This is a genomic window from Quadrisphaera sp. RL12-1S (assembly GCF_014270065.1).
Lineage (GTDB): Bacteria > Actinomycetota > Actinomycetes > Actinomycetales > Quadrisphaeraceae > Quadrisphaera.
In genome coordinates, this window is the sequence record NZ_JACNME010000005.1 from 113,669 (window position 1) to 170,676 (window position 57,008).

At 75.5% G+C, this 57,008-nt stretch carries 55 protein-coding genes (2 of these 55 running past the window's edge); 30 read left to right on the top strand and 25 right to left on the bottom strand.

The features are described from left to right. Together H7K62_RS11450 and H7K62_RS23870 are read right to left on the bottom strand one after the other, a co-directional pair. On the bottom strand, positions 1–554 hold the 5' portion of the coding sequence (locus H7K62_RS11450) for a zinc ribbon domain-containing protein (RefSeq protein WP_186718224.1). The gene continues 91 nt to the left of window position 1, outside the view; only the first 554 of its 645 coding nucleotides appear in the window; the start codon lies at positions 552–554; its stop codon lies beyond the left edge, outside the window. 105 nt (positions 555–659) lie between these two features. Beyond that, positions 660–1,619 carry a GlxA family transcriptional regulator gene (locus tag H7K62_RS23870; RefSeq protein WP_222437470.1) on the bottom strand — a complete coding sequence of 320 codons (960 nt, stop codon included), beginning with the start codon at positions 1,617–1,619 and terminating at the stop codon, positions 660–662. Between the two features lie 94 nt (positions 1,620–1,713). Between H7K62_RS23870 and H7K62_RS11460 the strand changes: the two genes are divergently transcribed. Both H7K62_RS11460 and H7K62_RS11465 read left to right on the top strand, forming a co-directional pair. Further along, positions 1,714–1,878, top strand: coding sequence for a hypothetical protein (locus tag H7K62_RS11460; RefSeq protein ID WP_186718226.1), 165 nt, complete (start codon positions 1,714–1,716; stop codon positions 1,876–1,878). Positions 1,879–1,882: 4 nt separating this feature from the next. After that, positions 1,883–2,767 carry a class I SAM-dependent methyltransferase gene (locus H7K62_RS11465; RefSeq protein ID WP_186718228.1) on the top strand — a complete coding sequence of 295 codons (885 nt, stop codon included), beginning with the start codon at positions 1,883–1,885 and terminating at the stop codon, positions 2,765–2,767. On the opposite strand, the gene H7K62_RS11470 is transcribed toward H7K62_RS11465, so the two are convergent. After that, positions 2,739–2,975 (bottom strand): DUF3046 domain-containing protein, encoded by a 237-nt coding sequence (locus H7K62_RS11470; RefSeq protein ID WP_186718230.1) that lies wholly within the window; start codon positions 2,973–2,975, stop codon positions 2,739–2,741. The genes H7K62_RS11465 and H7K62_RS11470 overlap by 29 nt on opposite strands. Before the next feature lie 91 nt (positions 2,976–3,066). Here H7K62_RS11470 and H7K62_RS11475 point away from each other — a divergent pair, with 91 nt between their 5' ends. The 5 genes from H7K62_RS11475 to H7K62_RS11495 all read left to right on the top strand — a co-directional run bounded on the left by H7K62_RS11475 (position 3,067) and on the right by H7K62_RS11495 (position 7,041). Then, on the top strand, positions 3,067–3,432 hold the full coding sequence (locus H7K62_RS11475) for a DUF3817 domain-containing protein (RefSeq protein ID WP_186718232.1): 366 nt from the start codon (positions 3,067–3,069) through the stop codon (positions 3,430–3,432). A gap of 97 nt (positions 3,433–3,529) precedes the next feature. Continuing rightward, on the top strand, positions 3,530–4,408 hold the full coding sequence (locus tag H7K62_RS11480) for an ABC transporter ATP-binding protein (protein ID WP_186718234.1): 879 nt from the start codon (positions 3,530–3,532) through the stop codon (positions 4,406–4,408). Continuing rightward, on the top strand, positions 4,405–5,199 hold the full coding sequence (locus H7K62_RS11485; protein ID WP_186718236.1) for an ABC transporter permease: 795 nt from the start codon (positions 4,405–4,407) through the stop codon (positions 5,197–5,199). The genes H7K62_RS11480 and H7K62_RS11485 overlap by 4 nt, the downstream gene beginning before the upstream one ends. 4 nt (positions 5,200–5,203) lie before the next feature. Next, positions 5,204–6,391, top strand: coding sequence for a sensor histidine kinase (locus tag H7K62_RS11490; RefSeq protein ID WP_186718238.1), 1,188 nt, complete (start codon positions 5,204–5,206; stop codon positions 6,389–6,391). Continuing rightward, on the top strand, positions 6,388–7,041 hold the full coding sequence (locus H7K62_RS11495) for a response regulator (protein WP_186718240.1): 654 nt from the start codon (positions 6,388–6,390) through the stop codon (positions 7,039–7,041). The genes H7K62_RS11490 and H7K62_RS11495 overlap by 4 nt, the downstream gene beginning before the upstream one ends. On the opposite strand, the gene H7K62_RS11500 is transcribed toward H7K62_RS11495, so the two are convergent. Next, positions 7,038–7,592 carry a glyoxalase superfamily protein gene (locus H7K62_RS11500; protein WP_186718242.1) on the bottom strand — a complete coding sequence of 185 codons (555 nt, stop codon included), beginning with the start codon at positions 7,590–7,592 and terminating at the stop codon, positions 7,038–7,040. The genes H7K62_RS11495 and H7K62_RS11500 overlap by 4 nt on opposite strands. Before the next feature lie 133 nt (positions 7,593–7,725). Between H7K62_RS11500 and H7K62_RS11505 the strand changes: the two genes are divergently transcribed. The 5 genes from H7K62_RS11505 (at position 7,726) to H7K62_RS11525 (ending at position 17,088) form a co-directional block, all read left to right on the top strand. Beyond that, positions 7,726–12,642 (top strand): ATP-dependent helicase, encoded by a 4,917-nt coding sequence (locus H7K62_RS11505; protein ID WP_186718244.1) that lies wholly within the window; start codon positions 7,726–7,728, stop codon positions 12,640–12,642. Positions 12,643–12,714: 72 nt separating this feature from the next. Further along, positions 12,715–14,955, top strand: a complete 2,241-nt coding sequence (locus tag H7K62_RS11510) for a hypothetical protein (RefSeq protein WP_186718246.1) — start codon at positions 12,715–12,717, stop codon at positions 14,953–14,955. Positions 14,956–14,973: 18 nt separating this feature from the next. Continuing rightward, positions 14,974–15,546 (top strand): DUF4126 domain-containing protein, encoded by a 573-nt coding sequence (locus tag H7K62_RS11515; protein ID WP_186718248.1) that lies wholly within the window; start codon positions 14,974–14,976, stop codon positions 15,544–15,546. Between the two features lie 10 nt (positions 15,547–15,556). Continuing rightward, positions 15,557–16,456, top strand: coding sequence for a DMT family transporter (locus H7K62_RS11520; protein WP_222437471.1), 900 nt, complete (start codon positions 15,557–15,559; stop codon positions 16,454–16,456). After that, the gene (locus H7K62_RS11525) at positions 16,453–17,088 is read left to right on the top strand and encodes a GntR family transcriptional regulator (protein WP_186718250.1); all 636 of its coding nucleotides are present in this window, start codon (positions 16,453–16,455) and stop codon (positions 17,086–17,088) included. Before H7K62_RS11520 ends, H7K62_RS11525 begins: the two co-directional genes overlap by 4 nt. On the opposite strand, the gene H7K62_RS11530 is transcribed toward H7K62_RS11525, so the two are convergent. Further along, a complete protein-coding gene (locus tag H7K62_RS11530; RefSeq protein ID WP_186718252.1) occupies positions 17,075–17,710 on the bottom strand; it encodes a cyclase family protein in 636 nt (211 codons plus the stop codon). The genes H7K62_RS11525 and H7K62_RS11530 overlap by 14 nt on opposite strands. Positions 17,711–17,728: 18 nt before the next feature. Between H7K62_RS11530 and H7K62_RS11535 the strand changes: the two genes are divergently transcribed. Genes H7K62_RS11535 through H7K62_RS11545 form a run of 3 tightly spaced genes read left to right on the top strand, consistent with a single transcriptional unit; the run spans position 17,729 to position 20,545 of the window. After that, positions 17,729–18,655 carry a 3-methyladenine DNA glycosylase gene (locus H7K62_RS11535; protein WP_186718254.1) on the top strand — a complete coding sequence of 309 codons (927 nt, stop codon included), beginning with the start codon at positions 17,729–17,731 and terminating at the stop codon, positions 18,653–18,655. Beyond that, positions 18,652–19,698 carry an alpha-hydroxy acid oxidase gene (locus tag H7K62_RS11540; RefSeq protein WP_186718256.1) on the top strand — a complete coding sequence of 349 codons (1,047 nt, stop codon included), beginning with the start codon at positions 18,652–18,654 and terminating at the stop codon, positions 19,696–19,698. Before H7K62_RS11535 ends, H7K62_RS11540 begins: the two co-directional genes overlap by 4 nt. Then, on the top strand, positions 19,691–20,545 hold the full coding sequence (locus H7K62_RS11545; RefSeq protein ID WP_186718258.1) for an Fpg/Nei family DNA glycosylase: 855 nt from the start codon (positions 19,691–19,693) through the stop codon (positions 20,543–20,545). Before H7K62_RS11540 ends, H7K62_RS11545 begins: the two co-directional genes overlap by 8 nt. Here H7K62_RS11545 and H7K62_RS23290 read toward each other — a convergent pair. From H7K62_RS23290 to H7K62_RS11585, 8 genes are all read right to left on the bottom strand, one after another. Next, complete coding sequence (locus H7K62_RS23290; protein WP_370591734.1) at positions 20,532–20,876, bottom strand: helix-turn-helix domain-containing protein; 345 nt, start codon at positions 20,874–20,876, stop codon at positions 20,532–20,534. The two genes, H7K62_RS11545 and H7K62_RS23290, sit on opposite strands and share 14 nt — an antisense overlap. Before the next feature lie 122 nt (positions 20,877–20,998). Further along, complete coding sequence (locus H7K62_RS11555) at positions 20,999–21,517, bottom strand: CinA family protein (protein ID WP_370591735.1); 519 nt, start codon at positions 21,515–21,517, stop codon at positions 20,999–21,001. Beyond that, positions 21,507–22,109: a CDP-diacylglycerol--glycerol-3-phosphate 3-phosphatidyltransferase gene (pgsA, locus tag H7K62_RS11560; RefSeq protein ID WP_186718262.1), complete on the bottom strand. Its 603-nt coding sequence runs from the start codon at positions 22,107–22,109 to the stop codon at positions 21,507–21,509. Before pgsA ends, H7K62_RS11555 begins: the two co-directional genes overlap by 11 nt. After that, the gene (gene rimO, locus H7K62_RS11565; RefSeq protein WP_370591736.1) at positions 22,106–23,551 is read right to left on the bottom strand and encodes a 30S ribosomal protein S12 methylthiotransferase RimO; all 1,446 of its coding nucleotides are present in this window, start codon (positions 23,549–23,551) and stop codon (positions 22,106–22,108) included. The genes pgsA and rimO overlap by 4 nt, the downstream gene beginning before the upstream one ends. A gap of 15 nt (positions 23,552–23,566) precedes the next feature. After that, on the bottom strand, positions 23,567–26,296 hold the full coding sequence (locus H7K62_RS11570; protein ID WP_186718264.1) for an FtsK/SpoIIIE family DNA translocase: 2,730 nt from the start codon (positions 26,294–26,296) through the stop codon (positions 23,567–23,569). A 55-nt stretch (positions 26,297–26,351) separates the two neighbouring features. Beyond that, the gene (locus H7K62_RS11575; protein WP_186718266.1) at positions 26,352–28,091 is read right to left on the bottom strand and encodes a ribonuclease J; all 1,740 of its coding nucleotides are present in this window, start codon (positions 28,089–28,091) and stop codon (positions 26,352–26,354) included. Then, positions 28,088–29,008, bottom strand: a complete 921-nt coding sequence (gene dapA / locus H7K62_RS11580; RefSeq protein ID WP_186718268.1) for a 4-hydroxy-tetrahydrodipicolinate synthase — start codon at positions 29,006–29,008, stop codon at positions 28,088–28,090. Before dapA ends, H7K62_RS11575 begins: the two co-directional genes overlap by 4 nt. A 9-nt stretch (positions 29,009–29,017) precedes the next feature. Next, positions 29,018–29,887 (bottom strand): lysophospholipid acyltransferase family protein, encoded by an 870-nt coding sequence (locus H7K62_RS11585; protein ID WP_186718270.1) that lies wholly within the window; start codon positions 29,885–29,887, stop codon positions 29,018–29,020. A 78-nt stretch (positions 29,888–29,965) separates the two neighbouring features. On the opposite strand from H7K62_RS11585, the gene H7K62_RS11590 reads away from it, so the two are divergent. Both H7K62_RS11590 and H7K62_RS11595 read left to right on the top strand, forming a co-directional pair. Further along, on the top strand, positions 29,966–30,754 hold the full coding sequence (locus H7K62_RS11590; RefSeq protein ID WP_222437472.1) for an alpha/beta hydrolase: 789 nt from the start codon (positions 29,966–29,968) through the stop codon (positions 30,752–30,754). Continuing rightward, positions 30,751–31,269: a hypothetical protein gene (locus H7K62_RS11595; protein WP_186718271.1), complete on the top strand. Its 519-nt coding sequence runs from the start codon at positions 30,751–30,753 to the stop codon at positions 31,267–31,269. Before H7K62_RS11590 ends, H7K62_RS11595 begins: the two co-directional genes overlap by 4 nt. 18 nt (positions 31,270–31,287) lie before the next feature. Here H7K62_RS11595 and H7K62_RS11600 read toward each other — a convergent pair whose 3' ends face one another. Then, positions 31,288–32,292, bottom strand: a complete 1,005-nt coding sequence (locus tag H7K62_RS11600) for an ROK family glucokinase (protein WP_370591737.1) — start codon at positions 32,290–32,292, stop codon at positions 31,288–31,290. Positions 32,293–32,382: 90 nt separating this feature from the next. Here H7K62_RS11600 and H7K62_RS11605 point away from each other — a divergent pair, with 90 nt between their 5' ends. Next, positions 32,383–34,212, top strand: coding sequence for an AMP-dependent synthetase/ligase (locus tag H7K62_RS11605; RefSeq protein WP_186718273.1), 1,830 nt, complete (start codon positions 32,383–32,385; stop codon positions 34,210–34,212). Here the strand turns inward: H7K62_RS11605 and H7K62_RS11610 are convergent. Beyond that, complete coding sequence (locus H7K62_RS11610; RefSeq protein ID WP_186718275.1) at positions 34,194–35,360, bottom strand: glycosyltransferase family 4 protein; 1,167 nt, start codon at positions 35,358–35,360, stop codon at positions 34,194–34,196. The genes H7K62_RS11605 and H7K62_RS11610 overlap by 19 nt on opposite strands. Further along, positions 35,357–36,793, bottom strand: a complete 1,437-nt coding sequence (locus tag H7K62_RS11615) for a hypothetical protein (RefSeq protein ID WP_186718277.1) — start codon at positions 36,791–36,793, stop codon at positions 35,357–35,359. The genes H7K62_RS11610 and H7K62_RS11615 overlap by 4 nt, the downstream gene beginning before the upstream one ends. An 81-nt stretch (positions 36,794–36,874) precedes the next feature. On the opposite strand from H7K62_RS11615, the gene H7K62_RS11620 reads away from it, so the two are divergent. Together H7K62_RS11620 and H7K62_RS11625 are read left to right on the top strand one after the other, a co-directional pair. Beyond that, on the top strand, positions 36,875–38,620 hold the full coding sequence (locus H7K62_RS11620) for a DEDD exonuclease domain-containing protein (RefSeq protein WP_370591738.1): 1,746 nt from the start codon (positions 36,875–36,877) through the stop codon (positions 38,618–38,620). Positions 38,621–38,636: 16 nt separating this feature from the next. Continuing rightward, complete coding sequence (locus H7K62_RS11625; RefSeq protein ID WP_186718279.1) at positions 38,637–38,918, top strand: Lrp/AsnC family transcriptional regulator; 282 nt, start codon at positions 38,637–38,639, stop codon at positions 38,916–38,918. 4 nt (positions 38,919–38,922) lie between these two features. Here H7K62_RS11625 and trpD read toward each other — a convergent pair whose 3' ends face one another. Further along, positions 38,923–40,002 (bottom strand): anthranilate phosphoribosyltransferase, encoded by a 1,080-nt coding sequence (trpD, locus tag H7K62_RS11630; protein WP_186718281.1) that lies wholly within the window; start codon positions 40,000–40,002, stop codon positions 38,923–38,925. Between the two features lie 146 nt (positions 40,003–40,148). On the opposite strand from trpD, the gene ctaE reads away from it, so the two are divergent. The 5 genes from ctaE to H7K62_RS11655 all read left to right on the top strand — a co-directional run bounded on the left by ctaE (position 40,149) and on the right by H7K62_RS11655 (position 45,303). Then, positions 40,149–40,781 carry an aa3-type cytochrome oxidase subunit III gene (gene ctaE / locus H7K62_RS11635; protein ID WP_186718284.1) on the top strand — a complete coding sequence of 211 codons (633 nt, stop codon included), beginning with the start codon at positions 40,149–40,151 and terminating at the stop codon, positions 40,779–40,781. Between the two features lie 91 nt (positions 40,782–40,872). Beyond that, on the top strand, positions 40,873–41,661 hold the full coding sequence (gene qcrC, locus H7K62_RS11640; RefSeq protein ID WP_186718650.1) for a cytochrome bc1 complex diheme cytochrome c subunit: 789 nt from the start codon (positions 40,873–40,875) through the stop codon (positions 41,659–41,661). A 52-nt stretch (positions 41,662–41,713) separates the two neighbouring features. Beyond that, the gene (qcrA, locus tag H7K62_RS11645; RefSeq protein ID WP_186718286.1) at positions 41,714–42,796 is read left to right on the top strand and encodes a cytochrome bc1 complex Rieske iron-sulfur subunit; all 1,083 of its coding nucleotides are present in this window, start codon (positions 41,714–41,716) and stop codon (positions 42,794–42,796) included. Then, positions 42,793–44,475, top strand: coding sequence for a cytochrome bc1 complex cytochrome b subunit (gene qcrB / locus H7K62_RS11650; RefSeq protein WP_186718288.1), 1,683 nt, complete (start codon positions 42,793–42,795; stop codon positions 44,473–44,475). The genes qcrA and qcrB overlap by 4 nt, the downstream gene beginning before the upstream one ends. Positions 44,476–44,580: 105 nt before the next feature. Continuing rightward, on the top strand, positions 44,581–45,303 hold the full coding sequence (locus H7K62_RS11655) for a hypothetical protein (protein ID WP_186718291.1): 723 nt from the start codon (positions 44,581–44,583) through the stop codon (positions 45,301–45,303). A 305-nt stretch (positions 45,304–45,608) separates the two neighbouring features. Here H7K62_RS11655 and H7K62_RS11660 read toward each other — a convergent pair whose 3' ends face one another. The 7 genes from H7K62_RS11660 to H7K62_RS11690 form a co-directional block, all read right to left on the bottom strand. After that, complete coding sequence (locus tag H7K62_RS11660; protein WP_186718293.1) at positions 45,609–46,007, bottom strand: cytochrome c oxidase subunit 4; 399 nt, start codon at positions 46,005–46,007, stop codon at positions 45,609–45,611. Positions 46,008–46,014: 7 nt separating this feature from the next. Further along, a complete protein-coding gene (gene ctaD / locus H7K62_RS11665) occupies positions 46,015–47,673 on the bottom strand; it encodes an aa3-type cytochrome oxidase subunit I (RefSeq protein ID WP_370591752.1) in 1,659 nt (552 codons plus the stop codon). Between the two features lie 68 nt (positions 47,674–47,741). Continuing rightward, on the bottom strand, positions 47,742–48,716 hold the full coding sequence (ctaC, locus tag H7K62_RS11670; protein WP_222437473.1) for an aa3-type cytochrome oxidase subunit II: 975 nt from the start codon (positions 48,714–48,716) through the stop codon (positions 47,742–47,744). 158 nt (positions 48,717–48,874) lie between these two features. After that, positions 48,875–49,486 (bottom strand): leucyl/phenylalanyl-tRNA--protein transferase, encoded by a 612-nt coding sequence (gene aat, locus H7K62_RS11675; protein ID WP_370591739.1) that lies wholly within the window; start codon positions 49,484–49,486, stop codon positions 48,875–48,877. Between the two features lie 107 nt (positions 49,487–49,593). Continuing rightward, positions 49,594–49,944, bottom strand: coding sequence for a HesB/IscA family protein (locus H7K62_RS11680; protein WP_186718656.1), 351 nt, complete (start codon positions 49,942–49,944; stop codon positions 49,594–49,596). Between the two features lie 103 nt (positions 49,945–50,047). Further along, positions 50,048–51,208 carry a glycerate kinase gene (locus H7K62_RS11685; RefSeq protein ID WP_186718297.1) on the bottom strand — a complete coding sequence of 387 codons (1,161 nt, stop codon included), beginning with the start codon at positions 51,206–51,208 and terminating at the stop codon, positions 50,048–50,050. 7 nt (positions 51,209–51,215) lie between these two features. After that, on the bottom strand, positions 51,216–52,604 hold the full coding sequence (locus H7K62_RS11690; protein ID WP_186718299.1) for a M20/M25/M40 family metallo-hydrolase: 1,389 nt from the start codon (positions 52,602–52,604) through the stop codon (positions 51,216–51,218). 67 nt (positions 52,605–52,671) lie between these two features. Here H7K62_RS11690 and H7K62_RS11695 point away from each other — a divergent pair, with 67 nt between their 5' ends. Both H7K62_RS11695 and H7K62_RS11700 read left to right on the top strand, forming a co-directional pair. Further along, positions 52,672–53,718 (top strand): cation diffusion facilitator family transporter, encoded by a 1,047-nt coding sequence (locus H7K62_RS11695; protein ID WP_370591740.1) that lies wholly within the window; start codon positions 52,672–52,674, stop codon positions 53,716–53,718. Between the two features lie 26 nt (positions 53,719–53,744). After that, positions 53,745–54,344 (top strand): DUF3043 domain-containing protein, encoded by a 600-nt coding sequence (locus H7K62_RS11700; protein WP_186718303.1) that lies wholly within the window; start codon positions 53,745–53,747, stop codon positions 54,342–54,344. Positions 54,345–54,353: 9 nt separating this feature from the next. Here the strand turns inward: H7K62_RS11700 and H7K62_RS11705 are convergent, their stop codons facing one another. Next, on the bottom strand, positions 54,354–54,596 hold the full coding sequence (locus H7K62_RS11705) for a hypothetical protein (protein ID WP_186718305.1): 243 nt from the start codon (positions 54,594–54,596) through the stop codon (positions 54,354–54,356). A gap of 36 nt (positions 54,597–54,632) precedes the next feature. On the opposite strand from H7K62_RS11705, the gene H7K62_RS11710 reads away from it, so the two are divergent. The 3 genes in view from H7K62_RS11710 to H7K62_RS11720 are tightly spaced (at most 7 nt apart) and all read left to right on the top strand, a layout consistent with a single transcriptional unit that may run on beyond the window. Further along, complete coding sequence (locus H7K62_RS11710; protein ID WP_186718307.1) at positions 54,633–55,274, top strand: hypothetical protein; 642 nt, start codon at positions 54,633–54,635, stop codon at positions 55,272–55,274. Then, positions 55,271–56,941: an ABC-F family ATP-binding cassette domain-containing protein gene (locus tag H7K62_RS11715; RefSeq protein ID WP_186718309.1), complete on the top strand. Its 1,671-nt coding sequence runs from the start codon at positions 55,271–55,273 to the stop codon at positions 56,939–56,941. The genes H7K62_RS11710 and H7K62_RS11715 overlap by 4 nt, the downstream gene beginning before the upstream one ends. 7 nt (positions 56,942–56,948) lie before the next feature. Then, positions 56,949–57,008, top strand: the 5' portion of a protein-coding gene (locus H7K62_RS11720) for a M50 family metallopeptidase (protein WP_186718311.1). The gene runs 654 nt beyond the window's last position; 60 of the gene's 714 nt are visible here — the first part of the coding sequence; it begins with the start codon at positions 56,949–56,951; its stop codon lies beyond the right edge, outside the window.

A 57,008-nucleotide genomic window follows, 5' to 3' on the forward strand; every position in this document is an offset into this window, starting at 1 on the left:
AGGGAGGTGCCGCAGTCGGAGCAGAACGCCCCGCCGCTGTGGGCCTGGGCGCCGCACGCCGGGCACCGCGGCTGCGCCTGGCGGGCCAGCGGGACCTTCGGGACGAGGTCGATGGTCTCCAGGCGCTCGGCCACCTGGCGGCGGCGAGCCTCGGCCTGCAGCTGGGCGAGCTCCTCGACCGCGTTGGGCGAGCAGCGCACGCACTGTCCGACCTGGTCGTTCCAGCACCCGTCACCGCACATCCAGTCCCCGCAGCCGCGGCACTGGTGGAACCGGGGGGCGATCTCGGCGGTCGCCGCGCGCAGCGCGTCGTCCTTGGCGGGTGAGTTGGTACCGCGGTCCAGCAACCGGTCGGCCATGTACCCCACCTGGCTGAGGGACCCGCTGAACAGGCCTCCCAGACCGCGGGCCAGCTTCTGCCCGGTGGAGCGGAAGTCGCGCCGGAAGGCCGAGCGGTAACCGTTGCCGCAGCGCTCGCAGCGGAACTCGAACTGGTAGCCGTCCTCGTTGGACAGGTCGGTCACGTTGTCCGTGAACGGGATGTGCTCAGGCATGACGCTCCTGCACGTCGAAGGGGGACGCCAACGGCAGACAGCAGGCTCTCAGAGATCAGTTTCCCACGGCGACGAGTTCAGCGAACCCCTCCCCGTGCAGGACGGCTAGGAAGTGCCCGCGAAGGTGCGCCGGTAGGCCAGCGGGGTCGTCCCCAGGCGGCTGAAGTGGTGGCGCAGCACCGCGCCGGAGCCCCACCCCACCGCGACCGCGACCGCGTCGACCGGCAGGTCGGTGGTCTCCAGCAGCTCCTGCGCGCGCTGCAGGCGCATCCGCGCCACCCACGCCGCCGGTGAGGTGCCGGAGGCGTCGGCGAACCGGCGCGCCAGCGTGCGCGGGGACATCCGGGCGTGCGCGGCGAGGCGCTCCACCGACAGGTCCTCGGCGAGGTGCTCCAGCGCCCACGCGTGCAGGGCGGCGAGGTCGTCGTCGGCGCACGCCTGGGCCGGGAGGACGGGGTTCGGGATGAACTGCGCCTGCCCGCCGTCGCGGTGCGGGGGCACGACCATGCGGCGGGCGACCTTCCCGACGGCGGCGGCGCCCAGCTCGCGGCGCAGCAGGTGCAGCCCGGCGTCGATGGCGGCCGCGGAACCGGCGCTGGAGATGACGGGGCCGTCGTCGACGTAGAGGACGTCGCGGTCGACCACGGCCGCCGGGAAGCGCTCTTCGAGCAGGCCGGTGTAGCGCCAGTGCGTGGTGCAGCGCAGGCCGTCCAGCAGCCCGGCGTCGCCCAGCACGAAGACGCCGCCGCAGCAGCTGAGGAACTGCGCGCCGCGCTCGTGGGCCGCGCGGAGGGCCTCGACCACCGCTGGGCTCGCCCTGGACTGCAGCGGGACGGGGGTCGTCACCACGAGGTCGGCCGTGGCGAGGCGCTCGAGGCCGTGCTCGACCCCCACGGTGAAGCCGACCGTGGTCCGCACCTGTCCCGGCACCTCGGTGGTGAGCGCGAAGTCGAAGTTGGGCACCCCGTCCGCCGCGCGGTCGAGCCCGAAGAGCTCGCAGGCGATGCCCAGCTCGAAGGGGGCCACCCCGGGCAGCACGAGGACGGCGACGTCGCGGATCGGCACTCCAGGAGCCTGCCACGTGACGTGGCAGGAAGTCGACGGGCAGTGTCACCCTTGCCACTGGTGGCGCAACATCGACGGCCGCCAACATCCAGTCATGGAGATCGTCGTGGCCCTGGCCGCCACCGTGCCGCTGCTCGTCGTCGTCGCCGTCGTGCTGGTCGCCGTGAGGGGCGACGGGTACGGCCACCGCCCGCCGCCGTCCTCCCACCGCGACTGGGAGGCCGGGCACCTGCCGAGCCGCACCTACCGAGAAGGATGAGCGCGTGGACGAGCGCGCAGCGGTGGACCTGAACCTCGCGAACTGGGACGAGCGGGCCGTCGCGCACGCCGCCCCCGGCACCGGCTACGTGCTGGAGGACTACGTGACCGACCCGTCCAAGGTCTCCGACGTCGTGCGGTTCGACCAGCCGAGGCTGGGGGACCTCGCCGGCGTCCGGGGCGTCCACCTGCAGTGCCACCTCGGCACGGACACGCTCTCCCTGGCGCGGCTCGGGGCGCGCATGACCGGGGTCGACTTCTCCCCCAGCGCCCTGCACCACGCGAGCGCGCTGGCCGCCCGGACCGGGACCGAGATCGACTACCACCGGGCCGACGTCAGCGACGGCGCGGCGGTGCTGGCCGCCGTGGGCGAAGGCAGGTACGACCTCGTGTACACCGGCATCGGCGCGCTGTGCTGGCTCCCCCGGATCGCCGACTGGGCGCGGCTCGTGGCGGACCTGCTCGCGCCCGGCGGGCGGCTGTTCGTGCGCGACGGCCACCCGGCGCTGCTGGCGCTGGACCAGGACCGCACAGACGGCGACCTCGTGCTGGCCTTCCCGTACTTCGAGCGCGGTGAGCCCACGGTGTTCGACGAGCCGGGCACGTACGTGCAGACCGACCACGTCTTCACCCACACCCGCAGCGCCGAGTGGAACCACGGCCTGGGCGAGCTGGTCACGGCCGTCCTGGACGCCGGGCTGCGGCTCACGGGCCTGGCCGAGCACCGGAGCATCCCGTGGAAGGCGATGGACCACATGATCGAGGTGCCCCCCGCCGGCGGTGCAGACGGTGCAGACGGTGCTGACGGCGCCGGCGAGTGGGCCCTGCCCGGCGACGCCGCCGACCGCGTCCCGCTGAGCTTCACCCTCCAGGCCGTGAAGCCCGCCTAGACCGGGGGTCGAGCCAGCGCCGCTCGTCGGGGACGTCCTGCGCGTCGCACAGCGCCACCCACACGTCGCGCGGGGGGACGCCGTCGTCGAGGGCCTGCACCGGGGAGCGACCTCCGAGGTCGCTGAGCACGATGTCGGAGGCCAGGGACCGTGCGTACTCGGGGCCGAACACGGCGTCGGCCAGCTGCCAGAACTCGCTGTGGCGCATCCCGCCCATCCTCCCCTCGCGGTGGTGAGGCTCGCCACGCGGGCCACGGCGCGCGCCCCGTGCTCCCCGGCGGGCGTGGTGTGATCGGCGGGTGCCCGCGACCGATGCCCTGACGAGCCGCCAGCGCCTGGTGCTGCGCACCTTCACCACCGTCGCCGTGGTCGAGGCCTTCACGTGGGTGGGTCTGCTCATCGGCATGTACTTCAAGTACCTGGCACCGGACAGGACCGAGGTCGGCGTGCACGTCTTCGGGCCGGTCCACGGCGGCGTCTTCGTCGCCTACCTCGTGCTGTCGGTGCTGGCGTGGCGCTCGCTGCGCTGGAGCCCCGCCACGCTGGTCACGGCCCTGGTCTGCAGCGTCCCGCCGCTGTTCACGGTGGTCTTCGAGGTGTGGGCCGCCCGCACCGGCCGCCTCACCCCCACCCGGTCCCGCACCCGCGAGCGCGCGCTCGTCTGACCTGCGCCCGGGCAGGTGCGCCTCCACCGGTCGGTGGAGGGCTCGACCCACCGCCGGCTGCTCCCGCGCGGCGCCGGGGACGGGCAGGCTCGTCACCATGAGCAGCGGGACGAGCAGCGGGACGAGCAGAGGGCCGGCGGTCAGCGTGACCGGGCTCCACAAGCACTACGGCGCCAAGCGCGCCGTCGACGGGGTCTCGTTCGAGGTGCCGGCCGGGCAGGTGTTCGCGCTGCTGGGGCCCAACGGGGCGGGCAAGTCCACCACGGTGGAGGTGCTGGAGGGCTACCGCGCCCGCACGTCCGGCGAGGTCAGCGTGCTCGGCGCCGACCCCGGGCGCCCGACGCCCGCGTGGCGGGCGCGGATCGGGATCGTCGCGCAGTCCACCAAGGACCTGTCCGACCTCACCGTCACCGAGGTGGTCCGCCAGTTCGCCACCTTCTACCCCCGGCCGCGTCGCCCCGAGGCCGTCATCGAGCAGGTCGGCCTCGCCGACGACGCCCGCACCCGCGCCAGCGCGCTGTCCGGCGGGAGGCGCCGGCGCCTCGACGTCGCCCTGGGGATCATCGGCAGCCCGGAGCTGCTGTTCCTGGACGAGCCGACCACGGGCTTCGACCCGGAGGCCCGCCGCGAGTTCTGGGCTCTGGTGCAGCTGCTCGCGGCGGACGGCACCACGATCCTGCTGACCACCCACTACCTCGACGAGGTAGAGGTGCTCGCGGACGCCCTGGCCGTCATCGACGGCGGCCGCATCGTCGCCACCGGCACACCGGTCACGCTGGGCGACCGGGACCGGGCCCCGGCCACAGTCCGCTGGCGCGACGACGGCGGGGCCTGGCGCACCGAGCTGACCCCCGAGCCGGCGGGGCTCGTCGCCCGCCTGCACGCCCAGCTCGGTGAGCTGGACGGCCTCAGCGTCCACCGCCCCACCCTCGAGGACGCCTACCTGGCCCTCATCGCCGGCGGGACCGACCGGTGAGCGCCCTGCTGAGGGCGTCGCGGGCCCGCACGGTGGTCGAGCTCAAGGAGCTGTCCCGCTCCTGGGACGCGCTGATCTTCAACGTCTTCTTCCCGATCATCTTCCTGTTCATCTTCGGGTCGGTGTTCTCCGGTGACGTCGCGCCCGGCGTGACCTTCACGCAGTACTTCACCGCCGGCATGGCCGCCTCGGGCGTGCTGCTGGTGAGCTTCCAGTCTCTGGCCATCTCCATCGCTGTGGAGCGCGACGACGGCCTGCTCAAGCGCCTGGAGGGCACGCCGATGCCGCCGGCGGCGTACTTCCTGGGCAAGGTGGGGCTCGTCGTCGTCACCGGGGCGGTGCAGATGGCGGTGCTGCTGACGGCCGCGCACCTGCTCTTCGACGTCGACCTGCCCGCCGGGCCGCAGCAGTGGGCCACGCTGGCGTGGGTGACGGTGCTGGGGGCCGCCGCGGGCACGCTGCTGGGCATCGCCTACTCGAGCATCCCCCGCACCGGCCGCTCCGCGAGCGCCGTCACCGCGCCCGTGGTGCTGGTGCTGCAGTTCATCTCCGGGGTGTTCTTCGTCTACAGCCAGCTGCCGGGGTGGATGCAGGACGTCGCGGCGGTGTTCCCGCTGAAGTGGATGGCGCAGGGCTTCCGCGCGGCGCTGCTCCCGGACTCGATGGCGGCGGCCGAGCCGGCGGGCTCGTGGCAGCTGGGGCTCATCGCGCTGGTGCTCGCCGGGTGGACGGTGGTGGGTCTGGTGCTGTGCCGGACCACCTTCCGGTGGCGCCGCCGCGGGGACGGGTAGCCGGGTGGACTTCTTCGAGCGCAGCCGCATCGGCTGGCACGCCGCCTGGTACGGCGTGCTCGGGGTCACCGCACTCACCGTGGCGGCGCTGGGCAGCGCACCCCCACCCGACCGCCTCACCGCCGTCGCCGCTCTGGCGGCGGCGGCGCTGGCGTACGCGGTGCTCGGCCGGAAGCTGCTGGGCGACGACGACGACCGGCCCCGAGCCCGCGTCCGCTTCGCGATGTACGCCGCCGCGGTCACCGGGTGCCTGGTGGTCCTCTCGGTGGCCCTGAGCCCGGGGATCGCCCTGCCACCGCTGTTCGTCTTCTTCCCGCAGGTGTGGGCCATGGCGCCGCGCTGGTGGGCGATCGGCGCGGTGGTGGTCACGCCCGCGGCGCTGGGGCTGGTGGACGTCGCCCAGCGGGGCTGGGACCAGGCCGCGGTGCCGGACGCGGTGGCCACGGCCTTCCTGCAGTCGGCCGCCGCCGTCGTCCTGGGGTTGTGGATCACGGGTCTGGTGCGCGAGAGCGAGGAGCGGGCGTCCCTGCTGGCTGAGCTCACCGCCACCCGCGCGGAGCTGGCCGCCGCCGAGCACGCCCGCGGGGTGCACGCCGAGCGGGAGCGCCTCGCGGGCGAGATCCACGACACCCTCGCGCAGGGTTTCCTCAGCATCGTGGCGCTCGCGCAGGCCGCCCACGACGGGCAGACCCACCAGCGCCTCGACCTCATCGAGGCCACGGCCCGCGCCAACCTCGCCGAGGCGCGGGCCATCGTCGCCGCCCACACCCCACCGGACCTCGCCGCGGGCCTGTCCCCCCACCGGCTCGTCGGCGCGCTGGAGCGCCTCGCCGCCCGCACCACCGCCACCGACGGCACCGCGGTCGAGCTCGACCTGCCCGGCGTCCTACCGCCGCTGACCAGCGAGGCGGAGGTCGTGCTCCTGCGCGCGGCGCAGGAGGGCCTCGGCAACGCCCGCCGCCACGGCGCCGCCGCGCGGGTGGTCCTCGCGCTCGCGGTGGACGTCGAGGGCGTGGAGCTGACCGTCACCGACGACGGGACCGGGCTCGCCGCGCCCCCCACCAGCACGAACACCGGCTACGGGCTGGCCGCGATGGCCGCCCGCGCCGCCCAGGTGGGCGGGTCCGCCGTGCTGGAGCAGCGCACCGGCGGTGGCGCCGGGTGCGTCCTGCGCGTCAGGGTGCCCGCATGACCTCCGCCGCTGGGCAGCAGCCGCTGCGCCTCGTCGTCGTCGACGACCACCCGGTGGTCCGCGCCGGCATCGTGGCGCTGCTGTCCGCGGAGGCCGACCTCGCCGTCGTCGCGGAGGTCGACGACGGCGACGGCGTGCTCGCCGCCTGGGAGCAGCACCGCCCCGACGTGGTGCTCATGGACCTGCGCATGCCCGGGGTGGACGGGGTGACGGCCACCGCCCGCCTCAGGGCCGCGCACCCGGCGTCCCGGGTGCTCGTGCTCACCACGTACGACACCGACGCGGACATCCTGCGCGCCGTGGAGGCCGGCGCCACCGGCTACCTGCTCAAGGACGCCCCGCGGGCGGCGCTGACGGACGCCGTCCGCAGGGCCGCCCGCGGGGAGACGGTGCTGGCGCCGCCGGTGGCCGCGAAGCTGCTGACGAGGATGCGCGAGCCCGCCGCCGAGCGCCTCACCGCCCGCGAGACGGAGGTGCTGGCGTGCGTGGCGCGCGGGCTGAGCAACCCCGCGATCGCGGCCGAGCTGTTCATCGGCGAGGCGACGGTGAAGAGCCACCTGCTGCGCGTCTTCAGCAAGCTCGGCGTGGACGACCGGACCGCGGCCGTCACCGTGGCGATGTCGCGCGGGCTGCTGCCCCCGCCCCGCTAGGCCCCCTGGCCGCGGGGCGGCTGGCAGAAGCGCAGGTGGTTGCCGTACGGGTCGCCCACGGTGAAGGTCGGGCCGCCGGGGGCGTCCTCCTCCAGACCGGGGCGCTGGTGGGCCCACAGCTTCGGGCGCAGCTCGGCGTGCAGCGCCCGGACGTCGCGGACCGGGACCCACAGCACCGCGCCGGGGACGCCGTCCCCGTAGTGCTCGGACAGGTCCACGGTCACCTCGTCGCGGCGCAGCCGCTGGTAGAGGGGCAGGTCCGGCTCGAAGCGGTGCTCCCAGAGCAGCTCGAAGCCCAGCGACGCGTAGAACTCCCTGCCCACGGCGCCGTCCAGCACCCGCAGGACGGGCACGGGCGCGCCGAGCTGCGGCGGTTCCCGCCGGTCGCGGTCCAGGAGCGCCGAGGCGGTGTTCCAGTCGCGGTGCCCGAGCTGGTGGGCCACCAGCTCCAGCGCCGCGGAGTGCGTCAGGTCCACCCCGCGGGCGGCCAGGTCCTTGCGCAGCGCCCGGGCGGCGGTCTTGGCGGTCTCGACGTCGACGATCACGGTCATCCCTCGCTCCGCGCCGTGCTCCGGGTGCCCGCACTGTGCCCCCGCGCAGACCTCCGGATCAACCCCCGTCGGCAGCCTCCGTCCGAGCGCGACCGCCGGGCCGATGTCGGTGGTCGGTGCGACGATCCCGGACATGGGTGCAGCGCCGGTGGACGACGTGCTGGAGCGCTTCTCCGCGCCCACGCGGGACTGGTTCCGCGGCGCGTTCGAGAGGCCGACGGCCGCGCAGGAGGGCGCGTGGCGAGCGGTCTCCAGCGGTGACCACGCGCTCGTCGTCGCCCCCACCGGCTCGGGCAAGACGCTGTCGGCGTTCCTGTGGGCCCTCGACCGGCTGGCGGTGCAGGGGCGTCCAGAAGACCCGCTGCGGCGCACCCGCGTCATCTACGTCTCGCCGCTGAAGGCGCTCGCCACGGACGTCGAGCGCAACCTGCGCTCCCCGCTGCTCGGCATCGGCTACGCCGCGCAGCGCCTGGGCGCCCCCGTGCCCGAGGTGAGCGTGTCCATCCGCTCCGGGGACACCCCCGCCGACGAGCGCCGCGCCTTCACGCGGCGCCCGCCGGACGTGCTCATCACGACGCCCGAGTCCCTCTTCCTCCTCCTGACGTCCAAGGCGCGCGAGGTGCTGGGCGGCGTGGAGACGGTGATCCTCGACGAGGTGCACGCGGTGGCGGGCACCAAGCGCGGCGCGCACCTGGCCCTGACCCTGGAGCGGCTCGACGCGCTGCTCGAGGCCGGCGGCGGCTCCCCCGCCCAGCGGATCGGCCTGTCGGCCACGGTGCGGCCGGTGGAGGAGGTCGCGCGGTTCCTCTCCGGCGCGCGGCCGATCGGCGCGGAGCCGGGGGCCGGCGGCCGCCCGGTGACCATCGTCCAGCCGGCCTCGGCCAAGTCGTGGGACCTGTCGGTGGTGGTCGCCGTCCCGGACATGGGCGAGCTCGGCCAGAGGTCGGAGGAGGACCTCACGGGTCTGGCCGCCGGCGAGCCGCAGCGGCGGTCCATCTGGCCGGCGGTCGAGGAGCGCGTCGTCGACCTCGTGGCCGCCCACCGCTCGACCATCGTCTTCGCCAACTCCCGCCGCGTGGCCGAGCGCCTCACCACCCGCCTCAACGAGGTGTGGGCAGAGCGCCACGCCCCTGACCCTGAAGCAGAGGGTGAGGGTGAGACTTCCGACGACGACGCAGGTCAGCGGCTCACTGGTCGAAGGACGCCCGCCGAGGTCATGGCCCAGGCCGGTCAGTCCCAGGGCCTGCCGGCCGACGCGCCGGTGCTCGCGCGCGCCCACCACGGGTCGGTCAGCCGGGAGCAGCGGACCCTCATCGAGGAGGACCTCAAGGCCGGTCGCCTGCCCGCCGTCGTCGCGACCTCCAGCCTGGAGCTGGGCATCGACATGGGCGCGGTCGACCTCGTCGTCCAGGTCGGCTCCCCACCGTCGGTGGCTTCGGGGCTGCAGCGCGTCGGCCGCGCGGGCCACCAGGTGGGTGCCACGAGCCGCGGGGTCCTCTTCCCCCAGCACCGCAGCGACCTCGTGCAGACCGCCGTCGTCACCGAGCGCATGCGCACCGGCGGCATCGAGGCCCTGCGCGTCCCCGCCAGCCCGCTCGACGTCCTGGCCCAGCAGGTGGTGGCGATCACCGCCCTCGACGAGGTCACCGTCGACGAGCTCGAGCGCCTCGTCCGCCGCGCCGCGCCCTTCTCGGGGCTGACCCGCGGCGTGCTGGAGGCCGTGCTCGACATGCTCGCGGGGCGCTACCCCAGCGAGGAGTTCGCCGAGCTGCGGCCGCGCATCGTGTGGGACCGCACCACCGGCGTCCTCACCGGCCGCCCCGGTGCGCAGCGCCTGGCGGTCACGAGCGGCGGCACCATCCCCGACCGCGGCCTGTACGGCGTCTTCCTCGCCTCCGGCGAGGGCCCCGGACGCCGCGTCGGCGAGCTCGACGAGGAGATGGTCTACGAGTCCCGCGTGGGCGACGTCTTCACCCTCGGCACCTCCACGTGGCGCATCGAGGACATCACCCACGACCGCGTGCTGGTCACCCCCGCCCCCGGCGTGCCCGGCAAGCTGCCGTTCTGGCACGGCGAGGCCGTCGGCCGGCCCTACGAGCTGGGCCGCGCCATCGGCGCCTTCACCCGCGAGATGGGCTCCCTGCTCGGCGACGGGGGCGACGACGACGCCGGCCGCCAGCGCGCGCTGGCCGCGGGCCTGGACGAGTGGGCCGCCGACAACCTCCACGCCTACCTGACCGAGCAGCGCGAGGCCACCGGGCACCTCCCCGACGACCGCACGATCGTCGTGGAGCGGTTCCGCGACGAGCTGGGCGACTGGCGGGTGGTGGTCCACTCCCCCTTCGGCGCCCAGCTGCACGCGCCGTGGGCGCTGGCCCTGGCGGCCCGGCTGCGGGAGCGGTTCGGGCTCGACGCCCAGGCGATGTCCTCCGACGACGGCATCGTGCTGCGCCTGCCCGACCTCGACCTCCTCTCCCCCGACTGGGACGGCGACCTCACCGCTCGCAGCGAGCCACCGGACGTCCTGGAGGCCGTGCTGGTCGAGCCGGAGGACGTCGAGGCGCTCGTCACCGCCGAGCTGGGCGGATCCGCCCTGTTCGCGAGCCGGTTCCGCGAGTGCGCGGCCCGCTCCCTGCTGCTCCCCCGTCGTCGTCCTGACCGGCGCACGCCGCTGTGGCAGCAGCGGCAGCGGGCCGCCCAGCTGCTGGAGGTCGCCAGCCGCTACCCGTCCTTCCCCGTGGTGCTGGAGACCGCGCGCGAGGTGCTCTCCGACGTCTTCGACGTGCCCGGGCTCGAGGCGCTCCTGCGCGACCTGCGCTCCGGGGCGGTGCGCGTGGTGCAGGTGACCACGGAGCAGCCGTCGCCGTTCGCACGGTCGCTGCTGTTCGGGTACGTGGCGCAGTTCCTCTACGAGGGCGACACGCCGCTGGCGGAGAAGCGCGCGGCCGCGCTCTCGCTCGACCCGACCCTCCTCGCCGAGCTGCTGGGCCGCGGCGACGGCGCCTCCCTGGCCGACCTGCTCGACCCCGAGCAGCTCACCCGCACGCAGGCCGAGCTGCAGCGCCTCGCGGAAGACCGCCGCGCCCGCGACGCCGAGGACGTCGCCGACCTGCTGCGGGTGCTCGGCCCGCTGACGACGGCGGAGGTGTCCGCCCGGTCCGGCGCTCCGGACGAGGCCGGCGCGTGGCTCGTGGAGCTGGAGGGCTCGCGCCGCGTCATCCGCGTGCGGATCGCCGGGGAGGAGCGGTGGGCCGCCGTGGAGGACGCCGGCCGGCTGCGCGACGCGCTCGGCGCTGCCCTGCCGGTGGGCGTGCCGGAGGCGTTTACCGCTCCGGTGCCCGACCCCGTCGCGGACCTCGTCTCGCGCTGGGCCCGCTCGCACGTGCCCTTCACCGCGGCGACGGTGGCGAAGCGGCTGGGGACGGGCGTGGCCGTCGTCGTCGACGCCCTGCGGCGGTTGTCCGCCTCCGGGCGCGTGGTCTCGGGCGACCTGCTGCCCTCGGAGGTGCGGCTCGCGCTGGACGGCGCCCTGACCACCGACCCCGGCGGGACGCCGGACTGGTGCGACGCCGAGGTGCTGCGGCTGCTGCGCCGCCGGTCGCTCGCGGCGCTGCGCTCCGAGGTGGAGCCGGTGCCCCCGCGCGACCTCGCGCGCTTCCTGCCCGGCTGGCAGCAGGTGGGCTCGCGGCTGCGCGGTGCCGACGGCGTGCTGCGCGCCGTGGAGCAGCTGGCCGGCGCCGTCGTGCCGGCCAGCGCTCTGGAGTCCCTCGTGCTGCCGGTGCGGGTGGAGCGGTACTCGCGCTCGCTGCTCGACGAGCTCACCGCCGCCGGCGAGGTGGTCTGGCAGGGCCACGGGTCGCTGCCTGGCGACGACGGCTGGGTCTCGCTGCACACCGCCGACGCCGCGCCGGTCACCCTGGCGCTGCCCGACGAGTCCCTGGAGCTCACCGACGTGCACCGCGCCGTGCTCGACGTGCTGGGGAACGGCGGGGCGCACTTCTTCCGGTCGGTGGCGTCCGCGCTGGACGCCACCGAGGAGGGCGGTGTCGACGACGCCACCCTCGAGCGGGTCCTGTGGGACCTCGCCTGGGGCGGGTACGCCACCAACGACACCCTCGCCCCGCTGCGCGCACGCCTGGCCGGGGGGAAGACCGCCCACAAGGGACCGCGGGCGGCGCCGAGGTCGCGCTACGGGCGGACGGGCTCGCGCTACGGCGGCCTGGGCCGTGCCGGCGGCGGGCTGGGGCGTCCCGGGAGCGCCGGCGGCGGCTTCGGCGGCGCCCCGCGGACCGGACCGCCGAGCACGGTGGGCCGCTGGTCGCTGCTGCCGGAGCTGGAGCCCGACCCGACCGTGCGCGCCTCGGTGACCGCGGAGGTGCTGCTCGACCGGCACGGCGTGCTGACCCGCGGAGCCGTCGCCTCCGAGCGGCTGCCCGGCGGGTTCGCCGCCGTCTACCGGGTGCTCGCCGCCATGGAGGAGGCCGGGCGCGTGCGCCGGGGCTACTTCGTGGAGGGGCTGGGCGCCTCGCAGTTCGCCTCGACCGGTGCGGTCGACCGCCTGCGGGCGGCCTCCCGGCCGCTGTCCACCATCGGCCGTGGCGACTGGCAGGGCCGCTCGGTCGCCCCCGGGGCCCCCGGCTCCTCGGAGGCCGACCGCCCTCGCACCGTGGTGCTCGCCGCGGCCGACCCCGCCAACCCCTACGGCGCGGCGCTGCCCTGGCCGGAGCGCGGGGAGCGCGCCGAAGCGGGCGGCACCGGGCACCGACCGGGTCGCAAGGCAGGTGCCCTGGTGGTGCTGCTCGACGGCGAGCTCGTGCTCTACGTCGAGCGCGGCGGCCGGACGCTCCTGTCGTTCACCGAGGAGGTCGACGCGCTGCAGGCCGGCGCTGACGCGCTCGCGCTCGCCGTGCGCGACGGAGCGCTGGGACGGCTGACCGTGGAGAAGGCCGACGGCGCGGGGGTCCTCACCCCGGGCTCCTCACCGCTCGCCACGGCCCTGGAGGCAGCAGGGTTCACGGCCACCCCGAGAGGGCTGCGCGTGCGCGCCTGAGGGCGCTGAGGTGCAGTTCAGAAGCCCTTTCTGACTTGCCCACCCGAACACCTGTACGGTAAGATCACCGCCATGAGCCAGGTGGACGGGCGCCCCGAGGAGACGCCCCCACCTGCCCACGTCACCGGTACCGCCGGTGCTGCCGACGCCACTGGGGTCCCGCTGCCCCTGCCGCGGCGTCGTCGGCGGCGTCGGGTGCCGGGGGTGCTGGCCCCGGGTCCGGTGCGGGGACCGCGCCCGGAGCGCCACCGTCCCGCGCGCGACGCGATCGCCGCTGCCGGGCGCCTGCCCGGCCCCGCGCAGCTGAGCGAGAGCGAGCTGCGCTGCGCCTACGACCACCTCGACGCGGACCTGTGCGCCGTGCCTGGTCCTGACGAGGCCACCGACGCCGTCGTGTTCGCCTTCTGCTGCTGGCTGGCCGAGCAGGACCAGGCCGGCCGGGCGGTGGTCGCGGCGGTGCGCGCCGAGCGCGAGGACGTGGCTACCGCCGCGCGGGTGCTGACCCGGATGCGCACCAAGGAAGCCCTCATCGGGTCGATCCAGGCCGGGCGGATCGAAGACCTCGCCGCGCTGGCGCCGCTGTACCGCCGCGCCCGCCGCGGTCCCGCCCTCCCCGACGACGACGGTGCTGGTGCTGGTGCTGGTGCTGGTGCTGGTGCTGGTGCTGGTGGCGTGGGCGCGGCGTTCGCCGCCCAAGCGCAGGCGGTGGCTGCGGCGGGCCTGGAGGATCTGGTCGCTGAGCTGGCTCCGGCGCTGGGGTGGACGGAGTACACCGCCCGCGCGCAGGTGCTGCTGGCCGCGCGGGTGGTGGCGGTGATGCCGCACGCGTTGGACCGTCTGGCGGCGGGGCAGCTGTCCATGGCGGGGCTGACCGCGACGGTGAACCGGTTGTCCGAGGTCGATGACGTGGCCGCGGGCACCATCGATGAGCACCTGTTCGGCGCGGAGGCGGTCGGGGTCGGGTTGACCCTGGCGAGCCTGCGCGAGGAGGTCGACCACCAGGTCCAGCTGCACGACCCGCAGGCCGCGACCCAGCGGGCGCGGACCAAGACCAGTGCACGGCGGGTCTGCTACACCGCGCTGGGCGATGGGCAGGCCAGGCTGAGCCTGGTCGGGCCGGTCACCGCCCTGGCGGCGGTGGCGGGGAAGGTGCGAGCGGCGGCGAGGGCGAACCTGGCCGCCGCCCGCGCCGCCGCCCGCGCCGGTGAGCCCGCCCCCGGGGGCGGGGACCCCTACGCCGAGCCCACCAGCACCGGTGAGCAGCCACGCGACCAGCGGCCCCTGGGCGCGCACGCCTTCGACGCCGCCGTGACCGCGCTGGGGTCGGTGCGCCCGGACGCGTTGGACGCCTCCAGCGCGGGGTGGGCCGCCGGCACGAGCGTGGAGATCCGCATCAGCCTGCCCGCGCTGGTCGGGGTCGATGACGACCCCGGCTACGTCGAGGGGTACGGGTGGGTGCCGGCGTGGCTGGTGCGCACCGCGCTGGGCTGGGGACGGTGCCGGTTGCGGCGGGTGCTGACCGATCCCTTCACCGGTGACCTCATCGCGGTGGACGGGCACACCTACCCCGCCTCCTGGCTCACCGACCCCGGCCCCGACACCCCCGGTCCCGGCCCCGGCCCCGGCCCCGGCCCCGAAGGTCTGGGCGGCGACGGCGGCCCACCACCGCAGCAGCCACCGCCAGCTCCGACAACCGGTGGCAGGCAGGCCGGGTTCTTCAAGGGCCGACCGATCCAGCAGCTCCCGCGGCCACCAGATCTCGACACCCATCCCGACGTCGGTGACGCTGGCGAGCCTGCCGATCCCTGCCAGGCGGGGACCTGTGAGCCGGTCGACCCCACCACCTGCCCCCTGGGAGCCATCGGTGGTGGCCCTCACGACCCACCCGAGGCGCTGCGCCGCCACGTCACCGCTTTGTGGGGCACCTCCACCGGTCCCGGGGAGCGCCTGCCCGCCCACCAGGCGGACCTGGACCACGTCACCCCCTGGGGGCAGCTGCCCGGCCAGGGCGGTCCGACGTGCGCGTGCAACCTGGACCCCAAGTCCCGCCGCGCCCACCGCCGCAAGCACGCCGGGGATGCCCGCACCGCCGCCGGCGTGGCGTGGAGCGCGCGCTGGCAGCACTGGCGGTGCAGCGCCGGGCACGCCCACTGGCGCTCCCCCCTCGGCCTGGACCACGTCACCCGCCCCCGCCGGTACACCGACCCGATCCCGCGCTACCGCGCGTGGGCACCACCGCCACCGGTGCTACCGCCCCGCCCGCCGGCACCCCGCGATCCGGCCCTGCGGTTCACCGAGCCACCGCCCTTCTGAGGCGCGCAGGATGGAGCCGTGGAGGTGCTCGTCGGCCTGGGCCTCGCGTCGGCGGCGGGGCTGAACGCCTACCTGCCGCTGCTGCTGCTCGGCGCCCTCGCCCGGTCCACGGACCTGGTCCCGCTCCCTGCCGCGTGGGCGTGGCTGTCGGACCCGGTCGCGCTCGCCGTCCTCGCCGTCCTCCTGCTGGTGGAGGTGGTGGCCGACAAGGTCCCCGGCGTCGACCACCTCAACGACGTCCTGGGCGCCGTCGTCCGGCCAGCCGCCGGCGGCATCGCCGTCGGCGCGGGCACCGCGAGCACCGCCGGTGACGGCCACTGGTGGACGGTCGCCCTCGGCGCCGTCCTCGCCCTCGTGGTGACCGTGGCCAAGTCGGCGGGCCGCGCCGCCGTCAACGCCACCACCGTCGGCACCGGTGCGCCCGTGGCCTCGACGCTGGAGGACGGCGCCAGCCTCGCCCTGTCCCTGGCCGCGCTGCTCGCTCCGGTGCTCGTGCTGGTCGTGCTGGCGCTCGTGGCCGCCGTCGCCCTGGTGGCAGTGCTGCGCGTCCGCCGCGGCCGGGGCATCTCCGCCGGCGGAGAAATTGTGTAACAATCTGGCCGTGACGACGTCGGTGCGCGCGGTGGTCCTGGTACTGCTCTCGGCCGTCTGCTTCGGCTCCACGGGCACGGCGGTGGCCCTGGGCGCCCCGGACGCCTCTCCCCTGGCGGTGGGGGCGGCGCGCATCGTCGTCGGCGGGGCGGTGCTCGCCCTGGTCGGTGCCCGCAGGTCCGCCCGGCCGCCGGCGCCCTCCCCGCGCCTGCTCGGCGTCGTGGCCGTCGGGGCGCTCGGGGTGGTGGCCTACCAGCCGCTGTTCTTCGCCGGCACCCGCGCCAACGGCGTCGCCGTGGGCGCGGTGGTCGCCCTCGGGTCCGCGCCGCTGGTCACCGGCCTGCTCTCGTGGCTGCTCACCGGCGTGCGGCCGAGCCGGCGCTGGGCCGTCGCGACCGCCGTCGCCGTCGTCGGTCTCGCCGTCCTGGCGGTCAGCTCCGGCGGCGCCTCACCGCTGGGCCCGGGCGCCTCGCCGCTGGGCCTGGCCGCCTCGGTGGGCGCCGGCGCCAGCTACTCGGTGTTCGCCCTGGCCACCGAGCGGCTCCTCGCGGCGGGGTGGAGCCCCACGGGCTCCGTCGGCGCCGTCTTCGGCGGTGCCGCCGCCCTGAGCCTGCCGCTCCTGCTGGTCGCGGGGGTCCCGGCCGGGCCGGGCGCGCTCGCCGCCGTCCTGTGGCTGGGCCTGGTGACCACCGCGCTGGCGTACGTGCTCTTCTCCACCGGGCTGCGGCACCTCGGCGCGCCCACCGTCGCCACGCTGACGCTCGCCGAGCCGCTCACCGCCACCGTGCTCGGGCTGGTGCTCCTCGGCGAGCACCTCAGCGCCCTGCAGGCACTGGCCCTGCTGCTGCTGGCCACGGGCCTGGCGGTGCTGGCCGTGCCGGCCCGCCGCCGTGGCACTGTCACCGCGTGAGCCCCCGCCGCGCCGACGACCTCCACGCCGTCCTGCGGGACCGCGTGCTCTGCGGCGAGCTGCCCCCGGGCACACCCCTGCGCGAGGAGGCGCTGGCCGCCGAGCACGCGGCCAGCCGGCACACCGTGCGCACCGCCCTGGCGCAGCTGGTGGCGGAGCGGCTGGCCAGTTCAGCGCCGTTCGCCGGGGTCCGGGTGGCCCTGCTCGACGACGACGACGTGAGGTCGCTCCAGGACCTGCGCCGCGCCGTGGAGAGCGAGGCGGTGAGGCTGCTGCACGCCCGGCACGGACGGGCCTGGCCCGTCGACGTCGCGGCCGCGCTGGGAGAGCGGGTCGACGCCCTCGAGCGGGCGGAGGCGGGCGCGGACTCGGACCCCCTCGCGGTGCTGCGCGAGCACGCGGCGCTGCACGAGGCGCTGGTGGCCGCCGCCGGCAGCCCGCGGCTGACGGAGGCCGCGGCCGCGCTGGGCGCCGAGGTGCGCCTGTTCACCGCGCACCTGCAGCTGCACCGGGCCCCCGCGGGGCTGGCCGCGCAGCACCGCACCTACCTCACCGCGGTCCGCGAGCGAGGTCCCGTGGCGGTGCACGAGCACCTGGCGGCGTCGCAGGAGACGCTGCTCAGCGGCCGGTAGCGACGGCGCGCACCGGTGCTCCGTCGGCGTCGTTCAAGCGCAGCGGGAACAGGTGCACGTGGGGCTCGCGCACGGCGGCCAGGTCCGCGAGGCGCGTGAGGTTCTCGGCGATGACGCCGCCCGCCCCCAGCCACACCCGGTGGAACGCGAGCTGGCCGACCGGGTCCGGGCTCAGGGTGTCCACCCCCACCGTGCGCACGCCGGTGTCGAGGAGCCGCTCGGCGACGGAGGGGGCGAGGTGGGGGTGCTGCTCGTAGGCGGCGCTGCCCCAGCGCTGGTCCCACCCGGTCCGGACCAGGACGACCACGCCGGCGGCCAGCGCCCCGGCGTGCGGCGCGAACGCCTCCCACCCGACGGTCGCGCCGGGCTCCCGGCCGGTGGCGTCCACCACGAGGGCGGGCCCGGTGAACAGGGCCAGGTCCAGCTGGCCGAGCGTCGCCCCGCCGGGCACCACGTGCGAGGGCGCGTCGACGTGGGTGCCGCTGTGCGAGCCGAGGTGCAGCGCGGTGACGGCGCAGCCGTCAGCGGCGAGGTCGAGCGCGGGGGCGAGCGCCACCACGGGGTCTCCGGGGAAGACCGGCATGCCGGTGGTGACGGGGTGGCTGAGGTCCACGGTGCGCACGTCAGCGATCCTGGACCCGTGGGCGGGACGGTCGGGAGCAGCGGGGTGGGCGACTGGCGCGAGCGCGCCGCGGCGCACGCGGCCCGCGCCGACGCCCTGACCGCCGGCCGCCGCGAGCGCCGCTCCCGCCAGGGAGCAGCGGACCCCGTCGACGACTTCCTCTACGACTACTACTCCCTGCGGCCCGGCCAGCTGAGGCGCTGGCACCCCGGGGCCGGAGCGGTGCTCCTCGACGCCGCCGACGCTCCCCACCGGGAGTGGCGCTGGTACGCCGCGCGCGAGCCGGACGGCGCCGTGGCCCTGGACGTCGCGGCGTTCCGGGCCGACCGCGGCCGCGCCGTCGCGACGTCGCACCGGCTGCTGGGCGCGCTGCGGGGCCGGGCGCCCCACCTGGGCTGCTTCGGGATGCACGAGTGGGCCATGGTCTACCGGGCCGGGGACGCCGTGGGCGGCCCGAGCACCGGTGGGGCGTCGCCGAGGGGGCGCCGGCACGCGCTGCCGCTGCGGCTGGGCCAGGCCGGCACCGACGCCGTCGTGGAGGGCCACCCCCTGCGCTGCAGCCACGTCGACGCGTTCCGGTTCTTCACCCCGGACGCCGCGCCGAGGAACTCCGCCGTGCTGACGCGGGAGACGCAGGCGCAGTCCGACCAGCCCGGCTGCGTCCACGTCTCCATGGACGTGCTGCGGCACGCGGTCGCGCTGGGGCCCGCCTGCCCCGGTGAGCTGCTGCTGGACTGCTTCGAGGCGGCGCGGGCGGCGCGCGAGGTCGACATGCGCGCCTCCCCCTACGACGTGTCGGGCCCCGACGGCACGGGCCTGTCCCCGATCCGGGTGGAGACCAGGGACGGCAAGGTGGCCTACGCCGCCGCGCAGCGCGAGCTGGCGGCCGCCGCGGCACCGCTGAGGGAGCGGCTGCTCCGCGTCTGCGAGGAGGTCCTGGGATGACGACGACGGCGCTGTTCGAGCAGCTCGAGGCGGAGGCGCGGGCGGGGCTGCCGGCCCACGTGGCGGGGTACGTCGCGGCCACCGCCGGCGCGGGCCAGTGCCACGCCGAGGGGCTGCGGGACTGGGCGGCCGCCCGCCTGGTGCCGCGCGTGCTGCAGGGCGTCTCCCGCACGGACGAGCAGCTCGCGGCGACGACGGTGCTGGGGACGCCCCTGCGGACCCCCGTGCTCCTGGCGCCGATGGCGCAGCAGGTGGCTGCCCACCCGCGCGGGGAGGCCGAGGCCGCCAGGGCGGTGGCGGCAGCGGGGTCGCTGCTGGGGGTCTCCACCAACACCGCCGTCCCCTTCGACGCGGTCGCGCAGGCCGGCGCCCCGTGGTGGTACCAGGTGTACGTGCTGCGGGACAGGTCGCTGACGGGCCTCCTCGTCGACCGCGCCGCCGCGGCGGGGGCCAGCGCGCTGGTGCTCACCGTGGACACGACCGCGCTGACGCAGGTCGACCCCGCCGCGGCCAGCATCGAGCCCACCGCGTGGCCGCCCGGGCCGGGCCGCGAGCGGCTCACCGCGCTCACCGGCGCCGACCTCGCCGACCGGGACGCGGGGGCTGCGACGCCGGCGCTCGACGTGGACCTGGCCACCATCGGGTGGCTCGCCGAGCGCACCGGCCTGCCGGTGGTGGTCAAGGGCGTGCTGCACCCCGACGACGCGCGCGCCTGCGCGCAGGCCGGCGCCGCCGGCGTCGTCGTCAGCACCCACGGCGGGCGCCGTCTCGGGGAGTCGGTGACCTCGGCCGCGGCGCTGCCCGGGGTCGTCGCGGCGGTGCGCTCGGTGGACCCCGCCGTCGAGGTGTACGCGGACTCCGGCGTCCGCAGCGGCGCGGCGGTGGCGTGGGCCCTGGCGCAGGGAGCCCGCGCCGTCTTCGTGGGCCGGCCGGCCTGGTGGGGGCTGGCCGCGCGCGGCGCCGACGGCGTGGCCGCCGTCCTGGACGCCCTGACGGCCGAGCTGGTCACGACGCTGCGGCAGTGCGGCGACGTGCGTGCCTGAGGGGGACGTCGTCTGGCGCTCCGCGCAGCGCCTCCACGCGGCGCTGGCAGGCCGTCCCCTGGTCCGCTCCGACCTGCGCTGGCCGTCGCTGGCGACCGTCGACCTGCGGGGGCGCGTGGTGGACGAGGTGGTCAGCCGCGGCAAGCACCTGCTCGTGCGCGCCGAGGGGCTGACCCTGCACAGCCACCTGCGGATGGAGGGCTCCTGGCACGTGCACGCCACCGGGCAGCCGTGGCGCACAGCACGGGCGTCGCACGGGGTGAGGGCGGTGCTCGCGAACGCGGAGTGGACAGCGGTGGGCCACCGGCTGGGGATGCTCGACCTCGTCCCCACCGGCGAGGAGGCGCGGCTGGTCGGCCACCTGGGACCCGACGTGCTCGGTCCGGGCTGGGGCCCGGCGGCGGTGGAGGCGGTCGTGGCCGCGCTGCTGGCCCAGCCGCAGCGCGCCGTCGGGGAGGCGCTGCTCGACCAGCGCGTGCTCGCCGGCGTCGGCACCTACTTCATGGCCGAGGCGCTGTTCCTGCGGGGGCTGTCCCCCTGGTCCCCCGTGGGGGCCGTGGGCGAGGAGGCCCTGCGCGTCCTCGTGGAGCTGGAGCGCCGGATGCTGCTGGCGGGGACGAAGGACGTCGCCCACGGGTCTCTCGGGCACGTGCACGCCAGGTCCGGGCTGCCCTGCCGGCGGTGCGGCACCACCGTGCGGGTGGCGCCGATCGGCCAGACGCCGCAGGCGCGGTCGGCCTTCTACTGCCCGCACTGCCAGCCGGGCCCGACCCCGACCGACGACGGCGCACCGCAGGCGCCGCTCGGCGCCTGCCGGGAGGTCAGCCGGGAGATCAGGCGGCGCTGACGAGCCCGTCGCGCGTGATGACCACCGGCGGGATGCCGAGGTCCCCCACGGGCGAGGCGGGGACGGTGGCCGCAGCGGCGGCGGGGATGGTCAGGCCCTCGGCGGCGGCCACGCGGTCGCTGACGGCCCGCAGCACCGTGGACATGGGCACCGCCAGCGCGTCGCAGATGGACGACAGCAGCTCGGAGGAGGCCTCCTTCTGACCCCGCTCCACCTCGGACAGGTAGCCCAGGGAGACGCGGGCGGCACCGGAGACCTCGCGCAGGGTGCGGCCCTGCTGCTGGCGGGCGGAGCGCAGCACGTCGCCGATCTCGCGTCGCAGCAGTGGCACCTGGCGCCTCCCGTCCGTCGTCGGCGGTGACGCCGAGAGACCACGGTACCCCGTCGGAGCGGACGGCGGGCGGCTGGAGGAGGGACGGCGGGTCGGAGGGCGGCGGACCGAGGTGCTGGTCATCACTCCTCCCAACGCCGGGAGGACCCGTCTCGTTCCTGGTGCTGCGCCAGCACCCGGGCGAGGAGGTCGAGCGCGCCGCGCACGGCGCCCTCGCGGACGGCGGCGCGGTCACCGGGCAGCCGCAGCACCTCCGCCGCGAGCCCGTCCGGGCCGCTGACGGCGACGACGACCGTGCCGGCCGGGTGCCCGTCGTGCGGGCCGGGGCCCGCGACGCCCGTGGTGGCCACCCCCACGTCGGCCCCGAGCAGGCGGGCGGCGCCCGCGGCCATCGCCTCCGCGACGGCGCGGTGCACGGGTCCGGTGCGCTCGAGCAGGTCGGCCGGCACGCCCAGCACCGAGGCCTTGGCGTCGGTGGCGTAGGAGACCACTCCCCCGCGCAGCACGTCCGAGGCCCCGGGCACGTCGGCGATCCTCGCGCTGACCAGCCCGGCCGTGAGCGACTCGGCGGTGGCCACCGTGAGGTCGGCCTCGCGCAGCAGCGCCACCACGCGCTCGGCGTCCACGCCCTCAGCGGCCACGCTGCACCAGCCGGTACGCGCGCACGAGGTAGTCCACGCCCGTGACCAGCGTCACGGCCGTCGCGGCCAGCACGAGCACCAGCAGGAACCCGTCCACCACGGCCAGCGCGGTGCCGGACAGCCAGGACGCCCACGGCAGCAGCAGCAGCCCCGCCGCCGCGACCTGGAGGGCGGTCTTGAGCTTGCCTCCCGGGGAGGCGGCGATGACGCCGTAGCGGATCACCACGAACCGCAGCAGGGTGATGCCCACCTCGCGCACGAGGATGACCACCGTCACCCACCACCACACCTCGCCCAGCAGCGACAGGCACACGAAGACCGCGCCCAGCAGCAGCTTGTCGGCGATGGGGTCCGCGATCTTGCCGAAGTCCGTCACCAGGCCCCGCGCGCGGGCGATGTCACCGTCGATCTTGTCGGTGATGCTCGCCGCCGCAAAGGCCGCGAAAGCTCCGAGGCGGAACCACGCGTCGTCACCGCCGCGCGCCAGCAGCAGCCACACCACCAGCGGCACCAGCACGATGCGCAGCACCGTGAGGTAGTTGGCGATGTTCCAGGGCGAGACGCGCGCGGGCTGCGCCGGCTGGGTGGTCATCGGGGCCGGGCGACCAGGTCGACGCCCTCGCTGCCCGTGACCTCGACGGGGACGAGCGCTCCCACCGGGGGCAGCGGCGCGCCGTCGGCGAGCTCCAGGCGCGTGGTGCCGTCGACGTCGGGGCCCTGGAAGCCGGTGCGCCCGACGGCGGCCCCCTCGTCGTGCTCCTCCACGAGCACCGTGTCGCGGCTGCCGACGCGCTGCGCGGCCCGCTCGTCCACGAGGGCCTCCACGAGCCGGGAGACCCTGTCGACGCGCTCGGCGACGACGTCCTCGTCGAGCTTGCCGTCCAGCCGCGCGGCCTCGGTGCCGTCCTCGTCGGAGTAGCCGAAGACCCCGACCACGTCCAGGCGGGCGGCCTCGAGGAAGCGCTGCAGCTCGTCGACGTCGTCCTCGGTCTCCCCGGGGAAGCCCACGATGACGTTGGAGCGCACGCCCGCCTCGGGGGCCAGCGCGCGCACCCGGTCGAGCAGCGCGAGGAACTCGTCGGTCCCGCCGAAGCGGCGCATGCGGCGCAGCAGGGCCGGCGCGGAGTGCTGGAACGACAGGTCGAAGTAGGGGGTGACGCCGGGCGTGCCCGCGATCGCCTCGAGCAGCCCCGGGCGCACCTCTGCCGGCTGCAGGTAGCTCACCCGCACCCGCTCCAGGCCGTCCACGGCCGCCAGCTGCGGCAGCAGGGACTCCAGGGCGCGCAGGTCCCCGAGGTCCTTGCCGTAGGAGGTGGAGTTCTCGCTGACGAGGAACACCTCCTTGACGCCCTGCTCGGCCAGCCAGCGCGCCTCGGTGAGCACGTCGGCCGGGGGCCGGGACACGAACGAGCCGCGGAAGGCGGGGATGGCGCAGAACGAGCAGCGCCGGTCGCAGCCTGACGCGAGCTTCAGCGGCGCCCAGGGCGCGGACCCGAGGCGGGCGCGGACCACGGGCGGGCCGGACTCGGGCACCTTGGCGAGGCTGGCGTCGCTGAGCTCGCCCAGCCCGGGGAGGGAGACGGCGCCGCTGCGCGCGGCGGCCTGGCGCTTCGCGGGGCTGACCGGCAGCAGGGTGCGGCGGTCGCGCGGGACGTGGGACTCCGGCCGGGCGCCGTGGAGGATGCCGTCGAGGTGGGAGGACAGGTCGGCGTAGGAGTCGAAGCCGAGCACCGCGTCGACCTCGGGCAGCTCCTCGGCCAGGTCCTTGCCGTAGCGCTCGGACATGCAGCCCACGGCCACCACGGCCTGCGTGCGCGAGGCCTCGTCGTCGCGGAGCTCGGCGACGTCGAGCAGGACGTCCACGGAGTCCTTCTTCGCCTGCTCCACGAACCCGCAGGTGTTGACGACGGCGACGTCCGCCGCGGCCGGGTCGTCCTCGAGGCGCCAGCCGGCGGCGGCCAGGCGGCCGGCGAGCTCCTCGGAGTCGACCTCGTTGCGGACGCACCCGAGGGTGACCAGAGCTACCGACCTCACGCCGATCAGGGTAGGTCAGTACCTGTCGGTGAGCTCCCACGCGTCCTCGGAGCCCTCGCTGGGCTCGTCCACGCCGTCGTCCCAGCCCTCGCCCTCCGCCAGGTCCACCACCTGCGTGGCGCCGTCGGGGACGTGGACCGGCTCGCGGGCGGCGTCGCCGCGCAGGCGCGCCAGGGCCTCGTCCATGTCGTCGGGCTTGACGTAGACGTCGCGCGCCTTGGAGCCCTCCGAGGGGCCCACCACGCCGCGCTGCTCCAGCAGGTCCATGAGGCGGCCCGCCTTGGCGAACCCCACGCGCAGCTTGCGCTGCAGCATCGACGTGGAGCCGAACTGCGTGGTGATGATGTGCTCGGCGGCCGCCAGCATGAGCTCGAGGTCGTCACCGACGTCCTCGGCGATCTTCTGGGCGTTGCTGGGGGCGACGACGTCCTGCACGTACTCGGGCGCGGCCTGCGCCTTGACGTGCTCGACCACCCGCTCCACCTCGGACTCGCTGACCCAGGCGCCCTGCACGCGGGCCGGCTTGGAGGAGCCCATCGGCAGGAACAGGGCGTCGCCCTGGCCGATGAGCTTCTCCGCGCCCGGCTGGTCCAGGACCACGCGGGAGTCGGCGAGCGAGGACGTCGCGAAGGCCAGGCGCGAGGGCACGTTGGCCTTGATGAGGCCGGTGACCACGTCGACCGAGGGCCGCTGCGTGGCGAGCACCAGGTGGATGCCGGCGGCCCGCGCCAGCTGCGTGATGCGGACGATGGAGGCCTCGACGTCGCGCGGGGCGACCATCATGAGGTCGGCCAGCTCGTCGACGACGACGAGCAGGTACGGGTAGCGGCGCAGCTGGCGCTCGCTGCCCTCGATCGGCTCGACGCGGCCCTCGTCGATGGCGGCGTTGAAGTCGTCGACGTGCTTGAAGCCGTACATCGCGAGGTCGTCGTAGCGGCGGTCCATCTCCTGGGTGACCCAGTCGAGCGCCTCGGCGGCCTTCTTGGCGTTGGTGATGATCGGGCTCAGCAGGTGCGGGATGCCCTCGTAGGCGGTGAGCTCCACGCGCTTGGGGTCCACGAGGATCATGCGCACCTGGTCGGGCGTGGCCCGCATGAGGATCGACGTGATCATCGAGTTGATGAAGCTCGACTTGCCGGCGCCGGTGGCGCCCGCGACGAGCAGGTGGGGCGTCTTGGCGAGGTTGGTGATGACGTACCCGCCCTCGACGTCCTTGCCGATGCCCATGACCATCGGGTGGGTGTTGCGCTGCGCCACGTCGGAGCGCAGCACGTCACCGAGGACGACGATCTCGCGGTCGGTGTTGGGGATCTCCACGCCGATCGCGGACTTGCCGGGGATCGGGGACAGGATGCGCACGTCGGCGCTGGCCACGGCGTAGGCGATGTTCTTGGACAGGGCCGTGACCTTCTCCACCTTCACGCCCGTGCCCAGCTCCACCTCGTAGCGCGTGACCGTGGGCCCGCGGGTGAAGTCGGCGACGCGCGCGTCGATGGAGAAGTTGTCCAGCACGGCGGTGAGGGCGTCCACCACCCGGTCGTTGGCCTCGGTGCGGGTCGCGTGCCCCTCGCCGTGCTTGAGGACGTCGTCCGGCGGCATCTCGTAGCTGCCGGTGAACGCCAGCGCCATCTGCTCCACGCGGTGGGGCAGCTGCGTGGTCGGCGGCGCCTGCAGCCCCTGAGCCGAGCCCCGGGCGTGGGAGGTGACGCCCGCCGCGCTGGACACGCGCGGCTGCTCGGGTTCGGGCCGGTCCTCGGGCTCCTCGACGGCGACCGCCGCGGTGGGCTCGCCGCCGAAGTCCTTGAAGGGGTCGAAGACCTCCTCCGCCGCCGCGGGGGCGGCAGCGGCCTGCTCCTCGAAGGCGGGCCGCTCGTCCTCGACGGCCCCCCGCCTGCGGCGCTTCGGCTTGACCTCCGCCTCGCGCTCCATGGCCTGCTCGTAGGCCTCGTCGCCGCGGCGCTCGCCGCGGGCGCGGCCCAGCTGGCGGCGCTCGAGCTCGCCGTCGGGGTCCTCCTCGCCGTCCGCCCAGCCGCGACCGTGCACGTCGTCGCCGCCCGTGAGCGTGCGGTAGAGCTGGCCGAGGCGGTGCGGCACCAGGTGCACGGGCGTCGCGGTGGTCACCAGCACGCCGAACACGGCGAGGATCGCGAGGAGGACGTAGGTGAGGGCCTCCCCCACCGCGGCGTGCACGGGCGTGGCCACCAGGTAGCCGAGCACCCCACCCGCCTCCCGGATCGCCGCGAGGTCGGTGACCGGGCTCTCCCCGATCGCACCGCCGAGGTGCAGCATGCCCGCCACGGCCACCGCGATGGCCGACAGCCCGACGAGGACGCGGCTGTTCTCGCTGCCCGCGTCCGGGCGCAGCAGCAGCCGCAGGGCCAGCAGGCCGAGCGCGAGGGGCAGGGCCAGGCCGACCTTGCCGACCGTGCCGGCCACCACCGCGTGGACGACGTCGCCGAACGTGCCCGGCATCCCCCACCACTCGCGGGCGGCCACCACGATGGCGGCCGCCACGAGCGCCAGGCCGATGCCGTCGCGGCGGACGTCCGGGTCGAGCTCGGAGCTGTCGGGACGCCCCTTGCGGGCGCTGCCGCCCACGGCGTGGGCGAGGCCCATCCAGGTGCCGCGGACGGCCCGCACGGGCCACGGCGCACGAGGGCGCGCGTGGGCCGCGGCGGCCGCCCGCGGCTTCTTCGCGGCGGCGCGAGGCTTCGCGGGGGCGCGAGAGGGCGAACGGGTGGCCATGCGGCCACGCTATCCGCTCGTCACATCCCTCACACACGCCCCACGCCGGGAGGAACTACGCCTCGACGACCACCGGGATGATCATCGGACGGCGGCGCAGCGAGGTGCCCGCCCAGCGGCCCACCACGCGGCGCACCACCTGCTGGAGCTGGTGGGTGTCGACCCCGCCGCCGCCCTGGGACGCCTGCGCGACCGCCTGCGCGAGCGCGTCGGCCACCCGCGGCACGATCGACTGCAGGGTGCTCGTGTCCTCGGCCACGCCGCGGGCGTGCACCTCGGGTCCCGCCACCACCTTGCCGGTGGAGGAGTCGATGACGGCGAAGACGGAGATGAAGCCCTCGTCGCCGAGGATCCGGCGGTCCTTGAGGTCGGCGTCGGTGATGGAGCCGACCGAGGAGCCGTCCACGTAGACGTACCCGCACGGCACCTGGCCGGCGATCTTCGCGCGGCCGTCCCGCAGGTCCACCACGGTGCCGCAGTCGGTGATGAGCACGCGCTCGCGCGGCACGCCCGTCTTGACGGCCAGGTCGGCGTTGGCGTGCAGGTGGCGCACCTCGCCGTGCACCGGCATGGCGTTCTTCGGCTTGACGATGTTGTAGCAGTACAGGAGCTCACCGGCGCTCGCGTGGCCGGAGACGTGCACGCGGGCGTTGCCGGAGTGGACCACCGTGGCGCCCAGGCGCATGAGCCCGTTGATGACGCGGTAGACGGCGTTCTCGTTGCCCGGGATGAGCGAGGAGGCCAGGACCACGGTGTCACCGGGGCCCACCTGCACCCGGTGGTCGTGGTTGGCCATCCGGCTCAGCGCGGCCATCGGCTCGCCCTGGGAGCCGGTGCACATGAGCACGACCTTGGCGTCGGGCAGGTCGTCCACCTGCTTGAGGTCGACCAGGACCCCCTTGGGCACCTCGAGGTAGCCGAGGTCGGCGGCGACGCCCATGTTCCGGACCATCGACCGGCCCACGAACGCCACCTTGCGGCCGTGCTTGTGGGCGGTGTCGAGCACCTGCTGCACGCGGTGCACGTGGGAGGCGAAGCTCGCCACGATGAGGCGGCGCTGGGCGGTGGCGAAGACCCTGTCGAGCACGGGGGTGATCTCGCGCTCGGCGGTGGTGAAGCCGGGGACCTCCGCGTTGGTGGAGTCGACCATGAACAGGTCCACGCCGCGCTCGCCGAGGCGCGCGAAGGCTCGCAGGTCGGTGATGCGGCCGTCCAGCGGCAGCTGGTCCATCTTGAAGTCGCCGGTGTGCAGGACGGTGCCGGCGCTGGTGCGCACGGCGACGGCCAGCGCGTCCGGGATCGAGTGGTTGACGGCCACGAACTCGCACTCGAACGGGCCGAGCTGCTCGACCTGGCCCTCGCGCACCGCGAGCGTGTAGGGCTGGATCCGGTGCTCCTTGAGCTTGGCCTCCACGAAGGCCAGCGTCAGGGTGGAGCCCACCAGCGGGATGTCGGGCCGCAGGCGCAGCAGGAACGGCACCGCGCCGATGTGGTCCTCGTGGCCGTGCGTGAGGACCACCGCGACGACGTCGTCGAGGCGGTCGGCGATGTAGCTGAAGTCGGGCAGGATCAGGTCGACGCCGGGCTGGTGGTCCTCGGGGAAGAGGACGCCGCAGTCGATGATGAGCAGCTTGCCGTCGATCTCGAGCACGGCCATGTTGCGGCCGACCTCGCCCAGGCCGCCGAGCGGCACCACGCGCAGGGTGCCGCGGGCGAGCTTCGGCGGCAGCCCGAGGGGCTGGCCGGGCGTCTGGCCGGACGTCTGGGTGGTCGGTGCGGTGGTGGGGGCTGTCACAGAAGGTCTGCTCCTCGCAGGTCGGAGCTGAGCTGCTCGACCTGCTCGTCGGTGGCCTCCACGAGGGGCAGGCGCACGTGGCGGTTGGGGATGGCTCCGGTCAGCTCCAGCGCCGCCTTCACCATGATCGCGCCCTGGGTGCGGGTCATGATCGCGGTGACGGCGGGGAGCAGCCGGGTGTGGATCTGACGGGCGGCGGGCAGGTCGCCCGCGTCGACGGCGGCGACCATGGCCGCGTAGGGACCGGCCGCCACGTGGGCGACCACGGAGACGACGCCGGCCGCTCCCTGCGCGAGGTGCGCGAGGTTGAGCTGGTCGCTGCCGGAGTAGTAGGCCAGGCCGCCCTCGCCGCCGGCGGCGGCCATGACCTGCGACGAGGCGAACAGGTCGTCCTTGGCGTCCTTGACGGCCACCACCCGCGGGTGGCCCGCGAGGCGCAGCAGCACCTCGGTGGAGACGGCGGTGCCGGTGCGGCCGGGGATGTCGTAGAGCATCACCGGCAGGCCCGTGGCGTCGGCCACGGCCAGGAAGTGCCGGTACAGGCCCTCCTGCGGCGGCTTGCTGTAGTACGGCGTGACCACGAGCAGGCCGTCCACGCCGGTCTTCTCGGCGGCGCGGGCGCGGCGCAGGGTGTGGTCGGTGTCGTTGTTGCCGCACCCGGCGACGACGTGGGCCCGCGAGCCCACCGCCTCGACGACGGCGGCGAGCAGGGCGTCGTGCTCGTGCTCGGCGAGGGTCGGGGACTCCCCCGTCGTCCCGGCCACCACGAGGCCGTCGTTCCCCTCGTCCACGAGGCGCTCCGCGAGCGCCTGCGCGGCCGGCAGGTCCAGCGCGCCGTCAGCGGTGAAGGGCGTCGCCATCGCGGTGAGCACCGCCCCGAACGGCCGGTGGACAGCGGGGGCGGTCGCGTCGGGCACCGGGGAAGGCTACCGGTCGGTGCGCGGGGGCTCTGCGGGGTCCGAGGGCAGCGCCGTGCCCACGTCGCCCAGCTCCTCCGGGCCCAGCTCGGGCTCGTGGGCGCGGCGGGTGGTGGAGTCGGCACCGGGTCCGGCACCCAGGACCTCCGGGCCGGCGGCCTCCGCCCGCGGGGCCTTCGCGGCGGCCCGGCGCTCCCGCGCGGAGGCGGCCAGCTTGTCCTTCATGGTGGTGGCGTAGACGTCCACGTACTCCTGGCCGGACAGGCGCATGATCTCGTAGGTGATCTCGTCGGTCACCGAGCGCAGCACGAACCTGTCGTTCTCCATGCCCTCGTAGCGGGAGAAGTCCAGCGGGGCGCCGATGGTGATGCCGACCCGGCGGATGCGCGGGATGCGGCGGCCGATCGGCTGCACCTCGGCGGTGCCGTGCATGGCGACCGGGAGCACCGGGACGCCGCTGGTCAGAGCGACGCGCGCCACACCGGTCTTGCCGCGGTAGAGGCGGCCGTCGGGGCTGCGCGTGCCCTCGGGGTAGATGCCGAACAGCTCGCCGCGGTCCAGGACGGCGAGGGCGAGGTCGATGGCCGCCTGGCTGGCCTTGCCGCCCGAGCGGTCCACGGGGAGCTGTCCGATGCCCTTGAAGAAGCCCGCGGTGAGGCGGCCCTTGACGCCGCGGCCGGTGAAGTACTCGGCCTTGGCCATGAAGCTCACCCGCCGCGGGACCATGAGCGGGAGGAAGAAGGAGTCCGACACGGACAGGTGGTTGCTCGCGAGCACCGCCGGCCCGGTGAGCGGCACGTGCTCCAGGCCCTTGACCTCCGGCCGGAACAGCGACGTCAGGACGGGGTAGAGCACCGCCTTGAACAGCCAGTAGAGCACCCGTCCCCCTCACTCACGCGGTCCTGGCCCCACCATAGGGGCGGCCCTCACCCGCCTGCAGCGTGCGACCATGGTGGCGTGGGTGTGCTGGCCGGCGCTGAGGCCTTCTCGTCCGGCCCGTCGCGCGCTGCGGCCGGGACCGCGGGCGCGCCTGCGGTCCTGCTGTGCCACGGTTTCACCGGCAGCCCCCAGGGCCTGCGCGGGTGGGCGGAGGACCTCGCCGCCGCCGGCGTCGCGGTGCGCCTGCCCCGGCTGCCCGGGCACGGCACCCGCTGGCAGGAGATGGCCCGGACGGGCTGGGCGGACTGGCTCGGCGCTCTGGAGGCGGAGCTGGAGCAGCTGCGGGCGGCCGGGCACCGCGTCGTCGTCGGCGGGCTGTCGATGGGCGGGGGCCTGGCGCTGCGCCTCGCAGCGGACCACCCCGCCGACGTCGCCGGGCTGGTGCTCGTCAACCCCGCGGTGCGCCTGGAGGGCGTGCGGATGGCCGCGCTGCCGCTGCTGGACCGGCTCGGGCTGCTGGGGCGTCCCGGCCGCGAGCGCACCGCACCGGCGGTCGGCGGTGACGTCGCGAAGCCGGGCGCCGTGGAGGTCGCCTACGACCGGGTGCCGCTGACGGCGGCCGCCGAGCTGGTCCGGGGCCTGCGCGGGGTCCAGCGGGACCTCCCCCTCGTGCACCAGCCGCTGGTGCTGCTGCGCTCCGCCGTCGACCACGTGGTGCCCGCCTCCTCCAGCGCGCTCGTGCTGGAGCGGGTCGGCTCGGCCGACGTGCGCGAGGAGGTGCTGGCCCGCAGCTTCCACGTGGCCACGCTCGACCACGACGCGCCCCGCATCAGCGCGGCCACCCTCGAGCTGGTGGGCCGGCTGTGACCGCCGCTCCCCCGCCCGGGGGCTCGGACCCGGACGGCGTCGACGTCGACGCCGCGTGGGCGCAGATCCTCGCCCACTGGGACGACCCGGCCGCCGAGCCCGACAGGCCGCCGCTGCCGCCGGTGCCGCCGGCGTCCTCGGTCCCGCCGGTCCCGCCGGTCCCGCCCGCGGAGATGCGGCGCCGGCGCACCGACCCGCCCGCGGAGCCGGTGGGCCCGCAGCTGCCCGACGCCCGGGGCGGCACCGAGGCGGACCCGCTGGCCGAGGAGCACTGGACCCCGCCGGAGCCCCCGCCGCTGCCGCGCGGCAGCTGGCGGGCCTGGCGCACCTGGCTGCCGTGGCTGGGCGTGCTCGGCGTGCCGTTCTTCTTCGTGGTCGTGGTGGTCGTGAGGCCGCCGCTGCCGCCGGTCGTCGTCCTCGCGGCGGTGCTGGGCTTCGTGGCGGGGTTCGTCACCCTCGTCCTGCGGCTGCCCAGCCACCGCGAGGACGACGGCGACGACGGCGCCCGCCTCTAGGCGGCGCTCAGGCGGGGCTCAGGCGGTGCGGGCGAGGTCGGCCACGCCGATCATCCCCGCGTCGTTCCCGAGCGAGGCGAGCTCCACGGGGATCGGGGGGCGGTGGCCGCGCGCGGTGAGCTGGCGGGCGAAGGCGGCGCGGGCCGGGGCGAGCAGGAGGTCACCGGCCTCGGAGACGCCGCCGCCGACCACCACGAGCGACGGGTCGAGCGCGGCGACCACGCTGGCGGCGCCCTCCCCGATCCAGCGGCCCAGGTCGGCGAGCAGCTCGACGGCCGCCGTGTCGCCCTCCAGCGCTGCCCTGGTGACCGTGGGCCCCTGGATCGCCTCGGGGTCGTCCCCGACCAGCTCCAGCAGGTGCGCCGCCAGCGGCGAGCCGGTGCGCGCCATCGCGCGGGCCTCGCGCACCAGCGCCCGGCCCGAGGCGTACTGCTCCCAGCAGCCGCGGTTGCCGCAGCCGCAGGGGTGGCCGTCGGGCACCACCCGCACGTGGCCGAGCTCCCCGGCGAAGCCGCTGGCGCCGCGCAGGAGGCGGTCCCCGACGACGATGCCGCCGCCCAGGCCGGTGCCGATGGTCAGCAGCACCATGTCGTGCACCTCGTGCTCGGCGCTGCTGGCGCTGCGCCCGGTGCCGTGGGCGAACTCGCCCCACGCGGCGGCGTTGGCGTCGTTCTCCACCACCACCGGCAGCCCGAGGGCGCGCTCCAGGTCCGCGCGGACCGGCTCGTCGCGCCAGGCCAGGTTGGGCGCGAAGGTGACCACCGAGCGGCTGGCGTCCACGAAGCCGGCGGCGGCCACGCCCACCGCGGCGACGTCGTGGGCTCGCCGCAGCTCGCCGACGGCGTCCACCACGGCCGCGGCGATGGCGCCGACGTCGCGGGCCGGGGTCTCGCGGCGGGTGCGGGCCACGACGCGGCCGGAGGGGTCCACCACCCCTGCTGCGATCTTGGTGCCGCCGATGTCCACGCCGACGGTCAGTGCGCCGGCCAGGTCGTCCCGGGGTGCTCCGGAAGGGGTGCTCACGGCTCTGGACGCTACCCGGCTGGGTAGAGTCCGCTGGACCCGCTGACCCGCCCGAGGCTGTGCAGGACCACGCAGGATCGAGGGAGTGCTGTGATCGAGCGAGCCGAGCCCCTGGCCGTCCAGGTCGACCCCTCCCAGTCCGTCACCGACCTGCTGGTGGAGGTGGCCGCCGAGTCCCCGGACCTGCCGCTGCTGGCGCGCCCGGTGGGCGAGCGGTGGGAGGAGCTGGGGGCGGCCGAGGTGGTGCGCCGGGTCAGGGCGATCGCCGCCGGGCTGGCCGCCGCGGGCGTGGCCCCCGGGGACCGGGTGGCGCTGCTCAGCCGGACCCGGCTGGAGTGGACCCTCACCGACTACGCCATCTGGTGGGCCGGCGCGGTGACGGTGCCGGTGTACGAGACGTCCTCGGCCGAGCAGGCCGCGTGGATCGTCTCCGACTCCGGCTGCACCGCCGCGGTGGTCGAGCAGCCCCGCCACCGGGACCTGCTGGCGTCCGTGGCCTCCGAGACCCCCGACCTCGACCCGGCGCGGGTCTGGGTCATCGACGACGGCGGCCTCGAGGCCGTCGAGGCGCTCGGGCGCGACGCGTCGCTGGCGGTGGACGAGGCGGAGCTGGAGCGGCGCCGGGCCGCGGTGACGGGGGCGGACCTCGCCACGATCATCTACACCTCCGGGACCACGGGCCGCCCCAAGGGCTGCCAGCTCACGCACGCCAACTTCGTGGTGCTCTCGCGCAACGCCGTGGCCGCCATCCCCGACGTGTTCGCCGCGGGCGCTTCCACGCTCCTGTTCCTGCCGCTGGCGCACGTCTTCGCCCGCTTCGTCCAGGTGCTGTGCCTGGCGGGGCGCTCCACGCTGGCGCACACGCCCGACGCGAAGGACCTCACCCGCGACCTGGCGACCTTCCGGCCCACGTACGTGCTGGCGGTGCCGCGCGTCTTCGAGAAGGTCTACGCCAGCGCCGAGCAGAAGGCCATCGAGGGCGGGAAGGGCAAGGTCTTCGCCAGGGCCGCCGCCGTCGCCGAGGCCTTCAGCCGCGCCCAGGACTCCGCCCGCGACGGCGGCCGCGGCCCCGGGCTGGCGCTGCGGGCGCAGCACGCGGTCTTCGACAGGCTCGTCTACGCCAAGCTGCGCGCCGCCCTGGGCGGCCGGGCGCAGTACGCCGTCTCCGGCGGCGGGCCGCTCGGCGAGCGGCTGGGGCACTTCTTCAAGGGCGTGGGGGTGACCGTGCTGCAGGGGTACGGCCTCACCGAGACCACCGCCCCCACCACGGTGAGCCGGCCCGAGCGGGTCAAGGTCGCCTCGGTGGGACGCCCGCTGCCCGGCTGCTCGGTGCGCATCGACACCGACGGGGAGGTGCTGGTCAAGGGCCCGCACGTGTGCACGGGCTACTGGAACAACCCCGCCGCCGACGCCGAGGCCTTCGACGCCGACGGCTGGTTCCGCACCGGTGACCTGGGCTCCCTGGACGACGAGGGCTTCCTGTCCATCACCGGGCGCAAGAAGGAGATCATCGTCACCGCCGGCGGCAAGAACGTCGCCCCCGCGGTCCTGGAGGACCGGCTGCGCGCCCACCCGCTCATCAGCCAGGCCCTCGTGGTCGGAGACGGGCGCCCCTACGTCGGGTGCCTGCTCACCCTCGACGCCGACGTCCTGCCCGGCTGGCTGCGCGCCCGCGGCATGCCGGTGCTCGACGTCGCGGCGGCCGCGCGGGACGAGGGCGTGCGGGCCGTGCTCGCCGAGGCCGTCGACCAGGCCAACGCCGCGGTGTCCCGCGCCGAGGGCATCAAGCGGTTCGCGGTGCTGCAGGACGACTTCACCGAGGCCAACGGCCTGCTGACGCCGTCGCTGAAGCTGCGCCGGCGCCAGGTGATGGCCGCCCACGCCGACGCCGTGGACGAGCTCTACAGCTCCAGGAGCTGAGCCAGCGCCGCGGCGCGCTCGTCCCAGCCCCACGCCTCGCGGACCCAGGCCCGGCCCGCCGCCCCCAGGGCGCGGGCGCGGGCCGGGTCGGCCAGCAGCGACGCCACGGCGCCCGCGACCGCGCCGACGTCGGTGCCGTCCACCAGCAGCCCCGTCTCGCCGTCCCGGACGGCGTCCGGCGCCCCGCCGGAGCGCCCGACCACCACGGGGCGGCCGCTGGCGGCGGCCTCCAGGAAGCAGATGCCGAGCCCCTCCGTCTCGAGCCCGCCGAGCCGGTCGCGGCAGGGCATCGCGAAGACGTCCGCCGCCGCCAGCGCCGCCGCCAGCTGGCCACCCGGCAGCCGGCCGGTCAGCACCACGTCGCCGCCCGGGCCGCGGCGCAGGCCGAGGGAGTCCGCCAGGCGCTCGAGGTGCCGGCGGCGCGGCCCCTCCCCCACCAGCACCAGCGCGGCCCCGGGGACGGCCCGCTGCACCTGCGGCAGGGCGCGCAGCAGCACGTCCTGGCCCTTGCGGGCCACCAGCCGGGAGACGCACAGGACCAGGGGCCGGGCCGCCAGGCCCCACCGCTCGCGCAGGGCGCGGCCGGCGTCGTCGTCCTGGGGCCTGCCGAACGCGGCGGGGTCCACCCCGGGGGACAGCGTGGTGAGGCGTCCGCGCAGGGGGGGCGGGAGGGCGGCGGCGATGGGCGCGCCGGTGGCGGGACCGAGCACGGTGACCGCGTCGTTGCGCGCGGCGACGGCGCGCAGCGCCGCCCGCGACCCGGGCAGGCGCGCCCACCAGACCTCGTGGCCGTGGGTGGTCGCCACCGTGCGGCGCACCCCCGCGCGCCGCAGCGCCGGGGCGAGCAGGCCCAGGGGGGCCGCGGCGCCGAACCACGCGCGGTCGCAGCCGTGCGCGCGGGCCGTGGCGCTGACGCGGCGGGCGAGGGCCGGGGTCGGCAGGAGGAGGGTCCGGGGGTCGCGGACGACGACGACGCCGAGGGCGCCCAGCTCGGCGTCCATCGCGCGCTGCGCGTCCGCCAGGGCGGGGTGGCGGCGGGTGTGGACCACCACGCGGCCCGGCAGGCGCCGCACGACGCTCTCCACGAAGGACTCGATGCCGCCCGCGCGCGGGGGGAAGTCGTTGGTGACGACGAGGGTGGCGCTCACCCGGCGAGCCCGGCCAGCTCGGCGCGCCACAGGCGGAGCACCGCGGCGCGGTCGGTGCCGAGCACCGAGGCGAGCGCGGCGTCCAGGGCGGTGTCGGCGTCGCCGTCGCCGGGCTCGGTGGAGGCGGCGCGGTAGAGCGCCACCACGCTGTCGTCGCCGTAGCGCCCCGCCAGCGCGGTGACCGCGAGCCAGGCGCTGGAGTAGGCGGGACCCACGTCGGAGGTCTTCGTGGGGTCGAAGTCGTCGGCGGTGGGCAGCGCCTGCGGCGCCCTGCCCGCCCGCACCCGGGCCGCGAGGTCGGCGGCCACGGACTGCTCCGACAGGCCGGTCCCGCGGTAGCCCACCCAGTCCGCGAAGCCCTCCGAGAGCCACAGCGGCACCGCGCGGGTCGCGCTGGAGCGGGTGGCCACGTGCGTGAGCTCGTGGGTGAGCACCACCTGCTGGCCCAGCGGGGCCAGCTGGCCGAAGCCGCGGGGGTTGACCACCACGTGGTCGCCGCGGGTGGCCCCCGACCCGCCGACCAGCTCACCGGTGGTGACGGCGGCGATCTGGTCCAGCCCGGCGTCGTCGGAGCGCCCCAGCAGCCGGGCCACCTGGGCCTGGTCGGCCGGCACCTCCACCACGGTGCTGCGCGGCCACGCCGTGCCCCACACCGCGTCCACCGCGCGCGCCGCCGTGGTGGTCAGCTGGGCGGCGCGGTCCAGCTCGGCGCGGCTGGCGGTGCCCACCACCACGGCGCGCGGCGAGGTCACCACCTGCACCGGGGCGAGGTCCCACAGGTCCGGCACGGTCTGGCCGTCGGCGTCGTCGGCCACCGCCCAGCCGTCGCCGCTGGGCACCACCGTGAGGTCCTGCTGGCGCCGCACCGGGTCCTCCCCGGCGCCCGTGACCGACCACACGAGCGTGGTGCGGGCCACCCAGCTGCCGGCGGGCAGCTGCTGGCCGCGCTCGGCGGACAGGGCCGGCCCGCTGCCCGTCACCTGCCAGGACCAGGTGCCCAGCGGCACCGGGGCCAGCCTGTCGAAGACCTCCCGCGTGCGGGACCGGTAGGCGTCCAGGGCGGGGCGGGCGGCCGCTGTCACCGCCGCCTCCGGCGCCACCGCGGCGTCCCAGGCGCCCTGGTCGCGGCGCAGCAGCGCGGCGGCGCGGGCGTCCAGCAGGGCCTGCACGGCCCGCAGCGAGGACGGCGCCCCGGCGGTGGAGTCCCCGCGGGTGGCCGTGGCCTGCGGCGGCGCGCTGGCCGCGGTGGTCGCGGCGGAGACCCGGGCCGGCGGGTCGAGCAGGCGCACCGCCGCGGTGCCCAGCACCGCGGCCGCCGCCAGCACCAGCACCCCGCTCAGCAGGCGCGCGGCGGTGGAGCGGCGGCGCAGGGCCCTGCGGCGCCGGTCCCGCCGGCGGGGTGGCGCGTCGGCCGCGCTGTGCCGTCCCCCCACGCGCCCGATGCTACGGGGGCGACCGCCGGCGCGCGGGGCTGTCGCGCGGGGCTGTCGGTGGGGGCGCCTAGCGTCCGGCGGGTGGTGCTTCCCGCTCCCTCCACGCTCCCGCTCTGGCCCGACGACCCCGACGACGCCGCTGACGACGCAGCCGCTGACCGGCTCGGCGGCCTCGACCCGGCCACGCCGCTGCACGAGGTCGACTTCCTGGTGCTCGACTTCGAGACCACCGGGGCGTCGGCCGCCACCTGCGCCATCACCGAGGTGGGCGCGGTGCGGGTGCGGGGCGGGGAGGTGGTGGGCGAGCTCGGCACGCTGGTGCGACCGCCCGGCCCGATCCCGCGCGAGATCACCGCGCTGACCGGCATCTCCGACGCCATGGTCGCGGACGCCCCCAGCATCGGGCAGGTGCTCGCGCCCCTGCTCGAGATGCTGCGCGGCGCCGTCCTCGTCGCCCACAACGCCCCGTTCGACGTGTCCTTCCTGCGCGCCGCGTGCGCGGCGACGGGCCGCGACCGGCCCGCGCCCGCCGTCGTCGACACCCTGCGGCTGGCCCGCGCGGTGCTGGCCCGCGGCGAGGTGCGCGACCACAAGCTCGGCACCCTGGCGCGGCACCTGTCCGCGCGCACCACCCCCACCCACCGCGCCCTGGACGACGCGCGGGCCACCGTGGACGTGCTGCACGCGCTGCTCGCCCGGGTCGGGTCCCTCGGCGTCACCACCCTGGGGGACCTGGCCCAGGTGGCGCCGGCGGTGCCGGAGCAGGTGCGGCGCAAGCGGACCCTGGCCGACGGCCTCCCCTCGGCGCCGGGCGTCTACCTCTTCAAGGACGCCCAGGGCCGGGTGCTGTACGTCGGCACCAGCGGGGACCTGCGGGCCCGGGTCCGCAGCTACTTCACGGCCGCGGAGAAGCGCACCCGGATGGCCGAGATGGTGCAGCTGGCGGCGTCGGTGACGCCCGTGGTGTGCGCCACCCCGCTGGAGGCGCAGGTGCGCGAGCTGCGGCTCATCGCCGAGCACGACCCCCACTACAACCGCCGCTCGCGCCGGCCGGAGCGGCTGCCGTGGGTCAAGCTGACCGCCGAGCCCTACCCGCGGATGTCCGTGGTGCGCGAGGTCCGGGACGACGCCGCCGCCGGCGCCGCCTACCTGGGCCCGTTCTCCTCCTCGCGCTCGGCGCAGGCAGCGGTGGAGGCCGTGCAGGACGCCCTGCCGCTGAGGCGCTGCTCCGGGCGGCTGCCGCTGGCCCCCGCGGCCGGGGCCTCGGCCTGCGCCCTCCACGAGATCGGCAGGTGCGGCGCCCCGTGCACGGGCGCGCAGTCACCCGAGGAGTACGCGGAGGTCGCCCGGCGGGCGCGCACGGCCCTGCTGGCGGACCCGGCCGCCGTGCTGGCCTCGGCCCGCGCCCGCCTGGCCGAGCTGGCGGCGGCCGAGCGGTACGAGGAGGCCGGTCTCGTGAGGGACCGGTCGCTGGCGTTCCTGCGCGGCGCGGCCCGGGCGCAGCGCCTGGCGCCGCTGGCCGCGGCCGCGGAGGTGGTGGCGGCGCGGCGCCGGCCCGGCGGCGGCTGGGAGCTGGTGGTGGTGCGCCACGGGCGCCTGGCCGGCACCACCACCACGCCCCCCGGTGCCGACCCCCGGCCGGCGGTGGAGGCCCTGCGCGCCACCGCCGAGGTGGTCCCCGCCCCGGTGCCGCCGGCGCCGGCCTGCTCGGCCGAGGAGGCCGAGCGCGTGCTCGCGTGGCTGGAGGGGGACGGTGTGCGCCTGGTGGGCGTGCAGGGGACGTGGGCCTGCCCCGTGCGGTCGGCGCTGGGCGCGGCGCTGGCATGAGTGGTGGGATGGAGGGGTGATCACCGCCATCGTCCACGTCGACGTCGAGGTCTCCCAGGTGCCGGAGGCGGCTGCCGCCATCGCCGACGTCGACGGCGTCAGCGAGGTGTACTCCGTCACCGGCGACACCGACCTCGTCGTCATGGTCAGGGTCGCCCAGCAGGAGGCCCTGGCCGACGTCATCGCCGACCGCATCGGCAAGGTCCCCGGCGTCCGGGCCACCCGCACCTACCTGGCGTTCCGGGCCTACTCCCGGCACGACCTGGAGGCGGCGTTCGCCATCGGCGCCGACGAGTAGCCCGTCAGCTCGAGGTCGCGGCCACCCAGCGCTCGAGCACCGAGGCGGCGGCGCCGCTGTCCACCGAGGCCGCCGCCACGGCCAGCTGGTGGCGCAGCGCGTCGTGGAGGTCCCCGGCGGTGCCCTCGGCCGCGACCAGCGCGGCCGCGGCGTTGAGCAGCACGGCGTCGCGCACCGGCCCCGGGGCGCCGGCCAGCACCTCGCGCGCCACGGCCGCGTTGCGGGGGGCGTCACCGCCGGCGAGGTCGGCGAGGGTGGAGGGCGGCAGGTCGAGCGCCCGCGGGTCGACCTCGACCTCCTCCACGGCCCCCCCGGAGACGCGCCACGCCGAGGAGGGGCCGGACGTCGTCAGCTCGTCCAGGCCGTCGTCGCCCCGGAAGACCAGCGCCCGCGTGCCGCGCCGCGCCAGCACCCCGGCCACGAGCGGGGCGAGGCGGGCGTCGGCCACTCCGACGGCCGCCGCCCCCGGCCGCCCGGGGTTGGTCAGCGGGCCGAGGATGTTGAAGGCGGTCGGCACGCCCAGGCCGGTGCGGGCCTCGGCGGCGTGGCGGAACGCGGGGTGGAAGACGCGCGCGAAGGCGAAGGTGATGCCCACCTCCCCGGCCACCTCGCCGACGCGCTGCGGCGGCAGGTCCAGGCGCACGCCCAGCTCCTCGAGCAGGTCGGCCGAGCCGCACTGCGAGGACGCGGCGCGGTTGCCGTGCTTGACCACGGTGCGCCCGGCGCCGGCCACGACGAGCGCGGCCATGGTGGAGATGTTCACGGTGCTCGTCCCGGTGACCGACCGGTCCCCGCCGGTGCCCACCACGTCGACGGCGCCGGCGAGCGGCCCGGCCGCCTCGGGGACGCGCAGCGGCACGGCGTGCGCGAGCATCTCGTCCGCCAGGCCGCCCAGCTCGGCCACCGTCTCCCCCTTGGCGCGCAGCGCCACGAGGAAGCCCGCCAGCGGCACCGCGGGCGCCTCCCCCGCCATGACCCGCGCCATGGCCCACGCGCAGTCCTCGGAGGTGAGGTCGCGCCCGGCGACCAGCGCCGAGATCAGGGACGGCCAGGTCCGCGCACCGGGTGATCCGAGGGCTGCCACGGCGCCACCCTGCCAGGTGGAGACGGGGATCCGGCAGGGCGGGCCCAGCCGCCACCCAGCCGCGGCTGGTGTGATCGTGACCGCATCGTGTCCGTGCGGCGGGTCCCGACCGTCGCGCGCCGGGGGGCGGACGCCATAATGGCGCCGTGTCGAGCACAGCAGCCCTGCCGCACGCTCCGGCGGCCGTCAACAGGCCCGACCCCGTGTCGGTCGGGACCATCGTCTGGCTCTCCAGCGAGCTCATGTTCTTCGCCGGGCTGTTCGCCATGTACTTCACGGTGCGCGCGGTGGTCCCCGAGCTGTGGCAGGTGGAGCCGAAGCTCTTCAACATGCCCCTGGCCATCACCAACACGACCATCCTCGTGCTGAGCTCCTTCACGTGCCAGATGGGCGTCTTCGCCGCTGAGCGCTACCAGAAGGCGCGCACGGGGTCCCTGTGGCAGGCCAACCGCTGGGGCATGCGCGAGTGGTACGTGCTCACGTACCTCATGGGGGCCTACTTCGTCTCGGGCCAGGTCTTCGAGTACGCCGAGCTGGCGCACGACGGCCTGACCATCTCCTCGACGCCGTACGGCTCGGTCTTCTTCCTGGCCACCGGGTTCCACGGCCTGCACGTCACCGCCGGCCTCCTGGCCTTCCTGCTGGTCATCGGCCGCAGCTTCGCGGCCCGCAGGTTCGGGCACCAGGAGGCCACCAGCGCCGTCGTGACCAGCTACTACTGGCACTTCGTGGACGTGGTGTGGATCGGCCTGTTCTTCATCATCTACATCCTCCGGTGAGCGCCATGACCTGCAGCGTGAGCCTCGTCACCTCCCTGGCGCGCCCTGTCGCGCTTTCCACCGCAACGTTGAGGATGTCCCTGTGAAGGCTGTGAAGGCTCTCGCCGCCCGCCGCCGCCACCCGCTGGGCGGAGTGGTCGTGATGCTGCTGGCGCTGCTCGTCGTGGGCGGCGCCTACTCGGTGCTGACCCCGTCCCCGGCCTCCGCCGCCGGGGCCAGCACGGAGGACGTGCAGAAGGGCAAGGAGCTCTTCCTCGCCAACTGCTCCAACTGCCACGGGCTGCAGGCCCAGGGCACCGGCCAGGGCCCCACCCTCATCGGCGTGGGCGCGGCCTCGGTCGACTTCCAGGTGGGCACCGGCCGCATGCCGCTGTCGGCCAACCTGCCGCAGGCCATCGAGAAGCCGGTGCAGTTCAACGACGAGCAGATCGCCCAGATGGCCGCCTACGTGGCCTCGCTGGCGCCCGGCCCGGCCATCCCGGCCGCCGAGTTCCAGACCTGGACGGACGACCCGGAGCGCATCTCCAAGGGCAACGAGCTCTTCCGCACCAACTGCGCGATGTGCCACAACGCCGTCGGCGCGGGCGGCGCCCTCACCCACGGCAAGTGGGCCCCCAACCTCCAGCAGGTGTCCGCCAAACACGTCTACGAGGCCATGCTGACCGGCCCGCAGTCGATGCCCGTCTTCAACGACGCGAACATCACGCCGCAGGAGAAGCAGGACATCGCCAGCTACCTGCACTACGTCGGCTCGGAGCCGTCCCCGGGCGGCCTGTCCCTCGGTTCGCTGGGCCCGGTCTCGGAGGGCCTGTTCGCCTGGGTCGGCGGCATCCTCGCCCTCGTCGGCTGCGCCATCTGGCTCGGGGCGAAGTCCTCGTGACCCGCTCGCCCCGGCCCTCCACCACCAGCACTGACGTCCGGGAGGACCAGCTGTGAAGGACTCCCCCACCACGGGTCACCACGACGCCGGCCCCAGCCACGGCGGCACCGGGACCGACCTCGCGGCCCCCGAGGGCACCGCCCTCGAGAACCGCTTCGCCAACCCCGGTCTGCCCGCCCACCGCTTCCGGGTGACGGACACCGACCCCAAGGCGGCCAAGCGCGCCGAGCGCCAGGTCTCCACGATCTTCCTGATCTCCGCGATCGGGACCGTGGTCTTCCTCGTCGGGTACTTCGCCCTGCCGATCGACCAGGACAAGAGCCAGTCCCGGCTCCAGCTGTCCACGCTCGTCCTGGGCCTCGGGCTGGGCTTCGCGATCTTCTGCATCGGCATCGGGCTGGTCCACTGGGCCAAGACCCTCATGCCCGACCACGAGCAGGTCGAGCTCCGCCACGACATCCGCGGCACCGACGAGGAGCGCCGCGACGCGGCCAACATCGTCCTCGACGGCGTCGAGGAGAGCGGCGTCATGCGGCGCACGGTCATCCGCAACTCGCTCATCGCAGCGCTCGGCATCCTGCCGATCCCCGCGGTGGTCCTCTTCCGCGACCTCGGCCCCCTGCCCGGCACGGTGCTGCGGGAGACGCTGTGGGAGGAGGGCGTCCGCCTCACCCGCGACCCGGACGGCACCCCCATCCGCGCCGCCGACGTCACCTTCGGGTCGGTCTTCCACGTCATCCCCGACGGCCTGGCCGACTCCGAGCACCCGATCGAGGAGAAGGCCAAGGCCGCCGTCCTCCTCATCCGCATCCAGCCCCAGGACGTCCAGCCCCTCGAGGGCGACCAGGCGTACCGCAACGACTGGGACTACGGCGGCATCTACGCGTACTCCAAGATCTGCACGCACGTCGGCTGCCCCGTCGCCCTGTACGAGCAGCAGACCCACCACCTTCTCTGCCCGTGCCACCAGTCGACCTTCGACCTGACGCAGCACTGCAAGGTGATCTTCGGCCCGGCCAAGCGGCCGCTGCCGCAACTTCCGATCACGGTGGACAGCGAGGGGTACCTGGTCGCCAAGGCCGGGTTCGCCGAGCCGCCCGGCCCGAGCTACTGGGAGCGAGGCGCATCAGAATGAGCTCGATCCTCACCGACAAGAGGACCGCGACGCTCGCGGGGTACGTCGACGACCGCGTCGGCGCGTCGAAGATCGTCAAGACCTTCGCCCGCAAGATCTTCCCGGACCACTGGTCCTTCATGCTGGGCGAGGTCGCCCTCTACACGTTCGTCGTCCTGCTCATCTCCGGCACGTTCCTGACGTTCTGGTACGACCCGAGCATGGCGCTGACCACCTACGAGGGCAGCTACGCCCCCGTGGTGGGCCAGACGGTCTCGAAGGCCTACGAGTCGACGCTGCACCTGAGCTTCGACATCCGCGGCGGCCTGCTCATCCGCCAGGTCCACCACTGGGCGGCGCTGCTCTTCGTGGCGGCGATCCTCGCGCACATGGCCCGCGTCTTCGTGACCGGAGCCTTCCGCAAGCCGCGCGAGCTGAACTGGGTGGTCGGCAGCGTCCTGGCGATCCTCGCCCTGGCCGCCGGCTTCACCGGCTACTCGCTCCCGGACGACCTGCTGTCCGGCAACGGCCTGCGCATCATCTCCGGTGTCATCCAGGCCATCCCCGTGGTCGGCACCTACATCTCGTTCTTCCTGTTCGGCGGGGAGTTCCCGGGCGAGGTGATCATCCCCCGGCTGTTCATCCTGCACGTGATGCTCATCCCGGCCGCGCTGCTCGCGATGATCGGCATCCACCTGGGACTGCTGGTGCTGCACAAGCACATGCAGTTCCCCGGCCCGGGCCGCACCAACACCAACGTCGTGGGCTACCCGGTGCTGCCGGTGTACGCGGCGAAGGCCGGCGGCTTCTTCTTCATCGTGTTCGGCGTCGTGGTGCTCATGGCGGCCACGGTGACGATCAACCCGATCTGGAACTACGGCCCGTACGACCCGTCGCCGATCAGCGCCGGCACGCAGCCCGACTGGTACATCCTCTTCGTGGACGGCGCCCTCCGGCTCATGCCGGGCTGGCTCGGGCCCATCCCGACGGAGTTCTCGACCTTCGGCTACGTGTGGTCGCTGAACATCCTTCTCCCGGGCGCCGTGGTGCCGGGCATCATGATCCTCGCGCTGTTCGCCTACCCCTGGATCGAGGCGTGGCTGACGGGCGACACCCGGGAGCACCACCTGCTCGACAGGCCGCGCAACAAGCCCACCCGCACCGGCCTGGGCGTGGCGGCGCTCGTCTTCTACGTCGTCATGGCGCTCGCGGCCACCAACGACCTCGTGGCGACGCACTTCCACATCTCCATCAACGACATGACGTACGTGCTGCGCACGCTGTTCTTCGTGGGCCCGCCGATGGCCTTCTGGGTCACCAAGCGGATCTGCCTGGGCCTGCAGCGCCGCGACCGCGAGCTCGCGCTCCACGGGCGCGAGACCGGACGCATCGTCCGCACCGCTGACGGTGAGTACTTCGAGGTGCACGAGCCCCTCGACGTCTACGAGCGCTGGAACCTGGTCCAGCACGAGGACGACCTCCTCGTGCCGCTCCCCCAGGGCAAGGCCTCCGGTCTGGACAAGCTGCGCGCCCGCATGTCGGCGTTCTTCTTCGAGGACCACGTGGCCACCGTGACCCCCGCCGAGCTCGAGGCCGCCCACGGCCACGACGACGGTCACGGCCAGGCCCTGGAGGGCGGCACCGAGCCGCGTGCGGTCAGCGCGGCAGGTGCGGGCCACGAGTCGAGCCACGGCCACTGAGGTCGCCTGAGCGTCACAGACGCCGTCTCCGTGAGGGGCGGGTCCCGGAGTCCGGGGCCCGCCCCTCACGGCGTTCCAGCCCCGCTCCAGCTCCCGCAGGATGAGGTGTCGACGACGGTAGAGAACGAGGCCATCCCGAACCATGAGGGGTGGGCGCTGCTGGCTGAACGCGTCGGGTGGACCGGGTCGATCACCAGGTTCCGCGGACAGCTCGCCCCGATCTGCGCCACCCGTATCCACACCGGCGTGGTGGCCAGCGGGCAGGTGCGCACGGCGGTCTTCCCTGTCCTGCCCTCACGCGCGGTTGCTGACCTGCTGTGCGGGGAGTGGCAGCTGCTCTTCGACTCGGGGGCGCTGCGGCGGCGGCTGCTGCAGGACGACGAAGCCGCCAACGACTGCTCCGTGGACCCGGCCATCATCACCGACCCCGCCCACGTGTCCACCGCCGCCGCGTGGCGGGCAGCGCTGCTGACCCCACCAGCCGAGGCCAGCGCCCGCAGTGCGCGTGAGTCCTCCTCCGCGGCGATCAGCGACACCGTCAGGCAGCGCAGTTGCGCATCCGCGCCGCCGGCTCCCCCCGGGGTCAAGGACCGGAGGACTTCGACGTCGACGCCCAACCCGCCACCCACGCCAAGATCGCCCTGCTGGCCATCGCCCGGGGCGTCATCGCCGCCCACCACGGCCACCGACGAGGTGGCCGGGCTGCGTCGCCACGACCTGGTCATCGTCGATGAGGTCGGCTGCTCACCCGTCGAAGCCCAGGCCGCCGACCTCCTCTTCCAGCTGGTCTCCACCCTGCCCTCGGTGCGCGCCGAGCGGGCACACTGACCCGCACTGCATATCGATGGCCTCGGTGTAGGCCGTCGCACCACTCACTGTGGACCGTCGCTGACCCGCCGGTCCAGGGAGGTGGTGTCCCGCCGCCTCGGAGGATCGGCCCCTTGCGCGTGATCGGCTGGTCACGCTGAAGGGGCACATCCTCCGAGGTCCCTGATCGCAGCTCCCGCGGCTGCCCTCGGACCCGCTCTGCGCGTGCTCTCCGACGAGCGCGACCTGCGCGGTACGTGGGCACGCGAACGACGAGGGGCCCCGGAGCGTGTGCTCCGGGGCCCCTCGTCGTCAGGTCGGGTGCGTCAGTGGGCGTGCGCCCCGCGGTAGAACTCGAAGAGCCAGCCCACGAGGCAGACGAGCGCCAGCAGGCCACCCAGCACCGACATCCACCACCCCACGGCGAGGCCGCAGATGACCAGCGCGATGCACAGGCCGATGGCCAGCGGCCACCACGAGTGGGGCGGGAACACGCCCTGCTCACCGGCGCCGTCGGCGATCTCACCGAAGGCGTCGTCCTCAGGGCGCGGGTCGATGCGCCGCGAGGTCAGCCACAGGTAGGCACCCATGAGGCTGGCCAGGCCGCCCGTGAGGAACAGGCAGACGGTGCCCACGGGCTCCCAGCTCGACAGGACGCCGTACACCACGGCCAGCGGCAGGAAGAAGAACGCGCCGCCACCGAAGGTCCAGAACTCGGTCTTCACGCGCGTCTCACTTCCCGCGGAGGTCGGGCTCGCCGACCAGCTTGTCGAGCAGGTTCTGGTCCGGCGTGGCGCGGTCAGCCGCGGCCACCTCGGGGTGGTGCAGGTCGAACGCGGGCGACTCGCTGCGGATGCGCGGCAGCGACGTGAAGTTGTGGCGCGGCACCGGGCAGGCCGTGGCCCACTCCAGCGAGCGGCCGAAGCCCCACGGGTCGTCCACCTCGACCTTGGGCGAGCGGACCGCCTTGTAGACCGCCCACAGGAACGGGATGAAGGAGGCCGCCAGGACGAAGGAGGCGATGGTCGACAGCTGGTTCATCCACGTGAAGTCGTCAGCGGCCGAGTAGTCGGCGTAGCGGCGCGGGAAGCCGCGCACGCCCAGCCAGTGCTGGATGAGGAACGTGCCGTGGAAGCCCACGAAGAGCATCCAGAAGTGGATCTTCCCGAGCTTCTCGTCGAGCATGCGGCCGGTCCACTTCGGCCACCAGAAGTAGAACCCCGCGAACATGGCGAACACCACGGTGCCGAAGACCACGTAGTGGAAGTGCGCCACCACGAAGTAGCTGTCCGAGACGATGAAGTCCAGGGGCGGGCTCGACAGGATGATGCCGGTCAGGCCGCCGAAGAGGAACGTGATGAGGAAGCCGATCGACCACAGCATGGGCGTCTCGAACGTGATGGAGCCGCCCCACATGGTGCCGATCCAGTTCACGAACTTCACGCCCGTCGGCACCGCGATGAGCATCGTGGTGAAGGCGAAGAACGGCAGCAGCACCGCGCCCGTCACGTACATGTGGTGGGCCCACACGGCCACCGACAGGCCGGCGATCGCGATGGTCGCGTACACGAGCGACTTGTAGCCGAAGAGCGGCTTGCGGCTGAAGACCGGCAGGACCTCGCTGATGATGCCGAAGAACGGCAGCGCGATGATGTAGACCTCGGGGTGCCCGAAGAACCAGAACAGGTGCTGCCAGAGGATGGCGCCGCCGTTCTCGGGGTTGAACACCTGGGCCTGGAAGATGCGGTCCGCGGCGAGCGCGAACAGCGCGGCGGCCAGCGCCGGGAAGGCCATGATCACCAGGACGCTCGTGATGAGCACGGTCCAGGTGAACAGCGACATGCGCCACATGGTCATGCCGGGGGCCCGCATGCAGATGATCGTGGTGATGAAGTTGACGGCGCCGAGGATGGTGCCGAAACCGCTCATCGCGAGGCCGAGCACCCACAGGTCACCGCCGATGCCGGGGGTGAAGGAGTCGTCCGAGAGCGGGCTGTAGGCGAACCAGCCGAAGCTCGCCGCACCGGAGGGTGCGAGGAAGCCCGCCATGACGATGAGCGAGCCGAACAGGAACAGCCAGAACGACAGCATGTTCAGGCGCGGGAACGCCACGTCCGGCGAGCCGATCTGCAGCGGCATGATCGCGTTGGCGAACCCCGCGAACAGCGGCGTCGCGAAGAGCAGGAGCATCACCGTGCCGTGCATGGTGAAGAGCTGGTTGTACTGCTCCCCCGTCTGCACGACCTGGAGGCCGGGCTCGAACAGCTCGGCCCGGATGAGCAGCGCCATGACGCCGCCCAGCAGGAAGAAGATGAAGCTGGAGATCATGTACATCGCACCGATGACCTTGTGGTCGGTGCTCGTGATCCACTTGACGACGATGCGGCCCATCGACTCGCGGTCGCTGATGGAGCGCGACCGCGAGGCGGCGGCGACGCCGCCGGCCTCGTAGTAGGTGGTCATCCGTTGCTCCCCTGCGCGTTCTGACCGCCGGCGTTCTCGCCCTGCTGGTCCTCGACCTGCTGGTTGCCCGCGGTGCTGCCCTCACCCAGGCTGTGCGCCGGGCCGATGTTCGGCCCGAGCTCGCCCACGTTGCCGGCGGCGCGGAGCTCCTCGAGGCGCTGCTGGTACTCCTCGGCGGAGACCACCTTGACCTTGAAGAGCATGCGGCTGTGCCCCTCGCCGCAGAGCTCGGCGCACCGGCCGATGAACGTGCCCTCCTTGGTGGGGGTGACGCTCATGTAGTTGGTGCGACCCGGGATGACGTCCTTCTTGTAGGAGAAGGCCGGCACGTAGAAGTCGTGGATGACGTCACGGGAGGTGAGCGTCAGCTCCACCTTCTCGTTCACGGGCAGGTACAGCGTGGGGATGGTGCCCGGGGCTTCCAGGTCCAGCCCGTTCGGGGTCTCCTGCGCCTGGATGCCCGCGTCGTAGACGTTCGCGTCGGTGTAGTTGAAGTCCCACGCCCAGCGCTTGCCGACGACCTCGATGTTGACCGCGGGCTGCTCGTAGCGGTTCTCGAGGATGTGCTGGTCGCGCGCGGTGAAGTAGAAGAGCACGCCCACCATGAACAGCGGCATGATCGTGAAGAGCATCTCGACCGGCACGTTGTAGCGCAGCTGCGGGGGCAGGCCCGCCTCGCCGCGGCGACGGCGGAACCTGACGATCGCGTAGATGATCAGGCCCCAGGTGATGACGCCGACCACCAGGGCGGCGATCCACGAGCCCACCCACAGGTTCTGGGAGAGGGCGGTCGTCGTGGTGGCGCCCTCCGAGGCCGGCGGCAGCCAGCCCCGCTTGACGTCGTCGTTGACGGCGGCGGTGCAGCCGGTGGTCACGAAGGTGGCCGAAGCGGCTACGACGGCCCAGGCGACGGCCGCCCTGGCGGTCCCCGACCTGCTCCGCGTGGTCCGCGTGCGGTGCTGCTGCGACACGTGCGCTCCTGCTCGTCTGGAGGCCCTGGTGCCACCCGCCGCGAGGGGCGCCGCGGCGAGGACCCGGATCGACGGCACAGTACCGCGCGGGCACCGTCGCAGCCCCGGCTGGGGCGCCCCCGCGACGCACCTGTGACCTGCCCCACTCGCCGCCCCGCTCACCACACCGGCGGTGGGGCCCCCAGCGCCGTCCGCAGCCGTGCCCCGTACTCCGCCCGGGAGACCTCCACCACCCCCAGCGACGCCAGGTGGTCGGTGCGCCACTGGACGTCCAGGAGCCGGCGCGGGTCGCCGTCGGCGGACAGCACGGAGACCAGCCGCACCAGCGCGACCTTGGAGGCGTCCGAGGTCCGCGAGAACATCGACTCCCCCGCGAACAGGCCGCCCACGCCCACCCCGTACAGCCCCCCGACCAGCCGGTCCCCCGGCTCCCCGTCCCAGACCTCCACCGAGTGCGCCCACCCGAGGCGGTGCAGGCGCCCGTAGGCGGCCGCCACCTCGGGGGTGATCCAGCGGTGGGGCCGGGTCGGGTCCGCGCAGCCCTCCACCACCGCGTCGAAGGCGGTGTCCACGGTGGTCGGCAGCCGCGCCGCCGAGCGCCGCAGGGAGCGGGAGACGCGCAGCCCGTCGAGCGGCAGCACGCCGCGCGGGTCGGGGGTCCACCAGCCCAGGGGCCCGGCGCCGGCACCGCCCACGCCCATGGGGAACATCCCCAGCCGGTAGGCGGCCAGCAGCGTCCCGGGCTCGAGGTCGCCCCCGGTGGCCGCCACCTCCCCGACGGCGTCACCGGCGCGGGCGGCGGCCTCCAGACGCGCGAGAGCCGCCGCCAGCCCCGCGGCGAACGGGGACGGCGGCGGCTCCAGCGGGAGCGAGCGGCTCAGTGGAAGGAGTCGCCGCAGGCGCAGCTGCTCTGCGCGTTGGGGTTGTCGATGGTGAAGCCCTGCTTCTCGATCGAGTCGGCGAAGTCGATGACGGCGCCCTCGAGGTAGGGGCGGCTCATCTTGTCGACGATGACCTCCACCCCGCCGAAGTCGCGCGCGGCGTCCCCGTCGAGGAAGCGCTCGTCGAAGTACAGCTGGTAGATGAGGCCGGAGCAGCCGCCGGGCTGCACGGCCACGCGCAGGCGGAGGTCGTCACGACCCTCCTGCTCGAGCAGGCTGCGCACCTTGTCCGCGGCGACGTCGGTCAGCTCGACGCCGTGCTCCTTGGTGGTGGGCGTGTCAGCCAGTTCGGTCACGGGTCCTCCTCGGCGCGGGTGCTCGTCACGAGCGTGTCTGCGGGGTGCAACGCCGGGTGGGGCGCTGCTCTTCCCCGGCGGGTCCGACAGGAGGCTACGCCCGCTGTGGCCACCGCTGGGCCACCTGGGCGGTCCGGGCCGCCAGCGCCGGTCCCGCTGACGCCAGCGACGCCGCCAGCTCCTCGGGGCGCTCGACCACCGCGCGGGCCAGGGCCAGCCCGGCCCCGGCCACCTGCGCCGGGCCCAGGCGGACCTGCCCGGCGACGACGACGACGGGGACGCCCGCCCGCCGGCCCACCTCCGCGGCCCGCGCCACCACCTTACCCCGCAGGGACTGCCAGTCCAGGCACCCCTCCCCCGTCAGCACGAGGTCGGCGGCCGCGGCGCGCCGCTGCAGGCCCAGCGCCTCCGCCACCGCGAGGGCGCCCGCCTCGCGCCGCCCGCCGAGGACGAGCAGCCCGAGGCCGAGGCCCCCGGCGGCCCCGGCGCCCGCCGTCCCGGCGAGCCCCCGCGCGGCGGGCTCGGCGCCCTCGACGGCGTCCCGCCAGGCGGTCAGCGCCTCCTCGAGCAGGTCGGCGTCGGCGGGCGAGGCGCCCTTCTGAGGGCCGAAGCCGCGCGCGGCCCCGTGGGCGCCGAGGAGGGGGACGTCGACGTCGGTGGCCGCGACCAGGTCGACGCCGGCCCAGGCCGCGCGCAGCGCCGGGAGCCACGGCAGGTCCTCGGCGCGCACCCCCCGCAGGGCGCCGCCGCCGCGGGTCAGGCGGGCGTCGTCCACACCCGCGAGCGCCGCGAGCGCCCCGGCGCCGCCGTCGGTGGTGGCGCTGCCGCCCAGCCCCACCAGCACGCGACCGGTCCCGGAGACGCCCAGCCCGGCGAGCGCCGCGGCCAGCAGGGGGCCCACGCCGGCGGTGCTCGCGGCGAGGGCGTCGCGCTCGACGGCCGGTCCCGGTGGCAGCAGCGCGGTGCCGCAGGCCAGCGCGGACTCGACGGCCGCCGTCGTCGTCGGGCCGTCGAGGAGGAGGACCGGCGCGGTGACGGGCTCCCCCAGCGGGCCCGTGGTGGTGACCGGCAGGCGCCGGGAGGCCGGCGACGCGGCCTCGAGGGCGTCGAGGAAGCCGGGACCGCCGTCGGACAGCGGGCACAGGTCGACCTCGTCGCCCGGTCGCGCCGCGAGCCACCCGTCGGCCATCGACCGCGCCGCCTCCGAGGCGGTGAGGGTGCCGGTGAACCCGTCCGGGGCGACGAGGACCTTCACGCGGCCCTCACGCGAGCGAGTCGAGCAGCAGCGCCTCCGCCAGGAGGGCGCGCTCGAAGACGGCCAGCGAGAGGGACTCGTCGTGTCCGTGGGCGCGGGTGTCCGGGTCCTCCACGCCCGTGACCAGCACCGTGGCGCCGGGGAAGGCCTCGACCAGCTCGGCGATGAACGGGATGGACCCGCCCACGCCGGCGTGGACGACGTCGTCGGGAGACGGCAGGCCCCAGGCCCGGGCGAGGGCGGCGCGGGCGGCGTCGTAGACGGGCCCGTCCACGTCCCCGGCGAAGGGCTGGCCGGACTCGTCCAGCTCCACCTCCACGTGCGCGCCGTGCGGCGCGGTGGCGAGCAGGTGGTCGCGCAGCATCCCGAAGGCCTGCGACGGCGCGAGGCCCGGCGGCACCCGCAGCGACAGGCGGGCGCGGGCGGAGGCGGCCAGGGTGTTGGAGGCCCGCTCGATCGGGGTGACGTCCACCCCGATCACCGTCAGCGCCGCCCGGTGCCACAGGCGCTGCGCCAGCGGGCCGGAGCCCAGCAGCTGCACGCCGTCGAGCACCCCGGCGTCGGCGCGGAACCGCTCCTCGGTGACCTCCGGCAGCCCGGCGGGCTCCGGGCCGTCGGTGGGGCGCAGACCGGGCACGGCGACGGCGCCGTCGGCGTCGCGCAGGCGGTCCAGCAGCCGGACGAGCGCCGTGGTGGCGTCCAGCGCGGGACCGCCGTACATGCCGGAGTGCACGGCGTGGTCGAGCGTGCGCACCGTGACCGTGGCGTCGACCAGTCCCCGCAGGCTGGTGGTGAGGGAGGGCGTGTCGACCGACCAGTTGTCGGAGTCGGCCACGACGACGACGTCGGCGGCCAGCAGCTCGCGGTGCTCGGCGAGGAACGCGGAGAAGGACGGCGAGCCGACCTCCTCCTCCCCCTCGACGAAGACGACGACGCCGACGCCGCCGTCGGCGCCCCAGGCGGGCAGGAGCGCCCGCAGCGCCCCGACGTGGACCAGCACGCCGGCCTTGTCGTCCGCGGCGCCGCGGGCGTACAGGCGCCCCTCGCGCTCGACCGGCTCGAAGGCGGGGCTGGTCCAGCCCTCGGGGGTGCCCGGGGGCTGGACGTCGTGGTGGGCGTAGAGCAGGACGGTGGGCGCGCCGGCGGGGGCGGGACGACGGCCCACGACCGCGGGCATGCCGGCGCTGCCGTCGGGGCGGGCCGACGTCAGGACGCGCACGTCGTCCAGCCCCGCGGATCGGAGCAGCTCGACCACGGCGGCGGCGCTGCGGCCCACCTCCTCCGGGGAGGTCGCCGAGACGCTGGGGATCCTCACCAGGGCCTCGAGGTCGGCGCGCACCGCCGGCAGGACGGAGCGGACGGCGTCTTCCACGGGACTCGGCGGGGTGCTCGTCATGGCTCCCGACCGTACGGCGGTCCCGGCTCAGCGCGCGGACGGGGCCCGGGTGGAGCACTCTCTGCCCGTGACCCAGCAGACCGCCGCTCCCCCGGCCGGAGCGGACCAGACCCAGGGCTCCGGGGGCGAGAGCAAGCTCACCGTGCTCGTGGCGCTCGGCGCGAACCTCGCCGTGGCCGTGGCCAAGGGCGTGGCGGCCGTGCTGACCGGCTCGGCGTCGATGGCGGCGGAGACGGCCCACTCCTTCGCGGACACCCTGAACCAGATCTTCCTGCTCATCGCCCTGAAGGGCAGCGCCAAGCCCGCCGACCGCGCCCACCCCTTCGGCTACGGCCGGGTGCGCTACTTCTGGGCCCTGCTGGCCGCCGGGTCGATCTTCGTCACCGGCGCCCTGTACTCCGCCTACGAGGGCGTGCACGCGCTGACGTCGGGCGAGCACGACATCGAGTCGCCGCTCATCAACTACGTGGTCCTCGGCATCGCGTTCGTGCTCGAGGGGATCTCGCTGGTGCGGGGCCTGCAGCAGACCCGCGACGAGGCCCGCCAGCACCGGCTGGGCTTCCGGGACTTCCTGCGCACCAGCGACGACCCTACGGCCACCACCGTGGTCTTCGAGGACTCCGCCGCCCTCACCGGCCTGGTGCTGGCCGCGGCCGGCAACGTGCTGCACCAGGTCACCGGGCACACCTTCTGGGACGGCATCGCCTCGCTGCTCATCGCCGCGGTGCTGGCCGCCGTGGCGCTGCGGCTGGGCCTGGCCAACAAGCGCCTGCTCACCGACGTCCAGGCCGACCCGCGCCTGGTGCGGGCGGTGCTCGAGCACCTCGGCGACGAGCCGGAGGTGGAGGCCGTGGTCGACCTGCTCACCCTCACCCTCGGCACGGACGCGGTGCTGGTCTGCGCCCGCCTGGACCTGGACGACGCGCTGGGCGCCGCGGAGGTCGAGCGAGCCATGGTCCGGATCGGCGACGGGCTCAAGGACACCTTCGGCGACGTCGCCGAGGTGTTCCTGGAGCCGGTGCCCCGCCACGACCAGGGCGTGCGCGAACGGGTGAGGTCCCGCTACGGCGACCGGCTGGCGGAGTACATGGTCCACGAGGCCAGCCGCCCCTGAGGTCGCGCTTGACCTACTCTTGACCCGTGTTCGGACGGACGAAGGAGCCTGCTGCCCCCGCTGCGCCGGAGGGGCGGCCCACGGCGGCGCCCGGTGCGGGGAAGGGGCGGCCCACGCCGTCGCGCGCCGAGCGCGAGGCGGCCAACCGCCGTCCGCTCGTCCCGGCGGACCGCAAGGCCGCCACGGCCAGCTCCAAGGACGCGCTGCGCGCCGAGCGCCGCCGCGTGCAGCTGGGCCGCATCAACGGCGAGGAGAAGTACCTCGCGCTGCGCGACCGCGGGCCCGTGAAGCGGTACGTCCGCGACGTCGTGGACTCCCGGCGCAACCTCGGGGAGTTCTTCCTGCCGTTCGTCCTGGTGCTGCTGCTGGTCCAGCTGGCCGTGAGCAGCTCGGGGAACAGCGTGCTGTTCCTGGCCTCCTACGCGCTGCTGTACGTGGGCCTCATCGCCGTGGTCGTCGACTCCCTGCTGCTGCGCCGCACGGTGCGCCGCCGCGTGACGGCGAAGTTCGGCGCCGACGCCCTGGTCCGCACCGGCGTGGTGGGCTACGCCGTCATGCGCGCGCTGCAGCTGCGCCGCAGCCGCATCCCCAAGCCGCAGGTCCGGCGCGGGGACGCCGTCGGCTGAGCCGGCGGCCTACTCGGCCGGCCGCAGCGGCATCGGGCCGTAGACCCGGGCGCCGTCGCGCAGCAGCACGGCCCCCTCGGCGCCGCCGGCGAGCAGCGCCCGCCACTGCAGCCCCACCCAGGACTCGGCGTCCGCCTGGGCGCTGAAGCCGGCCTCGGGCTGGACGACGTCGGCGGGGTCCACCGCTGCGCCGTCGGCGTCCTCGAAGGACCACGTCCACCGGCTCTGGGCCGTCGCTGGTGCGGCGCTCATGCGGCCACGCTAGATCTCCCTGCGAGGATGTCGCGCGTGGGGCTGGGAGGCGGGCCGAGCGAGGCCGACGACTACGAGTGGGTCGACCTCGCGGTGCTGCGCGCCCGCAGGCCGCGGCGGACGGCCCCCGCGCAGTCCCCACCGGCGGTCCCACCGGCGGTCCCGCCGCCGGACCCCCTGGCCGACGCGCTGTGCGCCCTGCTCACCGACAGGCCGCTCTGGCTGTCGCTGCCGGTGCGCCGCGTGCTGCTGGTCGACCTGGACAACCTGCGCGCCGGGCCCGCCCGCTGGCGCGCCCGGATGGCCGCCGTCGTGACGCTGGCCCGCCAGGCCGACTCCGCCCACCTGGCCGGGCAGGCGGGCGCCGTGGAGCGCGCCCGCCCGCACCTGGCCGAGTTCGCGAGCAGCGCCGTGCCCGTCGCCGACGGCTCCGACGTGGCCGACCACGTCCTGCTCGAGGCCGCGGCCGCCGACGCCCGCGCCGCCCTCGAGGCCGGCGAGGACGGTCCGCAGGTGCTCGTGGTCAGCAACGACGGCATCTTCGCCGCGCTCGCCGAGACCGGTCCGCTGCTCGTGCTGTCCCCCGGCGTCGACGCCCTGTCCGACCGCCTCGACGACGCCGCCACCGACGTCCTGGACCTGTCGGGGCTCGAGGCAGACGTCATGTCCGACGCGTGAGCGCCACCCTCGTCGCCCGGGGGCTCGCCGCGGGTCACGCCGACCGCAGCCTGTTCAGCGGGCTCGACCTGGTGGTGGCCCCCGGTGACGTCATCGGCCTGGTGGGCGCGAACGGTGCCGGCAAGTCCACCCTGCTGCGGCTGCTCGCGGGCGCCGACGACCCCGCGGCCGGCTCCGTGGCCCTGTCCCCGCCGGACGCGGCCGTCGGCTGGCTCCCGCAGGAGGTCGACCGGCGCCCCGGCGAGACCGTGGCCGGGCACCTGGCGCGGCGCACCGGCGTGAGCGCCGCGCAGGAGGGGCTCGACGCCTCCCTGGCGGCCCTCGAGCGCGGCGAGGCCGGCGCCGACGACGCCTACGCGAGCGCCTTCGACCGCTGGATGGCCCTCGGCGCCGCCGACCTCGAGGACCGCACGCCGGCGGTGCTGGCCGACCTGGGCCTGGACGTGCCCACCGACGCCCTCATGACCTCGCTCTCGGGCGGCCAGGCGGCGCGGGCGGGACTGGCGGCGCTGCTGCTGTCGCGCTTCGACCTGCTCCTGCTCGACGAGCCCACCAACGACCTCGACCTCGCCGGCCTCGCCCGGCTGGAGCGGTTCGTGGCCGAGCAGCGCGCCGGCGTCGTCGTCGTCAGCCACGACCGGGAGTTCCTCACCCGCACGGTGACCACCGTGGTGGAGCTCGACCTGGCCCAGCAGCAGGTGGGCGTCTACGGCGGCGGCTACGAGTCCTACCTCGAGGAGCGGGCCGTAGCGCGACGGCACGCGCGCGAGGCGTACGAGGAGTACGCCGGCACGAAGGCCGGCCTGGAGGAGCGCGCCCGCACGCAGCGGGCGTGGATGGACAAGGGCGTCAAGAACGCCGTCCGCAAGGCGAAGGACCCGGACAAGGTCTCCAAGGCGTTCAAGCGCGAGTCCACCGAGAAGCAGGCCGCCAAGGCCCGCCAGACCGAGCGGCGCATCGAGCGCCTGGAGGTGGTGGCCGAGCCCCGCAAGGAGTGGGAGCTGCGCTACTCCATCGCCGCGGCGCCCCGCGGGTCCTCGGTGGCCGCGGTGCTGTCCGGCGCGGTGGTGCGCCGCGGGGGCTTCGAGCTCGGACCGGTGAGCGCCCAGGTGGACGCCGGCGACCGGATCGGCATCACCGGGCCCAACGGGGCCGGCAAGACCACGCTGCTCGCCGCGCTGCTCGGCCGCGCCGAGCTGGCGGCCGGGACCTCCGCCCTCGGTGCGAGCACCCGGGTGGGCGAGGTCGACCAGGCCCGCAGGTCCCTGGACGACGACGCTGACGACGACGCTGACGGCGGCCGGCGCGGCCCGCTGCTCGAGGCCGTGCGGGCCCAGCTGCCCGACGACCCGCCCCCGGCCGAGGTGCGCACGCTGCTGGCGAAGTTCGGGCTCAGGGGCGACGCGGCGCTGCGGCCGGCGGCGACGCTCTCGCCGGGTGAGCGGACCCGCGCGGCCCTGGCGGTGCTCCAGGCGCGGGGCGTGAACCTGCTCGTGCTGGACGAGCCCACCAACCACCTCGACCTGCCCGCCATCGAGCAGCTGGAGGAGGCGCTGGAGGCCTACACCGGGACGCTGCTGCTCGTCAGCCACGACCGCCGGCTGCTCGAGGCGGTGCGCCTCACGCGCCGCTGGCGCGTCGAGGCCGGCCGGCTCACCGAGGAGTGACCCGCCGGTGAGCTGGCTGGTGGAGGCGTGGGCGAGGGCCACCGCCCTCGCGCCGCCGCTGCCGCTC

Excerpts from the sequence above, each read along its gene's own strand:
- pgsA (WP_186718262.1), bottom strand. The coding sequence starts at position 22,109 with ATGACCACCCAGCCGGCGCAGCCCGCGCGCGTCTCGCCCTGGAACATC.
- H7K62_RS11495 (WP_186718240.1), top strand. The coding sequence starts at position 6,388 with ATGACCTCCGCCGCTGGGCAGCAGCCGCTGCGCCTCGTCGTCGTCGAC.
- H7K62_RS11570 (WP_186718264.1), bottom strand. The coding sequence starts at position 26,296 with ATGGCCACCCGTTCGCCCTCTCGCGCCCCCGCGAAGCCTCGCGCCGCC.
- H7K62_RS11540 (WP_186718256.1), top strand. The coding sequence starts at position 18,652 with ATGACGACGACGGCGCTGTTCGAGCAGCTCGAGGCGGAGGCGCGGGCG.
- H7K62_RS11510 (WP_186718246.1), top strand. The coding sequence starts at position 12,715 with ATGAGCCAGGTGGACGGGCGCCCCGAGGAGACGCCCCCACCTGCCCAC.
- H7K62_RS11500 (WP_186718242.1), bottom strand. The coding sequence starts at position 7,592 with ATGACCGTGATCGTCGACGTCGAGACCGCCAAGACCGCCGCCCGGGCG.
- qcrB (WP_186718288.1), top strand. The coding sequence starts at position 42,793 with ATGAGCTCGATCCTCACCGACAAGAGGACCGCGACGCTCGCGGGGTAC.
- H7K62_RS11470 (WP_186718230.1), bottom strand. The coding sequence starts at position 2,975 with ATGCGCCACAGCGAGTTCTGGCAGCTGGCCGACGCCGTGTTCGGCCCC.
- H7K62_RS11460 (WP_186718226.1), top strand. The coding sequence starts at position 1,714 with ATGGAGATCGTCGTGGCCCTGGCCGCCACCGTGCCGCTGCTCGTCGTC.
- H7K62_RS11705 (WP_186718305.1), bottom strand. The coding sequence starts at position 54,596 with ATGAGCGCCGCACCAGCGACGGCCCAGAGCCGGTGGACGTGGTCCTTC.
- H7K62_RS11690 (WP_186718299.1), bottom strand. The coding sequence starts at position 52,604 with ATGACGAGCACCCCGCCGAGTCCCGTGGAAGACGCCGTCCGCTCCGTC.
- H7K62_RS11505 (WP_186718244.1), top strand. The coding sequence starts at position 7,726 with ATGGGTGCAGCGCCGGTGGACGACGTGCTGGAGCGCTTCTCCGCGCCC.
- ctaD (WP_370591752.1), bottom strand. The coding sequence starts at position 47,673 with ATGGGCCGCATCGTCGTCAAGTGGATCACGAGCACCGACCACAAGGTC.
- H7K62_RS11480 (WP_186718234.1), top strand. The coding sequence starts at position 3,530 with ATGAGCAGCGGGACGAGCAGCGGGACGAGCAGAGGGCCGGCGGTCAGC.